Source organism: Amycolatopsis sp. NPDC005003, assembly GCF_053600695.1.
Genome location: NZ_JBSGAI010000053.1, coordinates 1 through 56,098, shown reverse-complemented (window position 1 = coordinate 56,098; position 56,098 = coordinate 1). Strand labels below are relative to the sequence as shown.

At 71.3% G+C, this 56,098-nt stretch carries 55 protein-coding genes, 1 pseudogene and 1 riboswitch; of the genes and pseudogenes, 22 read left to right on the top strand and 34 right to left on the bottom strand.

Going from position 1 to position 56,098, the window contains the following annotated elements; all coding sequences use genetic code 11:
• From ACWED2_RS40955 to ACWED2_RS40930, 6 genes and pseudogenes are all read right to left on the bottom strand, one after another.
• Positions 1-137 (bottom strand): annotated as a pseudogene (locus ACWED2_RS40955) (lipoyl synthase); the annotation flags it as partial.
• The gene (gene glyA, locus ACWED2_RS40950; RefSeq protein WP_449695902.1) at positions 134-1,408 is read right to left on the bottom strand and encodes a serine hydroxymethyltransferase; all 1,275 of its coding nucleotides are present in this window, start codon (positions 1,406-1,408) and stop codon (positions 134-136) included. The gene glyA and the pseudogene ACWED2_RS40955, both read right to left, overlap by 4 nt.
• Positions 1,408-1,785, bottom strand: a complete 378-nt coding sequence (gene gcvH / locus ACWED2_RS40945; RefSeq protein ID WP_449695901.1) for a glycine cleavage system protein GcvH — start codon at positions 1,783-1,785, stop codon at positions 1,408-1,410. The genes glyA and gcvH overlap by 1 nt, the downstream gene beginning before the upstream one ends.
• Before the next feature lie 13 nt (positions 1,786-1,798).
• Positions 1,799-2,890 carry a glycine cleavage system aminomethyltransferase GcvT gene (gcvT, locus tag ACWED2_RS40940; RefSeq protein ID WP_449695900.1) on the bottom strand — a complete coding sequence of 364 codons (1,092 nt, stop codon included), beginning with the start codon at positions 2,888-2,890 and terminating at the stop codon, positions 1,799-1,801.
• Between the two features lie 57 nt (positions 2,891-2,947).
• On the bottom strand, positions 2,948-5,779 hold the full coding sequence (gene gcvP / locus ACWED2_RS40935) for an aminomethyl-transferring glycine dehydrogenase (protein WP_449695905.1): 2,832 nt from the start codon (positions 5,777-5,779) through the stop codon (positions 2,948-2,950).
• Between the two features lie 133 nt (positions 5,780-5,912).
• A riboswitch (glycine riboswitch) is annotated at positions 5,913-6,006 on the bottom strand.
• Positions 6,007-6,084: 78 nt separating this feature from the next.
• Positions 6,085-7,389 carry a helix-turn-helix domain-containing protein gene (locus tag ACWED2_RS40930; RefSeq protein WP_449695899.1) on the bottom strand — a complete coding sequence of 435 codons (1,305 nt, stop codon included), beginning with the start codon at positions 7,387-7,389 and terminating at the stop codon, positions 6,085-6,087.
• A 72-nt stretch (positions 7,390-7,461) separates the two neighbouring features.
• Between ACWED2_RS40930 and ACWED2_RS40925 the strand changes: the two genes are divergently transcribed.
• A complete protein-coding gene (locus tag ACWED2_RS40925; protein WP_449695898.1) occupies positions 7,462-7,659 on the top strand; it encodes a hypothetical protein in 198 nt (65 codons plus the stop codon).
• On the opposite strand, the gene ACWED2_RS40920 is transcribed toward ACWED2_RS40925, so the two are convergent.
• From ACWED2_RS40920 to ACWED2_RS40905, 4 genes are read right to left on the bottom strand one after another with little or no spacing between them, the layout of a single operon-like run.
• Positions 7,656-8,423 (bottom strand): 3-oxoacyl-ACP reductase, encoded by a 768-nt coding sequence (locus ACWED2_RS40920; protein WP_410606232.1) that lies wholly within the window; start codon positions 8,421-8,423, stop codon positions 7,656-7,658. The genes ACWED2_RS40925 and ACWED2_RS40920 overlap by 4 nt on opposite strands.
• Positions 8,423-9,787: an aldehyde dehydrogenase family protein gene (locus ACWED2_RS40915; RefSeq protein ID WP_449695897.1), complete on the bottom strand. Its 1,365-nt coding sequence runs from the start codon at positions 9,785-9,787 to the stop codon at positions 8,423-8,425. The genes ACWED2_RS40920 and ACWED2_RS40915 overlap by 1 nt, the downstream gene beginning before the upstream one ends.
• Positions 9,788-10,492, bottom strand: coding sequence for a gamma-glutamyl-gamma-aminobutyrate hydrolase family protein (locus ACWED2_RS40910; protein ID WP_449695896.1), 705 nt, complete (start codon positions 10,490-10,492; stop codon positions 9,788-9,790).
• Positions 10,473-11,837: a glutamine synthetase family protein gene (locus tag ACWED2_RS40905; RefSeq protein ID WP_449695895.1), complete on the bottom strand. Its 1,365-nt coding sequence runs from the start codon at positions 11,835-11,837 to the stop codon at positions 10,473-10,475. Before ACWED2_RS40905 ends, ACWED2_RS40910 begins: the two co-directional genes overlap by 20 nt.
• Positions 11,838-12,049: 212 nt before the next feature.
• Here ACWED2_RS40905 and ACWED2_RS40900 point away from each other — a divergent pair, with 212 nt between their 5' ends.
• Positions 12,050-12,574, top strand: a complete 525-nt coding sequence (locus ACWED2_RS40900) for a general stress protein (RefSeq protein ID WP_449659025.1) — start codon at positions 12,050-12,052, stop codon at positions 12,572-12,574.
• A gap of 436 nt (positions 12,575-13,010) precedes the next feature.
• Here the strand turns inward: ACWED2_RS40900 and ACWED2_RS40895 are convergent, their stop codons facing one another.
• The 4 genes from ACWED2_RS40895 to ACWED2_RS40880 form a co-directional block, all read right to left on the bottom strand.
• Positions 13,011-13,901: an alpha/beta fold hydrolase gene (locus ACWED2_RS40895; RefSeq protein ID WP_449695904.1), complete on the bottom strand. Its 891-nt coding sequence runs from the start codon at positions 13,899-13,901 to the stop codon at positions 13,011-13,013.
• 166 nt (positions 13,902-14,067) lie between these two features.
• Positions 14,068-15,303: a DUF1700 domain-containing protein gene (locus ACWED2_RS40890; protein WP_449695894.1), complete on the bottom strand. Its 1,236-nt coding sequence runs from the start codon at positions 15,301-15,303 to the stop codon at positions 14,068-14,070.
• Positions 15,300-15,623, bottom strand: coding sequence for a PadR family transcriptional regulator (locus ACWED2_RS40885; protein WP_360169097.1), 324 nt, complete (start codon positions 15,621-15,623; stop codon positions 15,300-15,302). Before ACWED2_RS40885 ends, ACWED2_RS40890 begins: the two co-directional genes overlap by 4 nt.
• Positions 15,624-15,719: 96 nt before the next feature.
• Positions 15,720-16,166: an Lrp/AsnC family transcriptional regulator gene (locus ACWED2_RS40880; RefSeq protein ID WP_449695893.1), complete on the bottom strand. Its 447-nt coding sequence runs from the start codon at positions 16,164-16,166 to the stop codon at positions 15,720-15,722.
• Between the two features lie 61 nt (positions 16,167-16,227).
• On the opposite strand from ACWED2_RS40880, the gene ACWED2_RS40875 reads away from it, so the two are divergent.
• Entirely contained in the window at positions 16,228-17,130 is a 903-nt protein-coding gene (locus ACWED2_RS40875) for an SMP-30/gluconolactonase/LRE family protein (RefSeq protein WP_449695892.1), read from the top strand.
• A gap of 36 nt (positions 17,131-17,166) precedes the next feature.
• Here ACWED2_RS40875 and ACWED2_RS40870 read toward each other — a convergent pair whose 3' ends face one another.
• The 14 genes from ACWED2_RS40870 to rsmD all read right to left on the bottom strand — a co-directional run bounded on the left by ACWED2_RS40870 (position 17,167) and on the right by rsmD (position 27,980).
• A complete protein-coding gene (locus ACWED2_RS40870; RefSeq protein ID WP_449695891.1) occupies positions 17,167-18,345 on the bottom strand; it encodes an MAB_1171c family putative transporter in 1,179 nt (392 codons plus the stop codon).
• Complete coding sequence (locus ACWED2_RS40865; RefSeq protein ID WP_449695890.1) at positions 18,342-18,905, bottom strand: hypothetical protein; 564 nt, start codon at positions 18,903-18,905, stop codon at positions 18,342-18,344. Before ACWED2_RS40865 ends, ACWED2_RS40870 begins: the two co-directional genes overlap by 4 nt.
• 189 nt (positions 18,906-19,094) lie before the next feature.
• Positions 19,095-19,529, bottom strand: coding sequence for a helix-turn-helix domain-containing protein (locus tag ACWED2_RS40860; RefSeq protein WP_449695889.1), 435 nt, complete (start codon positions 19,527-19,529; stop codon positions 19,095-19,097).
• A 55-nt stretch (positions 19,530-19,584) separates the two neighbouring features.
• A complete protein-coding gene (gene mutM, locus ACWED2_RS40855; RefSeq protein ID WP_449695888.1) occupies positions 19,585-20,457 on the bottom strand; it encodes a bifunctional DNA-formamidopyrimidine glycosylase/DNA-(apurinic or apyrimidinic site) lyase in 873 nt (290 codons plus the stop codon).
• A gap of 58 nt (positions 20,458-20,515) precedes the next feature.
• Complete coding sequence (locus ACWED2_RS40850) at positions 20,516-21,868, bottom strand: polysaccharide lyase 6 family protein (RefSeq protein ID WP_449695887.1); 1,353 nt, start codon at positions 21,866-21,868, stop codon at positions 20,516-20,518.
• An 87-nt stretch (positions 21,869-21,955) separates the two neighbouring features.
• Positions 21,956-22,705 (bottom strand): ribonuclease III, encoded by a 750-nt coding sequence (gene rnc / locus ACWED2_RS40845; RefSeq protein WP_449695886.1) that lies wholly within the window; start codon positions 22,703-22,705, stop codon positions 21,956-21,958.
• Between the two features lie 13 nt (positions 22,706-22,718).
• Positions 22,719-22,901 (bottom strand): 50S ribosomal protein L32, encoded by a 183-nt coding sequence (gene rpmF / locus ACWED2_RS40840; protein ID WP_003090635.1) that lies wholly within the window; start codon positions 22,899-22,901, stop codon positions 22,719-22,721.
• 80 nt (positions 22,902-22,981) lie between these two features.
• A complete protein-coding gene (locus tag ACWED2_RS40835; protein ID WP_449659035.1) occupies positions 22,982-23,569 on the bottom strand; it encodes a YceD family protein in 588 nt (195 codons plus the stop codon).
• A gap of 396 nt (positions 23,570-23,965) precedes the next feature.
• Positions 23,966-24,694 carry a DivIVA domain-containing protein gene (locus tag ACWED2_RS40830; protein WP_013223687.1) on the bottom strand — a complete coding sequence of 243 codons (729 nt, stop codon included), beginning with the start codon at positions 24,692-24,694 and terminating at the stop codon, positions 23,966-23,968.
• Positions 24,695-24,809: 115 nt separating this feature from the next.
• Positions 24,810-25,499: a hypothetical protein gene (locus ACWED2_RS40825; protein WP_449695885.1), complete on the bottom strand. Its 690-nt coding sequence runs from the start codon at positions 25,497-25,499 to the stop codon at positions 24,810-24,812.
• Positions 25,499-25,999, bottom strand: coding sequence for a SigE family RNA polymerase sigma factor (locus ACWED2_RS40820; RefSeq protein ID WP_449695884.1), 501 nt, complete (start codon positions 25,997-25,999; stop codon positions 25,499-25,501). Before ACWED2_RS40820 ends, ACWED2_RS40825 begins: the two co-directional genes overlap by 1 nt.
• 63 nt (positions 26,000-26,062) lie before the next feature.
• The gene (locus ACWED2_RS40815) at positions 26,063-26,749 is read right to left on the bottom strand and encodes a ribonuclease domain-containing protein (protein WP_449695883.1); all 687 of its coding nucleotides are present in this window, start codon (positions 26,747-26,749) and stop codon (positions 26,063-26,065) included.
• 141 nt (positions 26,750-26,890) lie between these two features.
• Positions 26,891-27,376, bottom strand: coding sequence for a pantetheine-phosphate adenylyltransferase (coaD, locus tag ACWED2_RS40810; RefSeq protein WP_449695882.1), 486 nt, complete (start codon positions 27,374-27,376; stop codon positions 26,891-26,893).
• A gap of 43 nt (positions 27,377-27,419) precedes the next feature.
• Entirely contained in the window at positions 27,420-27,980 is a 561-nt protein-coding gene (gene rsmD, locus ACWED2_RS40805; RefSeq protein WP_449695881.1) for a 16S rRNA (guanine(966)-N(2))-methyltransferase RsmD, read from the bottom strand.
• A 125-nt stretch (positions 27,981-28,105) separates the two neighbouring features.
• On the opposite strand from rsmD, the gene ACWED2_RS40800 reads away from it, so the two are divergent.
• Positions 28,106-30,220, top strand: a complete 2,115-nt coding sequence (locus tag ACWED2_RS40800; protein ID WP_449695880.1) for a HelD family protein — start codon at positions 28,106-28,108, stop codon at positions 30,218-30,220.
• A gap of 587 nt (positions 30,221-30,807) precedes the next feature.
• Here the strand turns inward: ACWED2_RS40800 and ACWED2_RS40795 are convergent.
• From ACWED2_RS40795 to ACWED2_RS40785, 3 genes are read right to left on the bottom strand one after another with little or no spacing between them, the layout of a single operon-like run.
• Positions 30,808-34,599 (bottom strand): nSTAND1 domain-containing NTPase, encoded by a 3,792-nt coding sequence (locus tag ACWED2_RS40795; RefSeq protein ID WP_449695879.1) that lies wholly within the window; start codon positions 34,597-34,599, stop codon positions 30,808-30,810.
• 54 nt (positions 34,600-34,653) lie between these two features.
• Positions 34,654-35,124, bottom strand: coding sequence for a Clp protease N-terminal domain-containing protein (locus ACWED2_RS40790; RefSeq protein WP_449695878.1), 471 nt, complete (start codon positions 35,122-35,124; stop codon positions 34,654-34,656).
• Between the two features lies 1 nt (position 35,125).
• Entirely contained in the window at positions 35,126-35,329 is a 204-nt protein-coding gene (locus ACWED2_RS40785; RefSeq protein WP_449695877.1) for a hypothetical protein, read from the bottom strand.
• 57 nt (positions 35,330-35,386) lie between these two features.
• Between ACWED2_RS40785 and ACWED2_RS40780 the strand changes: the two genes are divergently transcribed.
• From ACWED2_RS40780 to ACWED2_RS40720, 13 genes are all read left to right on the top strand, one after another.
• A complete protein-coding gene (locus ACWED2_RS40780; RefSeq protein ID WP_449695876.1) occupies positions 35,387-36,769 on the top strand; it encodes an FAD-dependent monooxygenase in 1,383 nt (460 codons plus the stop codon).
• 8 nt (positions 36,770-36,777) lie between these two features.
• A complete protein-coding gene (locus ACWED2_RS40775) occupies positions 36,778-37,770 on the top strand; it encodes an LLM class flavin-dependent oxidoreductase (protein WP_449695875.1) in 993 nt (330 codons plus the stop codon).
• A 373-nt stretch (positions 37,771-38,143) separates the two neighbouring features.
• Complete coding sequence (locus tag ACWED2_RS40770) at positions 38,144-38,938, top strand: MlaE family ABC transporter permease (RefSeq protein WP_449695874.1); 795 nt, start codon at positions 38,144-38,146, stop codon at positions 38,936-38,938.
• Positions 38,939-38,940: 2 nt separating this feature from the next.
• A complete protein-coding gene (locus tag ACWED2_RS40765; protein WP_449695873.1) occupies positions 38,941-39,792 on the top strand; it encodes an MlaE family ABC transporter permease in 852 nt (283 codons plus the stop codon).
• A complete protein-coding gene (locus ACWED2_RS40760; protein ID WP_449695872.1) occupies positions 39,789-41,063 on the top strand; it encodes an MCE family protein in 1,275 nt (424 codons plus the stop codon). The genes ACWED2_RS40765 and ACWED2_RS40760 overlap by 4 nt, the downstream gene beginning before the upstream one ends.
• The gene (locus ACWED2_RS40755; protein WP_449695871.1) at positions 41,060-42,064 is read left to right on the top strand and encodes an MCE family protein; all 1,005 of its coding nucleotides are present in this window, start codon (positions 41,060-41,062) and stop codon (positions 42,062-42,064) included. Before ACWED2_RS40760 ends, ACWED2_RS40755 begins: the two co-directional genes overlap by 4 nt.
• Positions 42,061-43,053 (top strand): MCE family protein, encoded by a 993-nt coding sequence (locus ACWED2_RS40750; RefSeq protein WP_449695870.1) that lies wholly within the window; start codon positions 42,061-42,063, stop codon positions 43,051-43,053. Before ACWED2_RS40755 ends, ACWED2_RS40750 begins: the two co-directional genes overlap by 4 nt.
• Positions 43,050-44,093 carry an MCE family protein gene (locus tag ACWED2_RS40745; protein WP_449695869.1) on the top strand — a complete coding sequence of 348 codons (1,044 nt, stop codon included), beginning with the start codon at positions 43,050-43,052 and terminating at the stop codon, positions 44,091-44,093. Before ACWED2_RS40750 ends, ACWED2_RS40745 begins: the two co-directional genes overlap by 4 nt.
• A complete protein-coding gene (locus ACWED2_RS40740; protein ID WP_449695868.1) occupies positions 44,090-45,175 on the top strand; it encodes an MCE family protein in 1,086 nt (361 codons plus the stop codon). The genes ACWED2_RS40745 and ACWED2_RS40740 overlap by 4 nt, the downstream gene beginning before the upstream one ends.
• A complete protein-coding gene (locus tag ACWED2_RS40735) occupies positions 45,175-46,383 on the top strand; it encodes an MlaD family protein (RefSeq protein WP_449695867.1) in 1,209 nt (402 codons plus the stop codon). Before ACWED2_RS40740 ends, ACWED2_RS40735 begins: the two co-directional genes overlap by 1 nt.
• Before the next feature lie 17 nt (positions 46,384-46,400).
• Positions 46,401-46,874: a hypothetical protein gene (locus tag ACWED2_RS40730; protein ID WP_449695903.1), complete on the top strand. Its 474-nt coding sequence runs from the start codon at positions 46,401-46,403 to the stop codon at positions 46,872-46,874.
• A gap of 17 nt (positions 46,875-46,891) precedes the next feature.
• A complete protein-coding gene (locus ACWED2_RS40725) occupies positions 46,892-47,614 on the top strand; it encodes a hypothetical protein (RefSeq protein ID WP_449695866.1) in 723 nt (240 codons plus the stop codon).
• Positions 47,615-47,694: 80 nt separating this feature from the next.
• On the top strand, positions 47,695-48,342 hold the full coding sequence (locus tag ACWED2_RS40720; RefSeq protein WP_449695865.1) for a hypothetical protein: 648 nt from the start codon (positions 47,695-47,697) through the stop codon (positions 48,340-48,342).
• Positions 48,343-48,382: 40 nt separating this feature from the next.
• Here ACWED2_RS40720 and ACWED2_RS40715 read toward each other — a convergent pair whose 3' ends face one another.
• Complete coding sequence (locus tag ACWED2_RS40715; RefSeq protein WP_449695864.1) at positions 48,383-49,279, bottom strand: RCC1 domain-containing protein; 897 nt, start codon at positions 49,277-49,279, stop codon at positions 48,383-48,385.
• Positions 49,280-49,700: 421 nt separating this feature from the next.
• Here ACWED2_RS40715 and ACWED2_RS40710 point away from each other — a divergent pair, with 421 nt between their 5' ends.
• The 3 genes from ACWED2_RS40710 to ACWED2_RS40700 all read left to right on the top strand — a co-directional run bounded on the left by ACWED2_RS40710 (position 49,701) and on the right by ACWED2_RS40700 (position 52,448).
• The gene (locus tag ACWED2_RS40710; RefSeq protein ID WP_449695863.1) at positions 49,701-50,339 is read left to right on the top strand and encodes a DUF6801 domain-containing protein; all 639 of its coding nucleotides are present in this window, start codon (positions 49,701-49,703) and stop codon (positions 50,337-50,339) included.
• Between the two features lie 79 nt (positions 50,340-50,418).
• The gene (locus tag ACWED2_RS40705; RefSeq protein ID WP_449695862.1) at positions 50,419-51,843 is read left to right on the top strand and encodes a DUF6801 domain-containing protein; all 1,425 of its coding nucleotides are present in this window, start codon (positions 50,419-50,421) and stop codon (positions 51,841-51,843) included.
• A gap of 14 nt (positions 51,844-51,857) precedes the next feature.
• On the top strand, positions 51,858-52,448 hold the full coding sequence (locus ACWED2_RS40700) for a DUF6801 domain-containing protein (protein ID WP_449695861.1): 591 nt from the start codon (positions 51,858-51,860) through the stop codon (positions 52,446-52,448).
• 126 nt (positions 52,449-52,574) lie between these two features.
• On the opposite strand, the gene ACWED2_RS40695 is transcribed toward ACWED2_RS40700, so the two are convergent.
• On the bottom strand, positions 52,575-53,864 hold the full coding sequence (locus ACWED2_RS40695) for a PucR family transcriptional regulator (protein WP_449695860.1): 1,290 nt from the start codon (positions 53,862-53,864) through the stop codon (positions 52,575-52,577).
• A gap of 272 nt (positions 53,865-54,136) precedes the next feature.
• Between ACWED2_RS40695 and ACWED2_RS40690 the strand changes: the two genes are divergently transcribed.
• Positions 54,137-54,832: a hypothetical protein gene (locus ACWED2_RS40690; RefSeq protein WP_449695859.1), complete on the top strand. Its 696-nt coding sequence runs from the start codon at positions 54,137-54,139 to the stop codon at positions 54,830-54,832.
• On the top strand, positions 54,829-55,191 hold the full coding sequence (locus tag ACWED2_RS40685) for a GntR family transcriptional regulator (RefSeq protein ID WP_449695858.1): 363 nt from the start codon (positions 54,829-54,831) through the stop codon (positions 55,189-55,191). Before ACWED2_RS40690 ends, ACWED2_RS40685 begins: the two co-directional genes overlap by 4 nt.
• A 4-nt stretch (positions 55,192-55,195) precedes the next feature.
• On the opposite strand, the gene ACWED2_RS40680 is transcribed toward ACWED2_RS40685, so the two are convergent.
• Positions 55,196-55,984 (bottom strand): arginase family protein, encoded by a 789-nt coding sequence (locus tag ACWED2_RS40680; protein WP_449695857.1) that lies wholly within the window; start codon positions 55,982-55,984, stop codon positions 55,196-55,198.
• Between the last annotated feature and the right edge of the window lie 114 nt (positions 55,985-56,098).

Here is a 56,098-nt window from a genome sequence, read left to right as displayed (position 1 = left end):
ACCAGACCCTTGAGCTCGGTGAACTCCGGCCCCATCCGCACCCGCGTCTTGATCCACGACGGCTTCTTCTCGATCGGCGTCTCACTGTTGCGAACTTCCAGACGCAGCAGCTTCCGCCCCTCGGGCTGGGCGCTCATCGGGAAAGGTCCGCGTACAGCGGGTGCTTCGCCGCGAGAGCCTCCACGCGGTCACGCAGCTTCGAGCGCACAGCGTCGTCGAAGTCCGGCTTCAGCGCCTCGGCGATGACGTCGGCGACCTCGGCGAAGTCGTCGGCCTGGAAGCCGCGGGTGGCCAGGGCCGGCGTGCCGATCCGCAGGCCGGAGGTGATCATCGGCGGGCGCGGGTCGAACGGGACGGCGTTGCGGTTGACCGTGATGCCGACCTCGTGCAGCCGGTCCTCGGCCTGCTGGCCGTCCAGAGTGGACTGGACCAGGTCGACGAGCACGAGGTGGACGTCGGTGCCGCCGGTCAGCACCCGCACGCCCGCCTCGGCGCAGTCGGCCTGCGCCAAGCGCGCGGCCAGGATTCGCGAGCCTTCGAGGGTGCGCTGCTGGCGCTCCTTGAACTCCTCGCTCGCGGCGATCTTCAGTGCGACGGCCTTGGCCGCGATGACGTGCTCGAGGGGTCCGCCCTGCTGGCCGGGGAACACCGCCGAGTTGATCTTCTTCGCCAGCTCCTCGCGACTGAGGATGAGGCCGCCGCGCGGGCCGCCGAGGGTCTTGTGCGTGGTCGTGGTGACGATGTCGGCGTGCGGCACCGGCGACGGGTGCAGCCCGGCCGCGACCAGCCCGGCGAAGTGCGCCATGTCCACCATGAGCTTCGCGCCGACCTTGTCGGCGATGCGGCGGAACTCGGCGAAGTCGAGCTGACGCGGGTAGGCGGACCAGCCGGCGATGATCAGCTTCGGCTCGTGCTCGACGGCCAGCCGCTCGATCTCGGCGAGGTCGACGATCCCGGTCTCCTTGTCGACGTGGTAGGCGACGACGTTGTAGAGCTTGCCGGAGAAGTTGATCTTCATCCCGTGCGTCAGGTGCCCGCCGTGCGCCAGGTCGAGGCCGAGGATCGTGTCGCCCGGCTTGAGCACGGCGAACATCGCGGCCGCGTTGGCCTGCGCGCCGGAGTGCGGCTGGACGTTGGCGTGCTCGGCGCCGAAGAGGGCCTTCGCGCGGTCGATGGCGAGCTGCTCGACGACGTCGACGTGCTCGCAGCCGCCGTAGTAGCGGCGGCCGGGGTAGCCCTCGGCGTACTTGTTGGTCAGCACCGAACCCTGCGCCTCGAGCACGCCCACCGGGGCGAAGTTCTCGGAGGCGATCATCTCCAGGGTGGACTGCTGGCGGGTCAGCTCGTCCGCGACGGCCGCGGCGACCTCGGGGTCGACGTCGGCGAGATGGGCGTCGAAAGTCGTCATCAGTTCTCCTGGGTGAGCGCGGCGTACGCGGCGGCGTCGAGCAGGTCGGGCACGTCCCCGGTCAGACGCACCTTCAGGAGCCATCCTTCGGTGTACGGGTCGGAGTTGATGACCTCGGGGGTCTCCGATGTGGTGCCGTTCACCTCGACGACCTCGCCGGAGACCGGCGCGTACAGCTCGCTGACCGACTTGGTCGACTCGACCTCGCCGAACACCTCGCCGGCGGTGATGGCCGAGCCCGCGTCGGGGAGCTGGACGAACACGATGTCACCGAGCGATTCGGCGGCGAAGGCGGTGATGCCGACGGTGGCGATGCCGTCCTCGACCTTCAGCCACTCGTGTTCCTTGGTGTACTGCAGGTTCTCGGGGATGCTCACGGCTGGGAGTCCTTTACGCGCGGGAGTAGAAGGGCAGGGCGACGACCTCGACGGGCTCGATCCTGCCCCGGATGTCGACGGAGAGCTCGGTGCCGGGCTCGGCGTACACCCGATCGACGTACGCCATGGCGATCGGGTAACCCAGCGTGGGCGACAGGGCGCCGCTGGTGACCTCGCCGATTTCGGTGCCGTCGGCCAGGACCGCGTAGCCGTGACGCGGGGCACGCCGCCCGGCACCTTTCAGCCCGACGCGCACGCGCGGGACGTCCTGCTTGGACCGTTCTTCCAGCGCCGCGCGGCCGACGAAGTCGCCCGGCTTCTCGAACTTGACCACGCGACCGAGCCCGGCTTCGAACGGGCTTTGCTCGACGGTGAGTTCGTTGCCGTACAACGGCATCCCGGCTTCCAGCCGCAGCGTGTCGCGGCAGGCGAGACCGGCCGGGACCAGGCCGTGCGGCTCGCCGGCTTCCAGCAGCAGCCGCCACAGGGCCGGCGCCTCGTCCGCGTCGGCGAACAGCTCGAAGCCGTCCTCGCCGGTGTAGCCGGTGCGGGCGAGCAGGACGTCGTGGCCCTTCACCGACGCCGGGACGCTCGCGTAGTACTTGAGCGCGTCCAGGTCGGCGTCGGTGACCGCAGCCAGGATTTCGACGGCCTTCGGCCCCTGGACGGCGATCAGCGCGGTCGTCTCGGACTTGTCGTCGACTTTCGCGTCGAAGCCCGCGACCCGCTCGGCGAGGGCGTCCGCGACGACCTGCGCGTTGCCCGCGTTCGCGACCACCAGGTAGTGCTCGTCGGCCAGCCGGTAGACGACGAGGTCGTCCAGGACGCCGCCGTCGGCGTTGCAGATCATCGTGTACCGCGCCCGGCCCGGCTTGACCCCGGTCAGGTTGCCGACCAGCGCGAAGTCCAGGACGTCGGCCGCCTGCTTGCCGGTGACGTGGATTTCGGCCATGTGCGAGAGGTCGAACAGCCCGGCCGCCTCGCGGACGGCCTTGTGCTCGGCCAGCTCACTGGCGTAGCGGACCGGCATGGACCAGCCGGCGAAGTCGGTGAACAGCGCACCGAGTCCCTTGTGGACTCCGTGCAGGGAGGTTTCGCGAGACATCGTCGCCTTCCGTAGGTGGTCGTGAGTGGTAATTAGGGTTCTAACCCGAATTACCACTCACGAGCCGTACTCGCTGAGGGGCGGGCAGGAGCACACGAGGTTACGGTCGCCGCGGGCGCCGTCGATGCGACGCACCGGGGGCCAGTACTTGTTCTTGCGCGAAACACCCGCCGGGTACACGGCCAACTCCCGGTCGTAGCGCTTGTCCCACTCCCCGACCAGCGTCTCCGCGGTGTGCGGGGCACCCCGCAGCGGCGACTCCTCGGCGGTCCACTTCCCGGCAGCCACCTCGTCGATCTCCGCGCGGATGGCGATCATCGCGTCGCAGAACCGGTCGATCTCGCCCAGGTCCTCGGACTCGGTCGGCTCGACCATCAGCGTGCCCGCGACCGGGAACGACATGGTCGGCGCGTGGAAGCCGTAGTCGATGAGCCGCTTGGCGACGTCGTCGACCGTCACGCCGGTCTCCTTGGTGAGCTGGCGCAGGTCGAGGATGCACTCGTGCGCGACCAGGCCGTCCTGGCCCGTGTAGAGCACCGGGTAGTGCGGCGCCAGCCGCGAAGCCACGTAGTTCGCGGCCAGCACGGCGACCTTGGTGGCCGCGGTCAGGCCGGGCGCACCCATCATCCGGACGTAGGCCCAGGAGATCGGCAGGATCGACGCCGAGCCGTAGGGCGCGCCGCTGATCGGGCCGACGCCGGTTTCCGGGCCGGCGGCGTCGAGCAGCGGGTGGTTCGGCAGGTACGGCGCCAGGTGCGCGCGCACCGCGACCGGGCCGACGCCCGGGCCGCCACCGCCGTGCGGGATGCAGAAGGTCTTGTGCAGGTTCAGGTGCGAGACGTCGCCGCCGAACTCGCCCGGCTTGGCCAAGCCCAGCAGGGCGTTGAGGTTCGCGCCGTCGACGTACACCTGGCCGCCGCCGTCGTGGACGATCTTGGCGAGGGTGTCGATGTCGTGCTCGTACACGCCGTGCGTGGACGGGTACGTGACCATGATCGCCGCGAGGGTGTCCTGGTGGCTGTCCACCTTGGCCCGCAGGTCGTCGAGGTCGACGTTGCCCTCGTCGGTGCACTTGACCACGACCACGCGCATCCCGGCGAGCACCGCGGAAGCCGCGTTGGTGCCGTGCGCGGACGACGGGATCAGGCAGACGTCGCGAGCTTCGTCGCCGTTCGCGCGGTGGTAGGCGCGGATGGCGAGGAGCCCGGCCAGCTCGCCCTGGCTGCCCGCGTTCGGCTGCAGCGACACCTTGTCGTAGCCGGTGACCTCGGCCAGCCAGCCCGCCAGCTGCCCGACCAGCTCGTGGTACCCGGCAGCGTCTTCGGCCGGGGCGAACGGGTGGATGCCCGCGAACTCGCGCCAGCTGATCGGCTCCATCTCGGTGGTGGCGTTGAGCTTCATCGTGCACGAGCCGAGCGGGATCATGCCGCGGTCGAGCGCGTAGTCCAGGTCGGACAGCTTGCGCAGGTAGCGCAGCATCGCCGTCTCGGAGCGGTGGGTGCCGAAGACCTCGTGACCCATGAAGCCGCTCTCGCGGGCCAGGCCGTTCGGCAGCGCGACGCCGTCTTGGACGCTCTCATCGACCCCGAACGCCTTCAGGACCCTCGCGGTGATCGCGGGCGTGCTGACCTCGTCGAAGGCGACGCGGACGTGGTCGGCGTCGACGTGCCCGAGGTTGATGCCTGCCTCGCGGGCGGCCGCGTGGACCTCGGCGGCCTGGCCCGGGACGTGCGCGACGACGGTGTCGAAGAAGGACTCGTGCACGACCTCGACGCCGGTCTTGCGCAGGGCGCCGGCGAAACCCGCGGCGAGACCGTGGACGCGCTGGGCGATCTTCTTCAGGCCGTCCGGGCCGTGGTAGACCGCGTACATCGCGGCCAGCACGGCCGGGAGGACCTGCGCGGTGCAGATGTTGGACGTCGCCTTCTCGCGGCGGATGTGCTGCTCACGCGTCTGCAGCGCAAGGCGGTAAGCGGGGTTGCCGTCGGCGTCGACCGAGACGCCGACCAACCGGCCCGGCAGCGAACGCTCGAGCCCGGCGCGGACGGACATGTACCCCGCGTGCGGGCCGCCGTAGCCGAGCGGGACGCCGAAACGCTGGGTCGACCCCGCGGCGACGTCGGCGCCGAACTCGCCCGGCGCGGTGATCAGGGTGAGGGCGAGCAGGTCGGCGGCGACGGTGAACAGCGCGCCCGCGGCCTTCGCCGACTCGGAAATCGCGTGGTAGAAGCCGCGGCCGCGCAGCACACCCGACGCGCCGGGGTACTGGACGACGACGCCGAAGAACTCGTCCGGCAGGCCGGTGAGCAGGTCGCGGACCTCGACCTCGATGCCGAGCGCCTCGACGCGGGTGCGCACGACGGCGATCGTCTGCGGCAGGCACTCGGCGTCCAGCACGACCTTGTTCGACTTGGACTTCGACGCGCGGCGCATCAGCGTGACGGCCTCGGCGACGGCGGTCGACTCGTCCAGCAGGGAGGCGTTCGCGGTGGCCAGGCCGGTCAGGTCGGCGACCATGGTCTGGAAGTTGAGGAGGGCTTCGAGGCGGCCCTGCGAGATTTCCGGCTGGTAGGGCGTGTACGCGGTGTACCAGGCCGGGTTCTCCAGCACGTTGCGGCGGATCACGCCGGGCGTGACGGTGTCGGAGTAGCCGAGGCCGATCATCTGCGTCATCGGCCGGTTGCGCGCGGCGAGAGCACGCAGCTCCGCGGTGGCGTCCTCTTCGGACGCGGCGGGCGGGAGCCGCAGGTCACGGGTGGCGCGGATGGCGCTCGGGACGGCGGCGCCGACGAGAGCGTCCAGGCTGCCGTAACCGCACTCGGCCAGCATCTTCGCGCGTTCGGCCTCGGACGGACCGATGTGGCGGGCGTCGAACTGCGTTGAAGTGATCGGGAGCTCCTTGGGCCGGGCACACCAGTGCGCTGGGAACTCCCCCTCTGTCATGGCACCTGAGAGTTTCACCGTGTGCGACACGGCTTTCACCTTGGGTGAGACGCGGGTGCGCCTGCTTTCCAGAGTGGCCTCGCGCGAAGCGGTAGCGGATACCTGAGAGATTCCGGGGAGTTTGCTCCTTCGGTGCCCCACCGACTTCGTGAGGGCTCTCCCGCCTCGGCTCGACGGCCCGATCTGCAGTTGTGACGGTCACGGTACCCGGCGCTTCCCGCGGGCGTCCACTTCCTCCGGTCAACACCACATCAGCCTTCGTCGCGGCCTCGACCGGCGACCCGGCGTACCACGCGCCCGGCCAGCGACGGCGGGCGGCGGACGCGGCCGGAGGGCAGGACCAGCCGCTTCAACGGCCCGCCCAGAGGCACCGGCGGGTGGCCGGCGCCGAGCAGCACCTGCTCGACGATCTGCTCGGCGTGCCACGCCACCGAGTCGTTGAGGCGGTCCAGGGACGGGCGGTCGCCGTCGAAGATGTCCTCGTCGGCCAGCGTCACCTCGAAGTACGCACAGCCCGGCGGGACCTCGATGGCGTCCTCGATCGCGCGAGCGCCGTCGAGGGGGTCCGCGAACCCCGCTTCGAGCAGCGCCGACCGGTAGATCCGGGCCGCCCGCGCGCGCATCCGCGGGCCGTAGCGGACGACGACCGGGAGGCGGCCGGTCAGGTCCGGCACGGCCAGGCCGTGCAGCAGCATGATCGGCGGCACCGAGTGCACCAGCCGCGGCGCGGGTTCGGCCAGCTCGCGGGCGGTGAGGCGGACCCGGTCGGCCATCGCGTCCGGGAGGCCGGAGTAGCGGAAGTCGACGTTGCCGAACCCGAGCCCGTCGGCGACCAGCGACGCCAGCAGCTCGCCGTAGCCCCAGATCGGCGACAGCACGACCACCGGCGGCGCGGCGACCACCGGCGACGGCGCGGGCGGCCGCGTCGCCTCCTGCTCGGGCACCTGGATCACCAGCCGCGGCGGCTCGTGCCAGTCGTGCACCTCCGCCACCCGCCAGTACAGCCCGAGCGGCCGCCACAGCTCGCCGAGGACGTCGTGCTCGATGATGCGGCGCACCTCGGCGTCGTCGAAGGGCAGGTCCCGCGGCGGCACGATCCCGACGTAGTGGTGGTAGGTGACGCGGACCTCGTCGCCGCGGGTGGCCGACCGGATCCGCATCTCCCAGTCGATCGGCGACGCCGCGATCGCGTTCGCCACCTGCGTGCCGGGCGAGGAGTAGACCAGCGCGGTGGCCTGCCGGAGGAACTGCCCCGCGCGGTCGATGCCCTCCCGCAGCGCCTTCGCCGCCTGGGCGACGTGCACCGGGCTTGCGAGGCTCTCGGGCAGGACGCCGGCGACGCGCAGCAGCTCGGCCTCGCTCAGCCCGGTGACCTCGGCGAGCTGGGCCCAGTGGTCGAACACCGTCACCTTCGGCGCGTGCCGGTGTTCGATCCAGCTGCGCAGGGTCGACGTCGGAACGCCGATGCGCCTGGCCGCCTCGTCCAGGGAGAGGCCCCGCGAACGGATGCCGGCCCGGACCGCTTCCGCCCACTCGTCGGCGCGCCAGTGCGTCACCTCACAAAGCTAACGAAACCCGCTAGCTTTGCGCAGGGACAAACCGCCCAGGCGCGCCCGACGCTGGTCACCATGACCACCACCGTGATCGCCCTCACCCTGATCGTCGGCACGCTGACCTTCGCTGCCGGCGCGTTCCTCGCCTCCGAGATCGCCACCCGGATCCTGCGCCGCCGGGAGAAGGAGATCTCCGAAGAGCGCAAGAAGCTCAACGCCGCCTGGCGCTACCTGCGGGAGGTCTACGACGTCAAGAAGAAGACCAAGCGTTAGAGCGGGGTGACGTACGCGCCGGAGATGCCGCCGTCGACCAGGAACTGCGACGCCGTGATGAAGCTGGCGTCGTCGCTGGCCAGGAACGCCACCGCCGCCGCGATCTCCGACGGCTCGGCGAACCGGCCGACCGGCACGTGCACCAGCCGCCGCGCCGCGCGTTCCGGGTCCTTGGCGAACAGCTCCTTGAGCAGCGGGGTGTTCACCGGCCCCGGGCACAGCGCGTTGACCCGGATGTTCTCCCGCGCGAACTGCACGCCGAGCTCGCGGCTCATCGCCAGCACGCCGCCCTTCGACGCGGTGTAGGAGATCTGCGACGTCGCCGCGCCCATCACCGCGACGAACGACGCGGTGTTGATGATGGACCCGCGGCCCTGGCGCTGCATGTGCGGCAGGACGGCCTTGCAGCAGTGGTACACCGACGTCAGGTTGACCCGCTGCACGCGGTCCCACGCCTCGATGCCGGTGGTCAGGATCGAGTCGTCCTCCGGCGGCGAGATGCCGGCGTTGTTGAACGCGACGTCGACCGAGCCGAACTGCTCGACCGTGCTGTGGAACAGGTTCTCGACCTGCTCGGCGTCGGTGACGTCGGTCTGGATGAACGCGCCGCCGATCTCGTCGGCGGCCGCCTTGCCCTCGGCCGGCGAGAGGTCCGCGATGACGACCTTCGCGCCTTCGCTCGCCAGGCGCCGGGCCGAGGCGAGCCCGATGCCGCTGGCGCCGCCGGTGATGACCGCGACGCGGCCTTCGAAACGCTGGACCATTACTCCTCCGTGCTCAGAAAGACGTTCTTGGTTTCGGTGAACGCCGCGGCGGCGTCCGGGCCGAGCTCGCGGCCCAGGCCGGACTGCTTGAAGCCGCCGAACGGCGTCCAGTAGCGCACCGACGAGTGCGAGTTCACCGAGAGGTTGCCGGATTCGACGCCCCGCGCAACCCGGAACGCCCGGCCGGCGTCGCGGGTCCAGATCGATCCCGACAGGCCGTACTCGGTCGCGTTGGCCATCCGGACCGCGTCGGCCTCCTCCCCGAACGGCACCACGGCGACGACCGGGCCGAAGACCTCCTCGGCCGCGACCGGGTGCCGCAGGTCCGGCGGGGTGACGACGGTCGGCGGGAACCAGAAGCCACGGCCCTCGGGGGCGGTGCCGCGGAACGCGACCGGCGCGTCGTCGGGCACGTAGGAGGCGACCTTCGCCCGGTGCGCGGCCGAGATCAGCGGGCCCATCTCGGTCTTCTCGTCGCCGGGGTCGCCGACGACGACGCCGTGCACCGCCGGTTCGAGCAGCTCCATGAAGCGGTCGTACGCGCTGGCCTGCACGAGGATCAGCGACCGGGCGCAGCAGTCCTGGCCGGCGTTGTCGAAGACGCCGTAGGGCGCGGTCGCCGCGGCCTTCTCCAGGTCGGAGTCGGCGAAGACGATGTTGGCGTTCTTGCCGCCGAGCTCCAGCGTCACGCGCTTCACCTGCGCCGCGCAGCCCGCCATGATCTGCTTGCCGACCTCGGTGGAGCCGGTGAAGACGACCTTGCGCACGGCCGGGTTCTCGACGAACCGCTGCCCGACCACGGAACCCTTGCCGGGCAGCACCTGGAAGACGTCCTCCGGGATGCCCGCCTCGCGCGCCAGCTCGGCCAGCCTGATGGCCGTGAGCGGTGTCAGCTCGGCGGGCTTGAGGACGACGGCGTTGCCGGCGGCGAGAGCGGGCGCGAAGCCCCAGCCCGCGATCGGCATCGGGAAGTTCCACGGGACGATCACGCCCACCACACCCAGGGGCTCCTGGAAGGTGACGTTGATGCCGCCGGGTACCGGGATCTGCTTGCCGATCAGGCGTTCCGGGGCGGCGGAGTAGTAGTTGAGGACGTCCCGGACGTTGCCCGCCTCCCAGCGGGCGTTGCCGATGGTGTGCCCGGAGTTCTCGACCTCCAGCCGGGCGAGGTGCTCGATGTCGGCCTCGACGGCGTCGGCGAAGCGGCGCAGCAGCCGCGCGCGGTCGCCCGGCGTGACGTCGCGCCACGCCGGGAAGGCCGCGTGGGCGCGGGCGATCGCCGCGTCGGTCTCCTCCGCGCTGGTCAGGGGGACGCTCCGCACCACCTCCTCGGTGGCCGGGTTGAGGACGTCGAAGGTCGTCATCTACTTCTCCTTGCTCGCGTCGACGAGAGCCTGGAACAGCCGGACGTCGTCGGTGTCCTGCTCGGGGTGCCACTGGACGCCCAGGGTGAACTCACCGGGTAGTTCAGCGGCCTCGATGGTGCCGTCGGCGGCCCAGCCGACCGCCTCGAGGCCGGTGCCGAGCCGGTCGATCGCCTGGTGGTGGTAGCAGAGTGTCTTGGTTTCGGGGCCGAGGATCGCCGCCGCCCGGCTGCCCTCGGCGAGCGTGACCGTGCCCCGGCCGAACGTTGCCGGCGCGGGCTGGTGGTCGGTGGTGCCGCTTTCGGGCAGGTGCTGGGTGAGGGTGCCGCCGAGGGCGACGCTCATCACCTGCAGGCCGCGGCACACGCCGAGCACCGGCTTGCCCGCCTGGCGCGCGGCGGCGAACAGGCCGAACTCGAAGGCGTCCCGCTCGAGGCGGACGTAGGTGGCCGGGTGCGGCTCGTGGCCGTAGCGCTCCGGCTCGATGTCGGCGCCGCCGGTGAGCACCAGGCCGTCCACAGTGGACACGAGCCGCTCGTATGCGGCGGACACCGGGGGCAGCAGCACCGGGATGCCACCAGCCGCGACCACGCAGTCGACGTAAACGCGGTGTAGCAGCACGGCTTCGGTGTCCCAGACCAGGAATTTCGCGGGTTCGAGGTAGCTGGTGAGCCCGATGACGGGCCTAAAGTCGCTCGAAGCCACGGATCAGCTCCCAGTCGGTGACGGCGGCGTTGTAGGCGTCGATCTCGATCTTCGCCGCGTTCAGGTAGTGGTCGACGACCTCGTCGCCGAAGGCCGCGCGCGCCAGGTCGCTGCCGGCCAGTGCCGCGGCGGCTTCGGGCAGCGTCGTCGGCACGGTGCCCCGGTCGGAGTTGTAGGCGTTGCCGGTGAACGGCTCTTCGAGCTCCAGCTCGTTCTCGATGCCGTGGAGCCCGGCGGCGATGAGCGCGGCGACGGCGAGGTACGGGTTGACGTCCCCGCCCGGCACGCGGTTCTCGACGCGCAGCGACTCGCCGTGGCCGACGACGCGCAGCGCGCAGGTGCGGTTGTCGGTGCCCCAGGCGATGGCGGTCGGCGCGAAGCTGCCGGGCACGAACCGCTTGTAGGAGTTGACGTTCGGCGCGAAGAAGTACGTCAGCTCGTGCAGCGCGGCGAGCTGGCCGGCGAGGAAGTGCTCCATCAGCTTCGAGAAGCCGTGTTCACTGTCCCCGGCCAGCACGGCCCGGCCTTCGGTGGAGCGCAGGCTGATGTGGATGTGGCAGGAGTTGCCCTCGCGCTCGTTGTACTTCGCCATGAAGGTGAGGCTCTTGCCCTCCTGCGCGGCGATCTCCTTGGCGCCGTTCTTGTAGACGCTGTGGTTGTCGCAGGTGGCGAGCGCGTCGGTGTAGCGGAAGGCGATCTCCTGCTGGCCGGGGTTGCACTCGCCCTTGGCGGACTCGGGGTAGAGCCCGGCGCCGGCCATGTCGTTGCGGATGCGGCGCAGCAGCGGCTCCAGGCGCGCGGTGCCGAGCATCGAGTAGTCGACGTTGTACTGGTTGGCGGGCTTGAGGCCGTGGTAGCGCTTGTCCCAGGCCGTCTCGTAGGTGTCGTCGAAGACGATGAACTCGAGCTCGGTGCCGACGAAGGCGGCGAGCCCGCGTTCGGCGAGCCGGTCGAGCTGCCGGCGCAGGATCTGCCGCGGCGACACCGCGACCGGGCCGCCCTGCACGCGCTCGACGTCGGCGAGGACCAGCGCGGTGCCCTCGTGCCAGGGGATCTCCCGCAGCGTCTCGAGGTCGGGACGCAGCACGAAGTCGCCGTAGCCGCTCTCCCAGGAGGAGAGCGCGTAGCCGTCGACGGTGTTCATGTCGACGTCGACGGCGAGCAGGTAGTTGCAGGCCTCGGTGGCGTGGCCGACGACCTCGTCCAGGAAGTACTCGGCCGAGCAGCGCTTGCCCTGCAGCCTGCCCTGCATGTCGGTGAGCGCGACGAGCACGGTGTCGATCGTGCCCGCGTCCACGCGCGCCCGGAGTTCGTCGAGCGTGAGCATGCCTCGCCTGCGTGCCATCGGTCGCCCCAAAGGTTTGGTATGAATCCTTTGCCGGTCCTTCCTACCCGGTGAGCGGGGCGCGGTCAACCCGAACAAAGGTATCTTTTTGAACCATTGCGGCGGCGGTCGGATTGTCCGGGTTGCCCGGCTGAGAAGAGTCTGTGAATTCGCCCGTCCGGGAGGAAAACCGGGGTGCCCGCACGTTGAACGGGACAAGAGAGGTGAGATCGATGACCACAGCATTCACGCAGCAGACCACGATCGGACAGCAGCAGGCCCGGCCCCAGCTGCCGACCCTGCCCACCGGCTGGCCGATCGGTTCGTACGAGTCCTACGAGCAGGCACAGCGGGCGGTCGACCACCTCGCGGGCGCGGACTTCCCCGTCACCGACGTCACGATCGTGGGCGTGGAACCGATGCTCGTCGAGCGGGTCGCGGGCAAGATGTCCTGGGGCCGCGTGCTGAGCAGCGCGGCGACGTCCGGCGCGCTGTTCGGCCTGTTCCTCGGCCTGATGCTCAGCCTGCTCAACCCGGGCGCGGGCCTGGTCCCGATCGTGATCGGCCTCGTCGCCGGTCTCGGGTTCAACCTGCTGTTCGGTGCGCTGGGCTACGCGGTGAACCGGAACAAGCGCGGGTTCATCTCGCAGAGCCAGCTGGTGGCCCGCCGGTACGACGTCCTGTCCCAGCCACGCAACGCCGAGAAGGGGCGCGCACTGCTGGCAGACCTCGCGGCGCGCAGCGCGTTCGGCCACTGATCCGGGTAGATAGCGAAGGCCGCCTCCTGCGGGAGGCGGCCTTCGCCTTATCCGGGCAGCCGCCGTGCCAGCCGCACCCCCCAACCGCCATGCCCCCGCAGCCGCCGTGCCAGCCGTGCCCCGGCAGCCGCCGTGCCCCGCCGCGTCCGGCAGCCACCGCGCCCGAGCAGCCCGCGTCCAGGCGGCTGGCGTGCCCAAGCAGCCCCGCGCCCGAGCAGTCTGCTTGTCGGTCCGACCGGCCGCCGTCCTCGGGCGCCCCGTGTCTGAGCAGCCCCCGATTCCACGCTACCGGGCAGGTCCGACGGTTCCGGCCGTCCTTGCCACGTACAGCCCGGGTTGTCCACAACACCGGGCGAAACACCCCGGTTGTCCACACAAGCCCGCCCGGTGGCCCGAAACCGTCGGTGCCCGCCGGTAGCGTGGAATCGGGGGCTGCTCAGGTGCCCGACGACACCGTCGGCGCGTCCGGGATCTCCGCCGAGGCGGGGTCTGGCTCCTCCGGGCGGCCCGCGCGCAGCAGCTCACCCCAGCGCGCCCGGTCGTACTCGGCCGGCGGCGTCTCCGCCAAGAACTCGCGCAGGACCTCCAGGAACTGCTTCGGCGCCGAGCGGTGCGGGAAGTGGCCCGCCCCCTCGAAGAGCACCAGCCGACTGCCAGGCATCGCCCGGTGCGCGCGCAGCGCGTGGCCGCTCGGCACCACCCGGTCCTCCGTGCCCCACACCAGCAGCGTCGGGATCCCCTGCGTGAGGTAGCACCGGTCCAGCATGTTGACGACCTGCCCACGCCAGTCGACGACCGAGCGCAGCGTCCGCAGGAACGCCGACCGCGTGCCCGGCTCGACCAGGCGGAGGTAACGCGCGACCACGTAGTCGAGGTCGTCGGAGATCCGCAGTGTCTCGGCCAGCTTGCGCAGCACCGGCAACGCCGGCTGCGCTCCCAGCAGCGGCAGCAGCAGCCCCGCGCCCGGCGCCGCGGCCAGCCGCAGCAGCGGGTGGACGCTCGCGCCGACCCCGCCCGAGCCCACCAGCACCAGGCGTTCGCAGCGTTCCGGGAACTGGTAGGCGAACTGCATGGCGACGCCGCCGCCGAGGGAGTGCCCGACCACCGTCACCCGGTCGACGTCGAGGGTGGTCAGCAGGTCGCGCATGCCGCACGCGTACGCGGCAACCGAGTAGTCCGCGCGCGGTTTCGCCGAAAAGCCGTGGCCGAGCAGGTCGGGTGCGATGACCGTGAAGTCGTCCGCCAGCGACTCCAGCAGATCCAGCCACGTCGACGAGTCGTCGCCGATGCCGTGCAGGAAGAGCAGCGCGGGGCCGCGCCCGGCCATCCGGTACGCGCGCTCGTAGCCGTGGACCACCCTGGTCTGCGGGGCGAAGGCTTCCGGAAGCACCCGCCCAGCTCAACACGCCCGCGTTGGCGGGACGTTTCGCGCGCGTTCGGATTGGGTGAACGCCAGGAGCGGCCCCGACCGGCGCTCCTGGCGTTCGTTCCCCCTACCGCGTCGGCGTCGGTGACGCCGGTGGCGTGCTGGTCGAAGGTGGCGTGGTGGTCGCGGACGGCGTGGTGGTCGAGGGCACCGTCACCTTCGGGATCGCCGCGCTGAACGGCACGCCCGCCAGCTCGCGGCAGGCTCCGCGGTAGCCGTTGTAGCCGTTGTAGTTGCCCTGGTCGTCGGTGACGCCCTGCTCGATCTTCGGCCGGGGGAACCGGTTGTCCTCACCGATCTTCTGCCTGCTGCCGGTCGCGCGCTCGCAGCCGTAGCGAGTCAGCGTCAGCGGCCTGCCCTGCTCGTCGTAGAGGTAGACCTCGGTCAGCGGCTTACCCTCGGCATCGAAGGCGTAGACGTTCTCGATGTCGCGGCCGCCGTAGGTCAGCTGGTCGTTGCCGTAGTGATCCGCCGTGGACGAGTAGTACGGCGGCGGACCCGAGTAGGAGCTCCCGCGGGCGAAGAGGTCGATCGCGGCGCCGAAGCCGCCCAGCCCGCCGCCGATGACGAACGCCGAGATCGGCACGGCCACCCACAGCAGCCGCCGGTCGCTCCGCACCCGCGGGCCGGCCCACAACGCCCCGACGGCCGCGAGGATCAGGAACGGCAGCAACAGCACCCCGCTCCGGCGCTGCAGCGTGAACAGCAGCCCGAGCGCGACCAGCGCGACCGCGCACAGCACCCACCACGCCGGCTTGAGCGAACCGAGGTAGCGCAGGAACTTGCCGGCGTCCTCCTGCGCACGACCCTTGGCCATGGTGTCGCGCAGCCACCCGACTTCCGGCAGGGCCAGCACCGGCTCGACCCCGCCGCGCAGCAGCAGCACCAGGCTGACGAGGAAGACCGGCGCGAACAGGAACAGGCCGACGAAGGCATCGGGACTGCGGGAGACGGTGGCGCCGAACGCGAGCATGGCGAGCCCCAGCGCGCAGAACACCAGGCCCCACAACGCGATCCGCGGCTTCACCAGGCTGGGCGCGGCCGTGGCGAGCACCTGCGTGGCGTCCTCCCCCGGCGCCGGGTACCCCCCGGACGCGCGCAGCTCGGCGGCGTAGCTCTCGGGGGTCCCGAGCCGTTCGATGAGGGCCTCGACGCGGGCGCCTTCCCCCAGCTCGGCCTCCAGTTCCGCCAGGTGCGGGCGGACGTCTTCGAGGATCTCTTCGATCTCGCTCGCGGGCAGGTCGGCGAGCGCGGTCCGGACCCGCGCCAGATACACCCGCACGGCGGTCGGCTTGTCGCTCATGCTGCCTCTCCCAAAAGCACGTTCATCGTCGATGCGAAGCTCTGCCACGTCTTGCCGGACTCCGCCAGCCGGACCCGGCCCGGCTCGTTCAGGCTGTAGTACTTGCGGTGCGGTCCCTCTTCACTGGGAACCACGTACGAGGTCAGCAGGCCTGCCTTGTAGAGCCTGCGCAACGTCCCGTACACCGACGCGTCCCCCACCTCGTCCAGGCCGGCGGCCCGGAGTCTTCTCAGTACGTCGTACCCGTAGCCGTCCTCGTCGCGGAGCACCGCGAGAACGGCGAGATCGAGCACGCCCTTGAGCAGCTGACTGATCTCCACTGCACCCTCCAGTCTTACGCTTGGGAAGGTACCACGCATTGCGCAGTAGTGTGCACGGCGGAGGGCCATCGGCGCGCCGAGCCCGGGCAACCTCGGTCAGCCCCGGGTGTCGACCGGCCGCTCGAAGAAGGATTCGAGGACCACGATCGTCTGCGTGCCGGTGACGCCCTCGATCGCGAAGAGCCGGCGCAGCGACGCCTGGAGGTCTTCGGTCGTCGCCGTGCGCACCTTGACGAGCAGCGACGCCGGGCCGGCGATGACGTGGGCCTCCACGACTTCGGGCAGCGCTTCGAGCGCTTCGCGCACGGAGCGGTCACCCATCCAGGCGTTCGCTTCGACGAGCACGAAGGCCGCGACCCCGCGGCCGACGGCGGCCGGGTCGACGTCCACGGTGGTCCGCCGGATGACGTCCTGGTCCCGCAGCTTGCGCACGCGTTCGTGGGCCGCGCCCGCGGAGAGCCCGACGGCTTTGCCGAGGGCGGCGTACGCCTGTGTCGCGTCGCGCTGAAGTTCAGTGAGCAGTACACGGTCTACTTCGTCCACCGCTTGACCATATCAAGTTCAGTACTCCATGCTTTTCACAGAATCTCATGAGGAGCTGGCGATGGACCTGATCAAGACGGACTTCCAGGTGCTGGACGAGCGGTTCGCCCGCGTGAACGGCGACGAGTGGACGCAGCGCCTGCACACCGGCTGCCGCTGGACGGAGGGACCGGCGTACTTCCCGGCCGGCCGCTACCTCGTGTTCTCCGACATCCCCAACGACCGCACGCTGCGCTGGGACGAGACGACCGGCCGGGTCGGCGTCTTCCGCCAGCCGTCGAACTACGCGAACGGGCACACCGTCGACCGCCACGGACGGCTGATCAGCTGCGAGCAGGGCCCCCGCCGCGTGACGCGCACCGAGCACGACGGCTCGATCACGGTGCTGGCGTCGGAGTACCGGGGGAAGCGGCTGAACAGCCCGAACGACGTGGTCGAGCACTCGGACGGGTCAATCTGGTTCACCGACCCGAGTTACGGCATCGACAGTGATTACGAGGGGTACCGGGCGGAGAGCGAGATCGGCGCGTGCCACGTGTACCGGGCGGCGCCGGACGGTTCGGTGGCGATCGTGGCGGACGACTTCAGCCGGCCGAACGGCCTGGCGTTTTCCGCGGACGAGTCGCGGTTGTACATCGCGGACACGCGTCAGACGCCCAGCCACATCAGGGTGTTTTCGGTCGGTCAAGAAGGGAAGCTGACGGGCGGCGACATCTTCGCGACGAGCGACAGCGGCGGCTTCGACGGGGTCCGGGTGGACAGCGAGGGGCAGGTTTGGGCCGCGGCTCACGACGGGCTGCACTGCTTCGCCGCGGACGGCACGAGGATCGGCAAGCTGCGGATCCCGGAGGTGTGCTCGAACTTCACGTTCGGCGGTGCAAGGGGCAACGAGCTGTTCATCACGGCTTCGAGCTCGCTGTACACGCTGAGGGTGACGGTGAACGGAGCTCGCTACCCGCGCTGATCCCGGCCTCCTCATATGCCCGCATGGGCCTCCGGGCTAGCCGGGTGTGGCCGCCTCCACTCGCTCCACCACTGCGTCGCGGCGGCGCCAGGCTCGGCTCACCTGGACCAGCCAGGCCGCCTCGGCCGCCACGTCCGCCTCCGCGTCCGGTTCCGCGGTGTGGTCGGGCTCGCGGTCGAAACGGCGTCCCGCGCGGCCCGCCTCGATCGCCGCCGCCAGGGTGACCGCCTCCACCGTTGCCGCCACCTCCGCCTCGGGGACGCCCGCTCGGCGGGCCGCCGCCTCCGCCCGGGCCGGGAGGTCCGGGTCGAAGTGGGCGCGCAGCGCCAGGTGGCCGTCGCGGATTTCGATCACCCTGCGGTACAGCGCGAACTCCGCGCCTCCGGCCAGTTCGCGCCCCGGGTCGAGGGCGATGCCCGGGACCGCCGTGCGCAGCGCCGTCCACAGTGGCTCGATGCGGCGGTACGCCCGGTACGCCCGCACCCGGCCGATCACCGACGAGACCGCCGGCGACCAGGCGCTGAGCGTCGCCCCGGCCGCCACGCACACGACCGTCACCGCCGCGAGGATCGAGGACGGCAGGTCCTCGCGGGCGCCGATCCGGGCCGTCCGGGCCAGCCGGACCACGTCGTCGACGTCCCAGAACGTCCACGCGGTCGCCGAGCCGACGCCGACGACCAGCAGCCACAGCCCGGCCCGCAGCGGGCCCGGCTCCGCGTGCCACGCGCTGCGGACGAACACCGCGAACAGCAGGCCGAGGCTGATCAGGCTGTACAGCAGGAATACCACTTTGTCGCCGAGCGCGAACGGCAGGCCGGCGTCCGAGAAGACCGTGTCGTCGCCCACGCGCCGCGGATCGGAAAGCGCGAAGCACACCGCGAGCAGCACCATGGTCGCGCCGGTGAACAGCGCGTGCGGGGCGAGCCGCGCCCCCTCGCCGCGCCACACCGACTGCGTGAAAGCCGTCGCGAACCCGATCGCGCCCAGTTTCAGCTCGTCGCCGGCCAGGCTCAGGACCCACTCGGCCACCGGGCCCGGGCCGGCGAGGGCCGACATCGCGGGCGTCAGCACGACAATGCCGGTGGCGATGCAGATGCCGAAGCCGGCGAGGAACCACATCGTGCGTGCCGGCTGGCTGCGGCGGGCCTCGATGAGCTTGTACCCGAACCCGGCGAAGCCCACCGCACACAGGTAGTAGGCGAGGCTTTCGATCACGACGTGCGGCGGCCGAACACGGAATCGAAGCGCCGCACGCCGTCCGGGACGCCGGGCGCGGGTTCGCGCGCCTGGGCGGGCCGGACGACGCGCTGGGCGAGCAGGCTCGCGACGAGCTCGGCTTCGCGCTCCTCGACCTCCGAGTAGGTGGTGCGCCCGAGCACCCGCCGGACGAGCTCGGGTGAGAGATTCGGCATGAGCTGCCGGCCGGCGGCGTCGATGGCCACGCCGTCGGCGCCGGTCGTGCGGCCGCCGGCGCCGACGTGGCCGCACAGCAGGTGCCCGACCTCGTGCAGCACGATGTGCCGCCGGTGCAGGGCGGTCGTGTTGGTCGGGTAGAGGATGTAGTCGGCGCGTTCGGTGCTCATCAGCAACCCGCACGGCGCGCCTTCGGGCGCGCTGACCGGCATCAGTTCGATGGGACGCCCGCGCTCGGCGGCCAGGCCCGCGACGAAGTCACGGGCATCGAACGGTTCGGGCAGGCTGACACCGTCGGCGACCTGACGGGCCCGCTGCCACAGCGAGCGGGCGGGTCGCCGCCGCCACGATGATCGCGCCACTGTCAGGCCTCCCTCGCCACACCCCGGCCGAACGGCTTCGGCACGTTCAACGCGGCAAAGCGCGTGTGGTTGCGCGGCCGGGGAAAATCCGACGCGCGGACGCCGCACATGGTTCCACACCGGCGTTCCGGAACCCGGACCCGTGGTTCGCGGCCGCCCCCGGCTTCGAGGGCGAAAGCACCGCCGCCCTCAGCTCTCCTTCTTCGGGCCGCCGCGGCCGGCCTCCCTCCGGGCGATCGCGTCGATCATGTCGCTGATCGTGTCGAGGCCGTCCGAGGACAACGTCACCGCTCGCAACGCCAGATCCCGGACCCCCGCGTCGCGCAGGGCGCCCAGCAGCGCCAGCTCTTCCGCGATCTTCCGGCTCTGCTCGTCGTCGAAGAAGTACGCCGGGGGGACGCCGAAGAACTGGGCCAATGCCTCGAGGTGGCGCTTGGTCGGGTTGTCGCGGCGGCCCGTGCGCAGCTGCCACAAGTACGTCGTCGAAAAGCTCTCGCCTGTCGCTTCGCGGCAGGCCTTCGCGACCTCTTCGTTGCTGTACGGCTCCCGATCGGGCCTGCGGACCACGTGGAACAGCCGGTCGATCTTGTCGGCCAGCGTCGACTTTCCGGGCTCCATGACCACGATGCACTCCCTCAGCTACCAGGCGTATTCATCCTAGCTGAAAGGTGAACCCCCTTTATCTACCCGAGTTCGCCCTCGGCCGCGGCTGGCACCGCGGGCACGAGAACGACGACCGGTTCATGAACGGCTCCCGCCGGATCGCCGTGCCGCACCGGTGGCACGGCAGCCCTTCCTGGCCGTACGCGTCCAGCGACCGGTCGAAGTAGCCCGACTGGCCGTTCACGTTCACGTACAGCGCGTCGAACGACGTGCCGCCCGCGCCCAGCGCCGCGTTCATCACGTCCGACGCCGCCGACAGCAGCTCGCGCCCCTTCGCCGTGGTCAGCTTTTCGGTGGGCCGGGCCCAGTGCAGGCGAGCGCGCCACAACGCTTCGTCCGCGTAGATGTTGCCGATGCCCGACACCAGCGTCTGGTCGAGCAGCGCCCGCTTGACCTCGGTGCGCCGCGACCGGAGCGCGCGCACCGCCGTGTCCAGGTCGAACTCCGGGTCCATCGGGTCGCGGGCGATGTGCGCGATCGTGTCCGGGAGCAGGACGTCGCCGCCGATGTCACTGAGGTCGTCGAGCGCCAGGCCGCCGAACGTCCGCTGGTCGACGAACCGCAGCTCCGGACCGTCGTCTTCGAAGCGCAGGCGCACCCGCAGGTGCTTCTCGTCCGGCGCGCCCTCCGGCTGGACGAGCATCTGCCCGCTCATCCCCAGGTGGGCCAGCAGCGCCTCCTTGTCGGACAGCTCCAGCCACAGGTACTTGCCCCGGCGCCGCGCCGCCTCGACGCGGGTGCCGGCGAGCCGCTGCGTGAAGTCCTCCGCGCCCAGTGCGTGCCGGCGGATGGCGCGCGGGTGCAGGACCTCCGCCTCGCGGATGGTCCGCCCCGCGACGTGCGCCTGCAGGCCCAGGCGGACGACTTCGACCTCGGGAAGTTCGGGCATACGGCCATTGTGCCCGGCGGGTACGACACTTTTCGGAACGGCACCGTTGCGGAGGCACCTAGGCGGCCGGTCCGACGTCCGCCTTCGTCAGCGGGACCCGGGTCGTCCCCGAGGCGGCGTACTCGTCGGCGCCGACGTCGAAGGTGCCCGTCCGGGCCTGCAGGTCGAAGTCCTTGGCGGCGTACGGGTACGACCCCGCTCCGGCGTCGACCGCCGGGCTGCCCGGAGCCAGCCGGTAGAGCCCGGCCGCGTCCTTGACCAGCTTCGGGTCGACGGACTTCGACGGGATGCCCGCCGTGCCGCCGAAGGTGATGTTGCCCTCGTACTTGACCGTCGACCCGCTCGGCAGCGTCACCAGCGTGCCCGACGTGCCCTTGACGATGTTGTCCGCGACCACGCAGTCCTTCGGCTTGAAGTTCCCGCCGTCGCCGTCGATGACGCTGCTCGACCCGATCACCGTGTTGTAGGCGACGGTGTCGCGGTCCGGCCGGTCGTGGAGCTTGCTCGTCGGGCCGCTGTCGGCCTCTTCGCCGGAGCCGAACACGATCGCCCGGCCGCCGGAGTTGGCGACGTAGTTGTTCACGATCCGGTGGTCGTTGCCGTGGAACCGGATTCCGGAGTTGAAGAGCACGTTGCCTTCGACGGTGCTGCGGTTGCCGTGGCGCAGCACGATGTAGCCCTTGCTGTCGCGGATCGTGTTGTAGCGGATGACGTTGTCCGACGACTTGACCGAGATCGCCTCGCTGTCGCCGTCGGCCTTCTCGAAGAGGTTGTTCTCGACGACGGCGTGCGCGGGGTAGGACTGGTGGTTGCTCAGCCCCAGCCGGATCGACTCGCCGCCGTTCGAGCCGGAGAACTGGTGGTTGAAGAAGTAGTTGTGGTGCACGTGGACGTTCTGCGCCATGGCGTCCGACGGCCCGAGGATCTGCAGGAACACGCCCTGGCTGGTGCGGTTCTGGAAGACGTTGTGGTCGACCTCGGTGTCGTCGCCGTTGACCGACACCCAGTTGCCGTCGCTGCTGAGCTGGAAGTCGTTGCGGGACAGGCGGTTGTGCGACGCGCCCGCGGGGACGCTCAGCTTCGCGCTGCCCCGGAACTTGAACCCCTGCAGCACCACGTTGTGCACACCGTCGGCGAAGGAGAACGTCTTCGAGCCGGTGATCGTCGCCTTGCCGGTGTGCTCGGCCGCGATCGTCACCGGCGCCGAGCCGGTGCCGGACCGCTTGATCGACAACGTCGAACTCGCGGAGTACGAACCGTCGGCCAGGACGATCGTGTCGCCGGCGTTCGCCTTGTCCATCGCGGACTGCAGCGCCGCCAGCGAACTGACGCGGACCTGGGCGGCCGACGCCACCGGGCCGGGCACGACGACGAGCGCCACGGCGATCAGGGGAACGAAGAACAGACGCATCCGCCAAACCTCTCAGTGAGCACCGGGCGGCGGATGTCCACACGCTACTGAGCGGTCCGGGAAAGCGTCAACGGGGGTTCCCGCTGATCAGGACTCCGGTTCGGCCTTCTTCTGCGCCTCGAGTTCGGCGGACAGCGAACGCCAGGCCGTCTCGGCGGCCTTCTGCTCCGCTTCCTTCTTCGTCGACCCGGTGCCGTGGCCGAGCGGACGGCCGGCGACCAGCACCGTGGCCGTGAACTCCTTGCGGTGGTCCGGCCCGGTGTCCTCGACCTTGTACTCGGGCACGCCGAGCCCGGCCGACGCGGTCAGCTCCTGCAGGCTCGTCTTCCAGTCGAGCCCGGCCCCGCGCAGCGGCGCTTCGGCGAGCAGCGGGTCGAAGAGGTGGTGCACGAGCTTGCGGGCGACCTCGATGCCGTGCTCGAGGTACGCGGCGCCGATGACGGCTTCCAGCCCGTCGGCGAGGATGCTCGCCTTGTCCCGGCCGCCGGTGAGCTCTTCACCCTTGCCCAGCAGCAGGTGCGCCCCCAGCCCGCCCTCGCCGAGCCCGCGGGCCACCCGCGCCAGTGCGTGCATGTTGACCACGCTGGCGCGGAGCTTCGCGAGCTGACCTTCGGGCAGGTCGGGGTGTGTGGTGTAGAGGTGATCGGTGACGACGAGGCTGAGCACGGCATCACCGAGGAACTCCAGCCGCTCGTTCGGCGGCAGACCTCCGTTTTCGTACGCGTACGAACGGTGGGTCAGCGAAAGCCGGAGCAGCTCGGGGTCCAAGGTGACCCCGAGCGCTTCGAGCAACAGCGCCCGATCGGCTACTGGTCCCCCGGGCGTCTTGCCCCCCATGTCGGCTACCCGATCAGGCGGGCTCGACGACCTGGCGGCCGTTGTGCTGGCCGCACGACGGGCACGCGACGTGCTGGAGCTTCGGCTGCTTGCAGGCGCGGTTGGAGCAGGGCACCAGCTGCACCGGAGCCGCCTTCCACTGGCTGCGGCGGGAGCGCGTGTTGGATCGCGACATCTTCCGCTTCGGGACGGCCACGAGTAGATCTCCTTATGACGGTCTGCTCGCGGTGCGAGCGAACTTTCCTCCGGAACGAGCTGGACGCTCGTCAGGCTTGCTCAGCTGGGCCCAGGCTTTTCGCCCGCGTTCTCGTCGAAGCGCTCGACGAGTGCGGCCCACCGAGGGTCTATCTTCTCATGCCCGTGTCCGGGCTCGAGATCGGCCCACTTGACGCCGCAGTCCGTGCAGAGCCCGGCGCAGTCCTCGGTGCACAGCGGCGCCAGCGGCAGGGCCAGCACGACCGCGTCGCGGACGATGGGTTCGAGGTCGATCCGGTCGTCGACCAGCCGGGGGATCTCGTCCTCTTCGGTGGTCTCCTCGGTGGCCGAGCCCGGGTACGCGAACAGCTCCTGGACCTCGACCTCGACCTCTTCGGTCAACGGGTCGAGGCAGCGGGCGCAGGTGCCCTTCGCGGTGGCCCGCGCGGTGCCGCTGACCAGGACGCCTTCGACGACGGACTCGAGGAGCAGGTCGAGTTCCAGCTCGGAGCCGGCTTCGATGGTGATGACATCGGGGACGCCGAGCGGCGTCTCCACCGGCACGCTGCGCTTGACGGCGCGGCTGAGGCCGGCGTGACGGCCGAGCTCACGGGTGTCGATCACCCACGGGCTGCGGTCGTCGAGCTGGGGGGTCTTGTTCTCGGACATCCAGTCCAGGGTACGCACTGGTCGCCACCCCTTTTGAGCAGGCACCCGGGCAGGTCGGGCGGCGATGGCCTCGGATGCGCCCCCTCGCGAGTGCCCGCCCCCTCACGCGTGCGCCCCCCTCGCGCGGGCCCGCCCTCCCCAGGGGGCCGGTCCCTGGTCCAGTCTATCCGGGGTGAGCGACGAAAAGCCGGGAAAGCCGCAGGTGAGGATCGGTTGTCCACAGCCCTGCCGAGATGTGGATGCTCTGCCGAGATGGGGAAACCCCGTGATGAGCCCCGGCGGCCGGAACCGGCCTGCCGAGGCACGGAAAGCCCAGCGGCGAGCCCCGGCGACCAGAAGGGGCCTGCCGAGATGCAGAAAGCCCGGTGACGAACCCCGGCGAGGCTGAGAAGCTCGTCACACCTGGTAGTCGTACAGCGTCGGCCGGCCGCCCGAGCTGGGCAGGTTGGCCGGCGACCGCAGGTGGTTGCGCCCCGAGTCCACCGTTCGCAGCGTCGTCGCCAGCAGCTCCGAGAACTCCGCCAGCTTCCCGTCCACGTACGCGTCGCAGTCCGCGCGCTGGCGGTCGGCCTCCGCGTGGGCCTCGTCGACGATCCGGGCGGACTCCGCGTGCGCCGCCTGGACCACCTCCGTCTGGGCCACCAAACGGGCCTGCTCGGCCCGGCCGTCCTCGATCGCGCGGTCGTACGCGTCGCGGCCCGCCTGGATCATGCGCTCGGATTCCGCCCGGGAGCGGTCCGTGAGGTTCTGGTACTCCGCCTGGCCCGCCGCCACCGTGCGGTCGGCCTGGTCGTGCGCGTCGGCGAGCATCTGCTCCGCGCGGGCCCGCGCGTCGGCGAGGATGCGCTCCGCTTCGTCCGTCGCGTCGGCGATCGCGCGCTCGGCCTCGGCGTTCGCGCCCGCCACCGTCTCGCCCGCCTCCTTGCGGGCCGCGTGGATCAGGTCGTCGCGCTTGTCGAGGACGTCCTGGGCGTCGTCGATCTCCGCCGGCAGCGCGTCTCGGACGTCGTCGAGGAGCTCGAGCACGTCACCCCGGGGTACGACGCAGCTGGCCGTCATCGGGACGCCGCGCGCCTCCTCGACGATGGTGACGAGCTCGTCGAGCGCCTCGAAAACCCGGTACACGGCAACTCCAATCCCCTGTCGCTGTGCCCAGTCTGCCCGCATCGGGCGCCGAAGCGGTGAACGCCACCGGCACCGGGCGTGTCCCCCCTGGACCACGCCCGGTGCCGGCTCCCCCTTACGGCAGCACGAACGCCGGATCGGTGATCACCCGCGTGAGCTGCTCCTTGCTCAGCTGCACCGAGTCGTCGGCGTCGTCCGCCGCGTCCACGAGCGTCACCGTCGAGCCGTCGGCCCGGCGGAGGACGCCGACGAAGCCGCGCAGCTTCGTGAATCCCCCCGAACTCGCGTAGCCGGTTTCGTACACCACCAGCACCGCTCCGCCGGGCTGCGGGATCCGCTCGCAGTCCGGCCCCTGCTTCGGGCAGGACCGGGCGAACGGGACGTGGTCGTCCGGCACCTGCCGGCCGTACACCGTCAGCTGGAAGGTCCCCGGCCGTCCGCCGGCCTCGGCGAAGGTGGCGGTCACCGCCATCCGGCCGGGTCCGATGGCGTCGGCCGGGGACGTGCCGACCGTCAGCCCCCGCAGCCCCGGGAACACCCCGGTCACGGCGTCCGCGAGGGCCTGCCGGATCCGCGCCTGCTCGGCGAGCGACGGCGGGGACGGCGGAGCGGCCGGTGACACCGGAGGCGTCCGGGGAGCGAACAACGCCAAGGCGGCGACGGCCACCGCCACCACCGAAACGACGATCCCCACCCGGCGCCGCCGGGTGTGCCACGCCGCGCGGTCGGCGACCTCGTCGGTGTCGAAGCCGAGCGGCGGCTCCCCCAGGTCCAGCTCACGCAGCCGGGTTTCGAGATCGGTCATCACGCGCTCCTCTCCGCGCTGTGCTCGAGCACACCCCGGAGGGTCTCGAGCCCGCGGGCGGCCTGGCTGCGAACGGTTCCCTCGGAGCAGCGCAGCACTTCCGCGACCTCGGCCGCCGGGAGGTCGGCGCAGTAGCGGAGGACGACCGCGGCGCGCTGCTTCGGCGGCACCTCGGCGAGGGCACGCAGGAGCGGGCCGGAAATCCCGGTGTCGGGCGCGGGAGCGGGCTGGTCCGGCACGACGCCGTCACGGCGTTCGCGCCGCCGCCACGGCCGCCGGGACTCGTCGAGCCAGCAGCGCAGCAGGACCTGCCGGGCGTAGTTGTCGACCGGTCCGCGCCGGGTGATCTTCGGCCACACCCGGTACAGCTTGACCAGTGCGTTCTGGACCAGGTCCTCCGCGAGGTGCCAGTCACCGCACAGCAGGTACGCCGTGCGTCTCAGTGCCCAGGCACGCGCCCGGGCGAACTCCCGGAAGTCCGCGTCGTCCGCAGCCCGCATCGCGCCTCCTCGTCCGTCTTCCGGTGTACCTCACGGACGAGGGGGCGCGGCGCGTTGCACGGATCAGGAATTCAGGTCGATCCGCTTGAAGGTGGCGTAGCGGTCGGGCGTGTAGGCCAGCTCGCCCGCCTTGCCGGAGATCACGCGGTCGCTCGTGCCGACGGCGAAGAGCTTGTAGTAGCCGGACGCGCAGGCCGGGAGCACGCCCTCGCGGTTCTCGTAGGTGGTGCCGGCCGAGGTGCCGTTGCGGACGTTGTCCACGACGGTCCTGGCCGCCGACGACAGCTGCGAGTAGCCGATCTTCGCCAGGCCCGAGAGGTCGCCGCAGGCGTGCGTCGTCCCGCCGCCGATGTCGATGACCTTGAAGGTGGCGTAGTGGTCGCCGGTGTAGAAGTACTCGCCGGCGCTGCCGGTCACGATCCGGCGCGTGCCGCGGGTGCTCGAGCCCGGCGTGGGCACCGTGTACTCGTGGTAGTAGCCCGACGCGCAGGCCGGGAGGACGCCTTCCCGGTTGTCGAAGACGACGCCGTCGTTCTTCGGGTACGGGAACGGCCCGTTCGTCTGGATCAGGTGGTACGTCGTCGTCGCTTCCGGCGGCAGCGCCGAAAGCGTCGTGTGCGAGAAGCCGGCCAGGTTCCCGCAGGCGTTCTGGGCGGCCACCGCGGGGGAAGCCGCGGTGGTGACCCCGGCGAACAACGTCGCCAAGAGCGCGAGCAGGACGGCAGCCAGGCGCGATCGGTAGTTGGTCATTTTCGGACCGTAACCCGATCGAATGATCGTCAGGAGACGCCGACGTGAACTCCCGCATCACCGGGCCGAAGTCCCGACGAACGGAGGGGGCCGAACGACGGGAACCGGACACGCGCGCGTCCGATGTGGACCCGGCGCGGATCAGCCGCCGAGCTTCGGGAACTTCTCCGAGAGGCGTTCGTAGACGATCGGCGGCACGAACCGCTCGATGTCGCCGCCGAGCGCGGCGACCTCCTTGACCAGCGAGCTGGACACGAAGCCGTACACCGGGTTGTTCGCCATCAGCAGCGTCTCGACGCCGGTGAGCTCCCGGTTCATCTGCGCCATCTGCAGCTCGTAGTCGAAGTCGCTGACCGAGCGCAGGCCCTTGGCGACCGCGGCGATGTCGTTGTCGCGGCAGTAGTCGACCAGCAGGCCCTCCCACGAGTCGACCCGCACGTTCGGCAGCTTCGCGGTGATCTCGCGGAGGATCTCCAGGCGCTCCTCGATCTCGAAGAGGCCCTTCTTGTTCTTGTTCACCCCCACCGCGACGACGACCTCGTCGAACAGCACGCTGGCGCGTTCGATGATGTCGAGGTGCCCGTTGGTGGCCGGATCGTAGGAACCGGGACAGACCGCACGCCGCATGGCGCGGACGCTACCGTGCCGGACCCGGTCTCCGCCGCGTGGCTCACGCCACAGCCGCGTACTCCGCCCAGAAGACGGCCGTGTCGCCGTACTTCTTCGTGCGCGTCGGCTCGAAGCCCGGCGGCCAGTCCGGCTCGCCGTCGCGCGCGGCGCGCTCGATCACGACCAGGGCCGAGGGCCCGAGCCAGCCGCCCGCGGCCAGCGAGGCCAGCACGGACCCGAGCGCGGCCGCGTCCACCGCGTAGGGCGGGTCGGCGAGCACGAGGTCGAACGCGGCGGGCGCGGGCGCGGCGACGACCGCCTCGACCTGCCCGGCCCGGACCGTGCCGCCCAGGCCCACGGCCGCGACGTTGCCGCGCAGGACGTCCACCGCCCGCCGGTCGGACTCCACGAACAGCGCGTCCGCCGCGCCGCGGGAGAGGGCTTCGAGGCCGAGCGCGCCGGAGCCGGCGTAGAGGTCGAGGACGCGGGCGCCGTCCAGCTCGCCCGCCGTCTCCAGGGCGTTGAACAGGGCTTCCCGCACGCGTTCCGACGTCGGCCGGGTGCCCTTCGGCGGCACCTTCAGCCGCCGTCCGCCCGCCGTCCCGGCCACGATCCTGGTCACCCCCCGATTGTGCGGGGCAGCCGTACCGAGCGGATGACCGGGACACGGGTGTCCCCGCCCGGGCCACCGCGTAGAGTCGTTCTTCGCCCTCGGAGGCGATCCCAAAAGCTGTCAAGGAGCCATGCGTGTCCGAACCTCGGGTCAGACGGGCCGAGATCGCCATCGAGCAAGCCCACGTCGATCGCGTGTACACCCGTCTGGACGAACTGCGGGTGCAGGCCGAGGCCATGCGCGCGAAGGGCTACGAGATCGGCCAGGGAGCGCAGCGCGAGGCGATCTTCGAGCAGGCGTCGATGCTGTTCGAGCGCGACATGATGGTCTACCACGCCAACCAGACGCTGCAGACGCTCGACGCCGAGTACGAGGGTCTCGTCTTCGGCAGGCTCGACGACCGCGCGGGAGAACGCACCTACGTCGGCAGGCTCGGCATCCGCGACGCCGAGTTCGACAACCTCGTCACGGACTGGCGCGCGCCGGCCGCGGCGGCGTTCTACCAGGCCACGGCCGAGGAACCGATGGACGTGGTGCGGCGGCGGGTGATCCGCTGCTCGGGCCAGAACGTCCTCGACGTCGACGACGACGTGCTGATCGCCGACGCCGTGCCCGAGGACATGGCGATCGTCGGCGAAGGCGCGCTGATGGCCGCGCTGGGGCGCTCGCGCGGCGAGAAGATGCGCGACATCGTCGCGACCATCCAGAAGGAGCAGGACGAGGTCATCCGGGCGCCCTGGCGCGGGGTCACCGAGATCACCGGCGGGCCGGGCACCGGGAAGACCGCGGTCGCGCTGCACCGCGCCGCCTACCTGCTGTACCGCTACCGGCGCCAGCTCGGCGGGGCCGGTGTGCTGGTGATCGGGCCGTCGGGCGTGTTCACCAGCTACATCTCCCGGGTCCTCCCCTCGATGGGGGAGACGAACGTCGAACTGCGCGCGCTCGGCGAAGTCCTCGACGGCCTGGAGGCGACCCGGCAGGACGCGGCGCCGCTCGCCGCCGTCAAGGGATCGCTGCGGATCCGGAAGGTGCTGCTGCGGGCGCTGCGCGACACGCCGCCGGAGGCGCCGGAGGAGATGCGGATCGTCTACCGCGGCGAGGTGCTGAAGCTGAACGCGCGCGAGCTGGAGAAGGTCCGCCGCAAGGCCCACACGCAGGGCGCGCCGCCGAACCGCTCGCGGATCCGGGCGGCCGAGCTGCTGCTGGACGCCCTCGCCGCGAAGGCCGAGGAGCACGCGAAGGACGACGGCAGGCAGATCGACCGCGCCGAGCTGATCACCGACCTCGGCGAGCGGATTGACTTCCACCGCTTCCTCGTCGTGTGGTGGCCGGTGCTGTACCCGGCGCAGATCCTCAAGTGGCTGGGCGACGAGAAGCGGCTGGCCGCGGCCGCGAAGGGCGTGCTGAACCGCCACGAGATCTCGATGCTGGCCGCGGACTTCGCGGACCGGTCGCGGGGCTGGTCGATCGCGGACGTGGCGTTGCTGGACGAACTGCGCGTGCTGGTCGGGCCGCCGCCGAAGCGCAAGCGGCGGCAGGTGCTCGAGGTCGAGCCGGAACGCTCGGGCGGGGCACCGACCCGGCCGGAGCACTACGACGAGTACTCCCACGTGGTCGTCGACGAGTCGCAGGACCTTTCCCCGATGCAGTGGCGGATGGTCGGCCGGCGCGGCAAGTACGCGAGCTGGACGGTGGTCGGCGACCCGGTGCAGAGCTCGTGGCCGGACCCCGCGGAAGCGGCTTCGGCGCGCGACCAGGCCTTCGGCGTCAAGACCGCCCGGCGGCGGTTCACGCTGCGCACGAACTACCGGAACTCGGCGGAGATCTTCGACCTGGCCGCGAAGGTGGTGGCCGGGCACGCGGAGGCGGGCGAACTGCCGGTGGCGGTCCGCCGCACGGGCGTGGAGCCGGAGGTCCGCCCGGTGGAGGCGGCCGGCCTGGCCGCGGCGACGCAGGCGGCGGTGAAGGAACTGCTGGGCGCGGTGGAGGGCACGGTCGGCGTGATCACGGCGATGGACCGGGTGCCGGAGGTCGCGGGCTGGCTGTCGGGGCAGGCCGACGAGCGGCTGAAGGTCGTGGGCAGCCTCGACTCGAAGGGCCTGGAGTACGACGCGGTGGTGCTGGTGGAGCCGGTCGAACTGATCACGGAGTCGACGACGGGCCGCCGGGTGCTGTACGTGGCGCTGACCCGGGCGACGCAGCAGCTGATCGTGCTCGCCTCGAACCCGGACTGGATTCCCGCCGCCTGACGCCTTCGTGGCTGGAAGGTCGGCTCGCGTGGTTGGAGGGTCGGCCGGCGTACCTGGAGGGTCGGCCGGCGCGCCTGGCCGGTCGGCTCGCGTCCCTGGAGGGTCGGCCGGCGCGCCTGACGGGGTTGTCCACAACTCGGCGGGGCTGGGGACAGCTTCGCTCCAGGCTGGGATTTCCCGGCTTTTTCGTCGGACCCGCTCGATACGCTGGATGCGGGGGCAGCCCCCAGGGAGGGCGGGCTCTGCCGTCCTCCCTGAAAAGGCGGCCCACAAGCCGGCTCGCGTACCTGGACGGTCAGCTCGCGTACCTGGCCGGTCAGCTCGCGTACCGAAAGGCCGGTGTGCCTGGGGAGTCGGCCGGGTACCTGGAAGGCCGGCTGGTGCACCCGGCCGAGCGAGCCCGGCCGGAGAGACGCTGAAGGGCCCCTTCGCGGAGCGGGAGGCGGGTTCCCGTGTCCGCGAAGGGGCCCTTCAGACCCCCGGTGAAGTGAACGTCGTGGGACGACATCGTCCGAGGGCATGTCTACTCGATCCGGGTTGTTCGGTGTCCGCGCTCACCCACCGAACAACAACGCCGAACAACCCGGTCAGGGGCAGGGCGGGGTGTAGTCGAGGTCCGGGAAGCTCCCGCTCCACTCGGTTTCGGTGATCCGCGGCGAAACCGCCGCGCAGATCCGTTCGGCCGCCCGGCCGGGGTCGGCCTCCCAGAACCGTACGACGCCGTCCGCGCCCGCGCCCGCCAGCGTGTGGCCGTCCGGGGCGTACTGGGCGACGTAGACGCGGTCGCGCTGCTCGGGCAAGACCGCGTACGGCGTCGCCGTGGCGACGTCCCACAGCCGGATCGTGCGGTCGTAGCTGCCGGACGCCAGCGTCCGGCCGTCGCCGCTGAAGGACACCGACATGACGACGTCCGCGTGGCCGGCCAGCACCACCGGGGGCGGCACGCGCGCCGGGTCCGTGACGTCCCAGAGGCGCACCATCCGGTCGGCGCTCGCCGTGGCCACGTGCCTGCCGTCGGGGCTGTAGGCGATCGAGAAGATCGTGTCGGTGTGCCCGGCCAGCTTCGCCAGCGGCCGCGGCGCCCGGGGCGCCGAGATGTCCCACAGCCGCGCGGTGTGGTCCCAGCCCGCGGTGGCCAGCGTCCGGCCGTCGGGGCTGAAGGCGAGGGTGTGGACGTCGTCGTCGTGGCCCTCGAGCTTCGCGATCTCCACCGGCCGGGTGCGGTCGGCCAGGTCCCAGAGCCGGGCCGTGTGGCCGTCGCCCGCGGTGGCGAGCAGCCGGCCGTCCGGGCTGAAGGCGACCGCGTCGATGTCGTCGTGGAGCCGGTTGAACACCACGGGCGGCCCGGGGTGGGCCGGGTCGGTGATGTCCCGCAGCGTCATCGTGTGGTCCCAGCTGCCGGTGGCCAGGGTGCGGCCGTCCGGGCTGACGGCGACGCCGCACACCGCGTCTTCGAACCCGTCGATCGCGGCCAGCTCCCGCGGCGCGTGCGGGTCGGTGAGGTCGTGCAGCCGCACCGTCTTGTCGTAGCCGCCGGAGGCCAGCAGCTTGCCACCGGGCCCGAGGGCGACGTGGCACGCCTGGGCCGTGTGCGCGGGGATGCCCGGCCCCGGCAGGTCCCAGAGCCGGGCGGACTGGTCGTCGCTGGCCGTGGCGAGGGCGCGGCCGTCGCGGGTGAACACCGCGGAGACGACCGCGCCGGTGTGCCCGGGCAGCGACTGCAGTTCACGCGGCTGCCGCGGGTCGGCGACGTCCCACAGCCGGGCCGTGCGGTCGAAGCCGGTGGTGGCGAGCGTGCGCCCGTCGGCGGCGAACGCCACCGAGCGCACGGTCGCCTTGTGCGTGGTGAGCGACGCCAGCTGCGAGGGGTGGGCCGGGTCCGCGAGGTCCCACAGCCGCGCGGTCTGGTCCTGGCTCGCCGTGGCCAGCACGGGACCGGCGGGGCTGAAGGCGACCGAGTGCACGACGTCGGTGTGCCCGGCGGCGACGCCGAGCTGAGCCCGCGAAGCGACGTCCCAGACGCGCGCGGTCTTGTCGGCCGACGCGGAGGCGAGCAGCCGGCCGTCGCCGCTGAAGGCGAGGTTGTTGACGTAGGAGGTGTGCCCGGTCAGCTCCCCCGCCGGCCGCGGGTGGGCGGCGTCGGTGGTGTCGTAGAGCCGGATCGTGCCCTTGACGTCGGCGGTCGCCAGCAGCGGCCCGGCCGGGCTGAAGGCGACGGCGTAGGCCTTGCCCTCGTGCCGCTCGATCGTCGTACCGGGTCCCGGCCGGGCCGGGTCGGAGACGTCCCAGACGCGGACGGTGCCGTCGAAGCCCGCCGTGGCGACGGTCCGGCCGTCGGCCGCGAAGGCGACGTTGTTCACGTTGCCTTCGTGCCCGGCGAGCACGCCCAGCGGCACCGGGTGGTGCGGGTCGCGGATGTTCCAGAGCCGGGCCGTGCCGTCCCAGCTGGCCGTGGCGACGACCTGCCCGTCCGGGCGGAGGGCGACGGTGTTGACCCGGCCGGTGTGCCCGGTGAGCCGCGTCGCGTACGGCGAGCCGAACATGCCGAGCAGGGCGCTGCGCTCCTCGGCCCCCGGATCCAGGCGGTACGCGGCGAGCGCGAGCTGCGCGGCGAGCGCGGGGTTGGTGGCGCGCATGGCCAGCGCCTGGCCGGCGACCTTCTGGGCGAGCGCGTTGTTGCGCTGTTCGGTGGCGGTGGTCTCGGCGCGCACGGCGTAGACGGTGGCGGCCACGGCGAAGACCAGCAGCACCGCGAGCAGCGCGACCAGCTGGCGCAGCCGCCGGGTGCGCCGCCGGTCGCGTTCCCGTTCGGCGTGCTCGACGGCGAGGCTCGCGTCGAGGAACCGCCGTTCCCGCCGGGAGAGCGCGGAGTCCTGGCGCGCGGCCCACTCCCGGGCGATCGCCAGCCGGGTGCCGCGGTAGAGCCAGCCGGGGTCCTCGTCGACGGCCTCCCAGGCGCCGGTCGCCTCGGTGAGCTGCCGGTGGACGCGCAGGCCTTCGCGGTCTTCGGTGAGCCATTCGCGCAGCCGCGGCCAGCCGCGGATCAGGGCTTCGTGGGCGATTTCGATGCCGGTGTCGTCGAGGGTGACCAGCCGGGCCGCGGCCAGCTCGGCGAGAACCACGGCGGTGTCGGCTTCGTCGGCGTCCAGCTCGGTGCGGCCGATGCGCCGCTTGGTGTCCTCGGTGCCTTCGCCGAGCGCGGTCATCCGGAGGAAGATCTGCCGCACCAGCCGCTGCTGGCGTGCCGACAGCTTCGCGAAGGTGCCTTCGGACGTCTGCGCGATGGCCCGCTCGATGCCGCCGGTCGACTCGTAGCCGGCGAGGGTCAGCGTGGTGCCGCGGCGGCGCCGCCACGTCTCCAGCAGCGCGTGCGAAAGCAGCGGCAGCACGCCGGGCTGGCCGGTGGCGTCCGCCACCAGCCGGGAGACCAGGGCGTTCTCGACGCGGTACCCGGTGTCGACGGCGGGCCGCGAGATGGCCTGCCGGAGCTCCTCGGTCGTCATCGGGCCGACCAGCACCTGGGCGTCCTGCATGGCCTCGGCGAGCTCGGCGTGCCGCGCGCAGTGGGTGTAGAAGTCGGTGCGGATGCCGAGGACCACCCGGGTGCGGCTGCCCGGTTCGGTGGTCGCGGTGACGAGCGCGTCGAGGAACCGGGCCTGCTCCTCGTCGTCCTGGCAGAGGGTGAAGACCTCTTCGAACTGGTCGACGACCAGCACCAGGTCCTCTTCGGCGCCGTCGGCGAGCTGACGGGCGGCGAGGCCGAGGTTGCGCGGGTGCGCGGCGAAGTCGTCGAGCAGGGCGCCGGGCGCGACACCGAGCGCGGCGGCGAACTTGACCGCGCACTCCTGCAGCGGGCGGGGGCCCGGGGTGAGCAGCACGACCGGGCCCTTCACCGAAGGCAGCAGACCGGCCCGCAGCAGCGACGACTTCCCCGAACCGGAAGCGCCGAGGACGGCGAGAAAACGTTGTCTCGCGAGCCGTTCGACGAGTTTTTCGACAAGCCGTTCCCGGCCGAAGAAACGTTCCGCGTCGGCGGGGCCGAAAGCGGCCAGCCCGACGTACGGCGGAATTTCCCCTGGTTCCTGCTCCGGCGGTGAATCGGCACCGCCCGCGCGCGACTCTTCGGCGACGGCGTGCCAGCGTTCCTCCCATTCCCCCGGCACCCCGCCGCAGGCCCGGACATAGGCCAAGGTGACCGCCAAGCTGGGGAGTTTCCGCCCGCCGGCGGCTTCCGACAGCGTGCCGGCCGAGTAGTGCGCGCGCCGCCCGAGCTCGCGGTAGGTGGGATTCCCGGCGCTCTCGCGCAACCGCCGCAGATCGGCGGCGAATTCGATCAGCAGATCATCCCCGGGATCCAAGGGTCGCTCGGGACGCGGCACCCGACCTCCTGTTGTTCATTTTCCGATTCGCCCACCGTAGCCAATCCCGCGGCATCAGGTGCGGGAATCCAGCCGACGGCGAACAGCGTCCCGGTCGACGCCCAGTTCGCCCAGCAGATCGGCCGCCGGGTCGGGCGGAGTCAGCTTCACGAGCACCCGCAGCAGCTGGGCCGGATCGCGCGGCCGCGGTGCCCCGCGGATCGCCTCGTTGACGACCGCGCGCGCCCCGGACGTCAGCGCTCCCGGCGTCAGCTTCCCGCGCCGCGGCGGGACTTCCGCCGGGCGGAGACCGTCCACCTCGATGCCGAGCGCCGCCAGGGCGGCCCGGTCGAGGTGGTCGAGGGCCGCGCGGGCCCTGGCCAGGTCCGTGCCGAGCGCGAGCGCGCAGTCCGGGTCGTGCAGCAGGCCCAGCACCAGGTGTTCGGTGCCGAGCCGCCGGTCGCCGCGGCGGCGGGACTCCTCCAGGGCCGCCGTCACCACCGCGGCGAACGGGCTCTTGGCGATCAGCCGGTCGAGCACGAGCACCTCACTTCCCGTACTTCGCGTGCACGGACTGGCGGGCGACGCCGAGTGCGTCCCCGATCTGCTCCCACGACCAGCCGCGCTCCCGCGCGTGCGCGACGGCCGCCGCTTCGACCTGCTCGGCGAGCCGGTGCAGGGCGCCCACCGCCCGCAGCGCCACCGCCGGGTCCGTTTCCGAGACGCGTCCCGAAACCTCTTCCGCTTCCACGGGTGTCAGTCTAGCCTGACATGGTCGTCAGTTTGAACTGACATCAGGGAGGGCGTCATGGAGATCGCGGTGATCGGAGCGGGCCCGGTGGGCCTGATGGTGGCGGCGGAGCTGCGGCTCGGCGGCGTCACCCCGGTGGTCCTGGAACGGCGGGCCGCCCCGGACCCGAGGCCGCGGGCCAACGGGCTCGCCGGCCGGATCGTCGAGCAGCTGGACCACCGCGGGCTCCTCGGCCGGTTCCGGGCCGAGGCGGGGTTCGCCGGGCCGCTCCCCCGCTTTCCGTTCGGCCCGGTGGCGCTGCACTTCGCGAAGCCGCTGCCCGGGCTCATGGTGCAGCAGCCGCGAATGGAGGCCGTCCTGGCCGAGCACACCACCGAGCTCGGCGCCGAGATCCGGCGTGGGCACGAACTGGTGAGCCTCGACCCGTTCACCGTCCGCGGCCCGGACGGCGAGTACCGCGCGGAACCGGAGTACGTCGTCGGCTGCGACGGCGCGCACAGCCGCGTGCGCGAGCTGGCCGGCATCGGGTTCCCCGGCACCACCGACGGCGAACTGCTGCGCTTCGGCCACTTCCGGGCGGACGAGCCGCTGTTCGCCGAGACGACCCCCGGCTGGAGCCGCCGGCCGGGCGGGCGCGTGCTGGTGACGTCGCTGACGCCAGGTGTCGTGATCGTCGGCGTCCGGGAAGTGACGCCCGAACCGCCCGGCGAGCCGACGCTGGAGGAGTTCCGGGCCGCCGTCCGGCGGGTCCTCGGCAGCGACCTGCCGCTCGGCGAGCCGCTCTGGCTGTCGCGGACGGTGAGTTCGGCGCGGCTGGCCGAGCGGTACCGGGCCGGCCGCGTGTTCCTGGCCGGCGACGCCGCACACCTCTTCCCCGCCGGTGGGTCTTCGCTCAACGTCGGGCTGCTCGACGCGGTCAACCTCGGCTGGAAGCTCGCCGCCGTCGTGCGCGGTTCGGCGCCGGAAAGCCTCCTCGACAGCTACCACGCCGAGCGGCACCCGGTGGCGGCGCGAGCGTTGACGCACACCCGCGTCCAAGCCCTGCTGGACCGCCTGACCGGCGAGGACGGCGACGCCCTGCGGACGCTCTTCGGCGACCTGGCCGCCTTGCCCGAGGCCACGCGGCACCTGGGCGGGCTGCTGCGGGACACCGACGAGCTGCCGTACGTCGCCGACCTGCCGCTGACCGTCGACGGGAAGGCGACCCGGGTGGCCGAGGTCATGCGGGCCGCGCGGACCGTGCTGTTCGACTTCGCCGACCGCGCCGACCTGCGCGAAGCCGCCGGACCGGGCGTGAAGATCGTCACAGCCGCCTGCCCGGACGCCCCGGCCGACGCGCTGCTCGTGCGCCCGGACGGCGTCGTGACGTTCAGCGGCGGTGATCCGGCGGCGCTGAAGAAATCAAGGACGGGGGAAGCAATGGCGGCACCGGGGCGTTGACCCCGGTTGTGAGCTCACTGCCTGACGTGCCGCTGTCCGTGCTCGACCTGTCCCCCGTCTCGGAGGGGAACACCGTCGGCGAGACGCTGCGCAACACCCTGGACCTCGCCCGCGCCGCGGAACGGCTGGGCTACCACCGCTACTGGCTGGCCGAGCACCACAACATGCCCGGCATCGCCAGCTCGGCCACCGTCGTGCTGATCGGGCACGTCGCCGACGCCACCGAGCGGATCCGCGTCGGGTCGGGCGGCATCATGCTGCCCAACCACGCGCCGCTGGTCGTCGCCGAGCAGTTCGGCACCCTGGAGGCGTTCCACCCCGGCCGGATCGACCTCGGCATCGGCCGCGCGCCCGGCACCGACCAGCGCACCGCGCTCGCCCTGCGAGGGCCGGGCGGGCTGTCGGCGGAGAACTTCCCGGAGCACCTGCAGGAGCTGATCGGCTACTTCACCCACTCGGAGGCCCGCGGGGTCAACGCGGTGGTGGCCGAGGGCAACCAGCCGCCGGTGTGGCTGCTCGGCTCGAGCGGCTTCAGCGCCCAGCTGGCCGGACGGCTCGGGCTGCCGTTCTCCTTCGCCCACCACTTCGCCGCCGAGAACACCATCCCGGCCGTGCAGCTGTACCGCGAGAACTTCCGGCCCGGCGTGCTCGACGAGCCGTACGTGATGCTCGGCGTGTCCGTGGTCGCCGCCGAAACCGACGAGCGCGCCCGGTTCCTGGCCGGCCCCAGCGGGCTGACGTTCCTCAGCCTCCGCCGCGGCCGCCCGATCGCGCTGCCGACGCCGGAAGAGGCCGCGGAGTACCCGTACACCGAAATGGACCGTGCGTTCCTGGCCGAGCGCTTCGGGTCCAGCATCGTCGGCTCGCCCGAAACCGTCCAAAAGGGACTCGAGCAGCTCCTCGCCGACACCGGCGCGAACGAGCTGATGGTCACCACGATGGTCCACGGCCACACCGACCGCGTCCGCTCCTACGAGCTCCTCGCCGACCTCAAGTCCTGACCCGTGCCGAGCCGAAGGGGCACCTTCCGCACCGAAGGTGCCTTTCGGCGCACGGCTCCGGAATTGACAAAACCGGGTAGCTTGTCAAGCTCGGGTGCGACTCGGAGGTAACTTTCTTTTCCTCTGCTGACAACAAGATCGGGTCCGTTTGTCAGTACCGGACAAGAAATGTGGGGTTACCAGCCCGTGACCCCGTGATCCTGCTCAAGTTCTTGTCTCCCAGCAAGGCCGTCGTTAGCGTACCGACCAGTAGGAAACGGCACGGTATCCCCGAGACCGTGAATGGCCGACAATTGTTACTCCGTTCGGTCCATTTCCCTTTGGTCATCTCGGGCGTATTCGTCGTGCCGCCGAAACCGCTGGAGGCACACGAATGGCCGAACGGACGACGACGGCGTCGTTCCCGGGGGCGGCCGCACTGCGGCAGACCGGCCGGCTCTACGGACTCGGTTTCGACGTCGTCCGGCTGACCTTCCGCCGCCCGTTCCAGGTGCGTGAGCTGATCCAGCAGTTCTGGTTCATCGCGAGTGTGTCGATCCTGCCGACGGCGCTGGTCTCGATCCCGTTCGGCGCGGTGATCGCGCTGCACATCGGCTCGCTGACCACGCAGATCGGCGCGCAGTCGTTCACCGGCGCGGCGAGCGTGCTGGCGATCATCCAGCAGGCCAGCCCGATCGTGACGGCGCTGCTCATCGCCGGTGCCGGCGGCAGCGCGATGTGCGCCGACCTCGGCTCCCGCACCATCCGCGAAGAGATCGACGCGATGGAGGTGCTCGGCGTCTCGCCGGTCCAGCGCCTGATCGTGCCGCGGGTGCTCGCGGCGATGGGGGTCGCGGTCTTCCTCAACGGCATGGTCAGCGTCGTCGGCGTGCTCGGCGGCTACTTCTTCAACGTGATCATGCAGCACGGCACCCCGGGCGCCTACCTGGCCAGCTTCTCCGCCCTGGCCCAGCTGCCCGACCTGTGGATCAGCGAGATCAAGGCGCTCATCTTCGGCTTCGTCGCCGGGGTCGTGGCCTCCTACCGCGGGCTCAACCCCAAGGGCGGCCCGAAGGGCGTCGGCGACGCGGTGAACCAGTCGGTGGTCATCACCTTCCTGCTGCTGTTCGTGCTGAACCTCGTCCTCACCACCGTCTACCTGCAACTCGTCCCGCCCAAGGGGAGCTAGAAGTGACGACCACGGACCTCCCGAGAGCAGCTCGGGTACGCGAGGCCGTCGACCGCCGGTTCGGCTTCCTCGACACCCTCGGCGACCAGATCCTCTTCTTCCTCCGCGCGATCGCCTGGACCCCGCGGGCCCTGCACCGCTACCTGCGCGAAGTCGTGCGCCTGCTGGCCGAGGTCAGCTTCGGCAGCGGCGCGCTGGCCGTCATCGGCGGCACGATCGGCGTGATGATCGGGATGACCGTGGCCACCGGCACGGTCGTCGGCCTCCAGGGCTACTCCGCGCTGAACCAGGTCGGGACGTCGGCCTTCGCCGGGTTCGTCTCCGCCTACTTCAACACGCGCGAGATCGCGCCGCTGGTCTCCGGGCTCGCCCTGAGCGCCACCGTCGGCTGCGGCTTCACCGCGCAGCTCGGCGCGATGCGGATCTCCGAGGAGATCGACGCCCTCGAAGTCATGGGCATCCCCAGCGTCCCGTACCTGGTGACGACCCGGGTGATCGCCGGCTTCCTCGCCGTCATCCCGCTCTACGCGATCGGGCTGCTCTCCAGCTACCTCGCCTCGCGCGAAGTCACCGTGTTGTTCTTCGGCCAGTCCGCGGGCACCTACGACCACTACTTCCTGCTGTTCCTGCCACCCGGCGACGTGCTGTGGTCGTTCGGGAAGGTCCTGGTGTTCAGCGTCGTGGTGGTCATGGCGCACTGCTACTACGGCTTCCGCGCGAGCGGCGGCCCGGCCGGCGTCGGGGTCGCGGTGGGCCGCGCGGTGCGCACCGCGATCGTCGCGATCAGCGTCCTCGACTTCTTCCTGTCCCTGGCGATCTGGGGCGCGACGACGACCGTGCAGGTGGCCGGATGAGACGCGAAACCCGCCACAAGGCCGGGGTCCGCACCGCGGGCGTGCTGTTCCTGGTCGTGATGGGCGTCCTCGTGACGCTGTCCATCAAGGTCTACGACAAGGACTTCGTCACGACGGTCCCGGTGACGCTCAAGGCGAGCCGGATCGGCAACCAGCTCTCCCCGGGTGGCCAGGTCAAGGCCCGCGGCGTGCTCGTCGGCGAGATCCGCGACGTCCGGGCGACGCCGCAGGGCGCCGAGATAGCGCTTGCTCTCGAACCGGACCGGGTGGACATGTTGCCCCGCAACGTCTCCGCGCTGCTCGTCCCGAAGACGCTGTTCGGCGAGCGGTACGTCCAGCTGTCCATCCCGGACGGTGAGCGGGCCCCGCACCTGGTCGCCGGCGACGTCATCGAGCAGGACCGGTCGGCCAACGCGGTCGAGCTGGAACGGGTCTTCGACAACCTGCTCCCGGTGCTCCAGGCGGTTCAGCCGCAGAAGCTGGCGACGACGCTGACCGCGGTCTCGACGGCCCTGGAAGGCCGCGGCGAGCAGCTCGGCAGGACCATCAGCACCGCCGCGGACTACCTGAAGGAGTTCAACCCCGACCTCCCGCAGCTGACCTCGGACGTCCGGGACCTCGCGAAGGTTTCCCGGCTCTACGGCGACATCGCGCCCGACCTCCTGGACGCGCTCACCGACTCCGCCGTCACGCTCAACACGGTCAAGGAGAAGCAGGCCGACCTCGCCGGGGTGTACCAGCAGGTGACGTCGTCGTCCCAGGAGGTCGCCACCTTCCTGGCCAACAACCGCGACAACCTCATCTCCCTGGCCGCCGACAGCCGCGCGCCGCTGGAGATCGCGGCGAAGTACTCCCCCAGCTTCGCCTGCACGATCGGCTCGCTCAACGCACTGAGAGGCTCCATGGACAAGGTGCTCGGGGCGGGCACGAAGGAACCGGGCTTCCACGCCGACGTCGCTGTCGTCCCCGACAGCGGCAAGTACGTCCCCGGCCGGGACGACCCGCGCTTCACCGGCGGCGGCGAGCCGCGGTGCTACCCCTCCGGCGTCTCCCCGACGATCGGCACCGCCGCGGCGGCCCCGGGCACCACCGGCCACCCGCTGCTCACCGGCGGCCGGGGTGACCTCGGGCTCGCGAACTCGCCGCAGGAGCAGCAGCTGCTGTCCACCCTGGTCGCCCCGACGATCGGGGTGCCGACGGCCGAGGTCCCGGCCTGGAGCAGCGTGCTCGTCGGGCCGCTCTTCCGCGGCACGGAGGTGACGCTCAAGTGAGGAACATCGCCGCCCCGCTGATCAAGAGCCTGATCTTCATCGCCGTCACGGCGTTGGCCACGACCCTGCTCGCCATCTCCATCACGAACTCCGGCGTCGGCGCCACCGAGCGCTACACGGCCAAGTTCCTCGACGCGACCTCGCTCAACGTCGGCGACGACGTGCGCATCTCCGGGGTCCGCGTCGGCCAGGTCGAGTCCCTCGACATCGGCGACCGCAACCGCGCGGTGGTCGGGTTCTCCCTCGACCAGGGCCGGCGGCTGCCCGCCGACGTCCACGCGGTCATCAAGTACCGCAACATGGTCGGCCAGCGGTACGTCGCCCTCGAGCGCGGGAACACCGGCACCCGGGAGCAGCTGCCGAAGGGCGCCGAGATCCCGCTGGACCGCACGACACCGGCGCTGGACCTCACCGACCTCTTCAACGGCTTCAAGCCGCTGTTCCAGGCGCTTTCGCCGAACGACGTCAACGAACTCTCCGGCGAGATCGTCCAGGTGCTGCAGGGTGAAGGCGGCACCGTCGAGAGCCTGCTGCTGCACACCGGGTCGCTGACCACCACCCTCGCCGGGCGCGACAAGGTGATCGGCGAGGTGATCGGGAACCTCAACACGGTCCTGAACACGGTCAACGGCAAGGGTGACGCGCTGGCGAACCTCGTGTCCACCCTGCGTCAGCTGGTCTCCGGCCTGGCGGGCGACCGGGCCGCGATCGGCGACGCCATCAGCGGGATCGGCGCGCTGACCGAGTCCACCGCCGGGCTGTTCGAGCAGGCCCGCCCGCCGCTGAAGGACAGCATCGACGGCCTGCAGAAGGTCGCGGGCACCCTGGCCCAGAACCAGTCCGATGTGGACAGCTTCCTGACCAACCTGCCGGTGAAGTTCAACGAAATCGGCCGGACCGCCTCCTACGCATCGTGGATGAACTTCTTCCTCTGCGGCGCCACGCTCGAAGCCACGCCTCCGCGCGGAGTGCTGACCAAAACGGCGAGGTGCGGATCGTGAAGTCCTACAAAGAGCGCAATCCGATCGTGCTGGGCGTGGTCGGCAGTGTCGCGCTGGCCGCGGCGCTGACGGTCACGTTCAACTACGACAACCTGCCGATCGTCGGCGGCGGAACCACCTACGAGGCCGAGTTCTCCGAGGCCGCCGGCCTGCAGCCGGACGACGAGGTCCGGATCGCCGGCATCAAGGTCGGCGAGGTCCGGCAGGTGCAGCTCGCCGACGACCACGTGCTGATCTCCTTCCGGGTCAAGAACGCCTGGATCGGCGACCGCACCTCCGCCGAGATCAAGATCAAGACGTTGCTGGGCCGCAAGTTCCTCGCGCTGAACCCCACCGGCGACGACGTCCAGGACCCCGGTCGCCCCATCCCGCGGAGCCGGACGGTCACGCCCTACGACGTCACCGACGCCTTCAACGGCCTCGCCGACACCGTGGGCGCGATCGACACCAAGCAGCTCGCGGACAGCTTCACCACGTTGTCGGACACCTTCCGCAACTCCCCCGAGCACGTCCGCAGCGCGCTCGACGGGCTTTCGCAGCTGTCCAAGACGGTGTCCGGCCGCGACAGCCAGATCGCCGAGCTGCTGGCCAACGCACGGAAGCTGACCACGACGCTGGCGAACTCGAACGACGACTTCGAGAAGCTGATCGGCGACGGCAACCTGCTGCTCACCGAGCTGAACAGCCGCCGCGACGCGATCCGCGACCTGCTCGACGGCTCGGCGCGGCTGGCCGGCCAGCTCAGCGGGCTGGTGCACGACAACAACGACGCGCTCAAGCCGGCCCTGCAGTCGCTCAACCAGGTCACCGACCTGCTCAAGCGGCAGAACGACAACCTCTCCAAGGGCCTGCAGCTGGCCGGCCCGTACTTCCGGGTGCTCAACAACACGGCCGGCAACGGCCGCTGGGTGGACGCCTACCTCTGCGGGCTGCTGCCCGAGAACCACGACCCCTGCACCCCGCCGAACAACCCGGGAGGGGCGAAGTGAGCGCACTGACCAGCACCCGCGCCGGCGTCCTGGCGAGCCGTTTCGTCGCCGCCGCGCTGCTGCTCGCCCTCGTCGTCTCGGCGGCGCTGTGGTGGGTGTTCTCCGGCTCCGGCCAGCACCACGTCACGGCGTTCTTCACCCGCGCGGTCGGCGTCTACCCCGGTTCGGACGTCCGCGTGCTCGGCGTCCGGATCGGCCAGGTCGACTCGGTCACGCCGAAGGGCGAGCAGGTGCAGGTGACCATGAGCGTCGACGGCTCGGTCGGCATCGCCGAGGACACCACGCTCCTGGTGATCGCGCCGAGCGTCGTCGCCGACCGCTACCTGCAGTTCGCCAAGCCGGCCCGTGGCGGGCCGCGGCTGCCGGACGGCGCGACGATCCCGATCCAGCGCACGGCCACCCCGGTGGAGCTCGACCAGCTCTACGCCAGCCTCGACACGATTTCGAAGGCGCTCGGCCCGAACGGCGCCAACTCCCAGGGCGCGCTGTCGGACCTGCTGAAGACCGGCGCGCAGACCCTGCAGGGCAACGGCCAGGCGTTCAACGACAGCGTCCGCAACTTCGCCCAGCTGGCCCGCACCCTGGCCGGGAACTCGAGCGACCTGTTCGGCACCGTCACCGAGCTGCAGCAGTTCACCACCATGCTGGCCACCAACGACAACCAGGTGAGCACCGTGAACCAGCAGCTGGCGCAGATCTCCGGCACGCTGGCCGCCAACAGCGGCGAGCTGGCGCAGGCCCTCGACGGCCTCGGCCGCGCGCTCGGCGACGTCCAGACGTTCATCCGGGACAACCGCGGCGCGCTCAAGGCCAATGTGGACAACCTGGTGACGACCACGCGGACGCTCGTCGAGCAGCGTGCGTCCCTGGCCGAAACGCTCGACGTCGCGCCACTGGCGGTGCTGAACGTGCTCCAGGCGGTCGACCCGAAGACCGGGCGGCTCCTCGGCCGCGGAGACCTCGACTACTACCTCCGGCAGCAGCCGCCGCTGCCGTTGCCGGCCACCGGTGACGTCTACACGAACGGGGGCGGGCGATGAAGCGGGTCCTCGCTGCCGTCACCGTCGGGTGCCTGACGCTGGCCGGCTGCTCGTCGGGTGAGTTCAAGGGCGTCTACGACCTGCCGCTGCCCGGCGGCGCCGACGTCGGCGACCACCCGTACTCGGTGACCGTGCAGTTCGCCGACGTCCTCGACCTGGTGCCGCAGGCCGCGGTAAAGGTCGGCGACGTCCCGGTCGGCCGGGTGCGGGAAGTCCGGCTGGGCGGCGACGGCTGGACGGCCGAGACGGTGCTGGAAGTCAACGGCGACGTCGTGCTGCCCGCGAACGCGGTCGCGCGGCTGCGCCAGTCCAGCCTGCTCGGCGAGAAGTTCGTCGAGCTGGCTCCCCCGGACGGCGAAGCGCAGAACGCCTCCGGGAACGGGCGGCTGGCGAACGGCGCCACGATCACCCTGGACCGCACCAACCGCAACCCCGAGTTCGAAGAGATCTTCGGCGCCCTTTCCCTGCTGCTCAACGGCGGCGGGATCGGGCAGCTGCAGACGATCAACCGTGAACTGTCGAAAGTGATGGACGGCAACGAAGAGCAGATCCGGTCGTTCCTCTCCGGGGTGAACACCCTGATGACCGACCTGGACGCGCACCGCTCGGACATCACCGAAGCGCTCGACGGGCTGAACCGGCTCTCGGCCACGCTGGCGAACCGGCACGAGCAGATCTCCGGCGCGCTGACCGACCTCACGCCGGGCCTGCGGACGCTCACCGACCAGCGCACCCAGCTCGTGTCGATGCTGCAGTCGCTGGACCGGCTCGGCACGGTGGCCACCGACGTCGTCGACCGCAGCCGCGCCGACATGGTGGCCGACCTGCACGCGCTGGCGCCGATCCTGCAGCAGCTGGCCGACGCCGGGAAGGACCTGCCGCAGTCGCTGCAGATGCTGCCGACGTTCCCGTTCCCCGACTCGGTGCTGAACGCGGTGAAGGGCGACTACATCAACGCCTTCATCACGATGATCCCGGCACCCGGCGTGCAGCTGCCCCCGCTCGGCGAGGGTGTCCCGGAGACGGGCCTGCCGACCTTCCCGTCGGTGAGCAAGACCCCGGCTCCCTCCGGAGGCCGCTGATGCTGAGCGCCAAAGTACGCGTCCAGGTCGTCCTGTTCATCGTGATCGCGCTGGCCACGACGGCGTTCGTGGGCGCGAACTACGCCGGGCTGGGCCGGCTGTTCGGTTCCGGCAGTTACACGGTGAAGCTCGAACTCGCCGAAGGCGGCGGGCTGTTCACCAACGGCGAGGTGACCTACCGCGGCGTCGCCGTCGGCCGGGTCGGCGAGCTGCGGCTCACCGTCACCGGGATGGAGGCGGACCTGCTGATCAACGACGACGCCCCGCGCATCCCGGCGGACTCGCGGGCCGTGGTGGCGAACCGCTCGGCGGTCGGCGAGCAGTACGTCGACCTGCAGCCGCGCACGGCCGACGCGCCCTACCTCGACGGCGGCTCGGTCATCCGGCGCGAGTCGACGACGCTGCCGCTGCCGGTCAACAGCCTGCTGACCGACCTGGACTCGTTCACCGCGTCGGTGCCGACCCAGGACCTGCGCACGGTGGTGAACGAGCTCGACGACGCCCTGCGCGGCACCGGCCCGGACCTGCAGACGCTGATGGACTCGGCGACGACGTTCACCCAGGAGGCGAGCAGCCACCTGCCGCAGACGTCGAAGCTGATCGGCGACGGCGCGACCGTGCTGCGGACCCAGCTCGACTCCTCCGGGGCGTGGCGCTCGTTCAGCAGCAACGCCCGCGTCTTCGCCCAGCAGCTGGCGAACTCCGACGGCGACCTGCGGCGGCTGATCGCGGCCGCCCCGCCGGCGGCGTCCGAACTCGGCGGCCTGCTGAAGGAGAACGACCCGGGCCTGCCGATCCTGCTGGCCAACCTGCTGACGACGGCCCGGGTGTTCGGCACCCGCACCCCGGCGGAGGAGCAGCTGCTGGCGGACGTGCCCCGCGCGGTCGCGACGGTCGGGTCGGCGCTGACCGACCGCGGCGACCAGCTGCGGATGGGGCTGGTGCTGAACTTCAACGACCCGCCGCCGTGCCGCCAGGGCTACGAAAAGACGCCGCGCCGCCCGAGCGACGACCTCTCGCCGATGCCGTTCAACACCGACGCGGCCTGCACGCTGCCGTACGGGGACCCGAGCTCGGTGCGCGGCTCGCAGAACGCGCCGCACCCGCCGGTCCCGGCCGCGGTCCTGCCGGGCGGGCTGACCAACCCACTGTCACTCGGGACGCAGGCAACGGCGACGACCCTCGGGGAGGTGCTGTGGCTGCGCTGAAGCTTGCATCGGTGGCGATGACCGCGGCCGCGGCGGTGTTCGCGGGCTGGTCGGGCTATTCGTGGTACGCGGCGGCCCACGCGTCGACCGTGACGTACGGGGCCGCCCGTGACGAAGCACTGGCCGCCGGCCGCACGCTGGTGGCCGAGCTGAACACGCTGGACTACCACGACGTGAACGCCGGCCTGGGCAAGTGGCTGTCGGCCTCGACGGGCCCGCTCCACGACCAGCTGGCCCGCACGGACGAGACGACGAAGAAGACCCTGGCGGCGAACGCCACGGTGGCGACGGGCCGCGTGGTGGACGCGGGCCTGAGCGAGCTGGACGAGCACGCGGGCACGGCGAAGCTGCTGGCCTCGGTGGAGATCACGATGGCGAAGCAGGGAACGGCCCCGGCGGTCAAGCGCAACCGCTTCGCGGCGGCGTTGAGCCGGACGCCCGACGGCTGGAAGCTCAGCGCGCTCGACCAGCTGCCGGTGGGTGCCCGATGAGCCGCGCGAAGACCGAGGTGGAGGAGCCGGCCGAGATCGAGGCCGCGCAAGACAGCGCCACCGCGGCTCTCGTGAGTGGTAATGAGGGTTCTAACCCTCCTGACCACTCACGACCAGCCGCGGCAGACTCGTCGGCCGATGCCGAGGCCGAGCCGGGCGACCCGGCACCCCAGGCCGAGGCCGAGGCCGAGGTCAGCCCCGAGGAACTTGCCGAAGCCCCGGCCAGGGTCCGGCCCGTCTGGCGCAGGCTGCCCGTGCTCCTCCTCGCCGCCGCCGTCGTCCTCGCCGGGGCCGGTGTCTGGTTCACCCTCGAAGCCCGCTCCGCGGCGGCCGGCCCCGCCGCCTCGAACGTGGCGCTCACCGATGTCGGTGCCACCGCCGACGTCAGCTCCGCCGTCAGCCTCGCGGTCAACCGGATCTTCTCCTATTCCTACGACCGCACCGACGTCACCGAGAAAGCCGCCGACGCCGTCTTGCGCGGCTCGGCCAAGGATTCCTACGACAAGCTCTTCGCCGAAGTCAAGCGCAAAGCGCCGGAACAGAAACTCGTGCTCACCTCGCGCGTTTCGGCCATCGCCGTGCAGGAACTCACAAATGGTCACGCGCGGTTACTCGTCTTTCTCGACCAATCAGCCGTCCGAGCCGACAACAATGCGACCGACAGTGCCGCGGCACAGCTTTCCGTGACCGCGGAGCACACCAAAGACGGCTGGGCCATCACCGAGCTCGAACCCCGCTGACCCGGCCCACCGCAATACCGCACGTAACCGTTTCCGGGAGCACCCGGAAACGGCCGGGAAAACGCAAAAGGAGGACAACCATGTCCGTGGCAACGCAGCTGAAGAGACTGGCCGTGCTCACGTCGGCGACGGCCGTCGTGCTCGGTGGGGTGGCCGTGGTGCCGGCTTCGGCCGACATCATCGAGATCCCCGTGTCCTACAGCGTCGCCGGCACCACCACGGTGAAGAAGACCGGCAGCACCATGCACCTCGGCCCCGGCACCCTCCAGGGCAACCTCATCATCGACGACCAGACCGGCTCGGTCGGGCTCAGCGCGGACCTGACGCTGCCGCCCTCGCAGGCCGACTTCTCCCTGGCCTCCGGCCTGTTCCGGGTCAAGGCCAAGGTGAAGGTCATCCCGCTCGGGCCGGCCACCGGCACCATCGCCGACGGCACGCTGACCACGCACGCCAAGGCGAACATGGAGATCTCCGACATCTACTTCGGCATCCTCAGCCCGCCGACCATCCCGCTGCCGACCCTGCCCGGTGCCTGCCGGACGAAGACCCCGGTCGAGCTGAACCTGGTTGCCCCGAACATCGACATCACCTCGCCGACCATCACCATCGGCGCCACGTACACGATTCCGGAGTTCAACAACTGCTTCATCGCCGACCTCGCGCTCGGCGCCCTGGTTTCCGGCCCGGGCAACACGATTTCGCTCGACCTGACCGCTCCCCAGAGCTGACCCACCGGGTGGCGGGCGCACCGCCCGCCACCCGCGGCGGTCAGCACGGCGCGGTGGGATCTTCCTTCAGCCCGAAGCTGTCGCTGTCCCCGGCCGAGACGGCGAAGACCGGCCCGCACACGGGCGGATCGGGATAGGTCTCGCCGACCACGTTCGAACCCCACGCGATGATGTCGCCGTTGGCCTTGAAGGCCAAGTTGTGGTTGGCCCCGGCATCGATGCCCACGACGCCCGACAAGGCCGCGTCGGGGACGGTCGTCTGACCGAAGTTGTTACGACCCCACGCGTAGACTCGGCCGTCCTTCAGGGCGATGCTGTGCTGGAACCCGGCGGACACCGCGGTGACCCCCGACGACAGGGCCGCCGGCACGGCCGCCTGCCCGTAGATGTTGCTCCCCCAGGCCAGCACGCCGCCGTTCTTGATCACCAGGTTGTGGTCGCCACCGGCGGCGATCGCGGTCACGCCCGACTGCGCGGCCGCCGGAACGTCGGTCCGGACGCCCCAGCTCACCACCTGACCGCTCTGCTTGAGCGCCAAGCTGTGCATGTAGGACGTCGAGATCGCCGTGACACCGCTGGTCACCGAGGCGGGCAGGTCGGTCTGGCCGTACCAGTCGTTGCCCCACGCCAGAACCGTGCCGTTCTTGAGCGCGAGTTCGTGTCCCCAGCCCGACGCGATCTGGCCGACCCCGGACAGTGCCGCGGCCGGCACTTCGTTGGCGCCCCAGTTGTTCGCGCCCCACGCGAGGACCGTCCCGCCCTTCAGCGCGAGCACGGTCGTGGTGCCCGCCGACACGGCGGTGACCCCGGTCAGCGCGTCCGCCGGGGGAACGGTGACGCCGAAGTCCGGCTTCCCCCAGCCGAACACCCCACCCACGGTGGCCGCGGACGCCGGCGACGCACAGAGCGACAGGGCCATCGCCGCCGAGACCGTCAATGCGGCTCCCCTGAGCGATACCCGTTCACAACGTGAAGTAAGTGGCACGGTAGCCTCCTTTCTCCGTTTCGTTATCCCCGATTGCTTCGGCAAGATCGTGAATGGTAGACCGTTCTCGAGGCCGTTCGGCCACGCGGTGGTTCTTTGTCATGATCCGATGAAACCACCGCCGGTCCTGCGCGGGTGCGAACAAGAAATCCGATCCGCCCCGGTGCGGCGGACTGACGATGCCACAAAGTCTTGTTCCGTAATGAACTCACGAGTAGCCTCATTCCCGGCAGATGGACCTCCACCTCGCACGTCGGTGAATTCACGTCCCGCCGCTCGGGGCAAAGGGGGCGGGCGAACGTGATCGGAGAGCAACGACAGCGAGCAATCGATCAGCCAAAGCCGAGACTGTACTGAATCAAAGGAGATGGGTATGTCCCGACTCAGCAGGCTGTCCGCCGGAATCGCGACCACCGCTACCGCCGTCGGCGCCATCGCGGTGCTGACCGCCGGCACCGCGGCCGCCGCCACGGTCACCTACACCGCCGGTGGCACCACGCCCCTGACCTACACCTGCACCTTCCCCGGCGTCTCGCCGCAGCCGGTCCTCGTCACGTCGCACCTGGACTCGGAGGACTCCGTCCCGGCGGGCGGCACCCTCACCCCGACCAACGTGGGCGGCTCCGCGACGATCAGCGCCGGTGTGCACGCGCTGCTCACCGCGGTCGGCTACGACGGCATCCGCGGCACCGCCACGGTGCCGGTGACGGCGGCGTCGGGCACCCTGTCGCAGCCGGCGGCCACCGGGCTCGAGATCCCGGAGGTCATCTACCCGGCCGGCGGCCCGATCACGGTGAACATCTCGCAGGTCGCGACCTCCTCGGTCCCGACCTACACCGCTCCGGCGGCGGCGGGCACCGACACGCTGTCGATGGGCAACACGGTCACGGCGAGCCTCGAGTTCCACAAGAAGTCGAACAACACCTGGACGCCGTGGACGATGAGCTGCACGCTGAAGGTCACCAACCCGGCGCAGAACACCGCGTTCAGCCCGAGCATCACCGTCTCCTGACCGGTTTCCCGGTGCGGACCCCTCGCCGGGTCCGCACCGGGATCTTCCGTCTCCGCTTCCGCACACACCAGGGAAACCGATGCCCCGTCGAGTCCGGCCCCGCTCCGTCACGGTGACCGCGCTGGCGGCCGCCGGCCTGCTGTCCGCGGCGAACGGCGCACTGACCGGGGTCGGTTCGGCCGCCCCCGCCCCCGCGGCCCCGCCGGAGAAGACGGCGACGACGTCGGTCTCGGTGACCTGCCCCTTCGCCGACCCGCTCGGCTCGCGCAAGCTCACCGTCGCCACGTCGGCGACCCTGCCCACCCAGGCGAAGAGCGGCACTTCGGCGACGATCGGCAAGTACTCGGCGCAGTTGAGCCTCCCCCGCGACGTCGCGCTGGCGCTCCTGCCCGCCGGCGCCACCACCGGTTCGCTGCAGGGCGCGGTGCAGCTCGACCTCACGGTGCACCAGGGCGACCGCTCGGACAAGATCCCGGTCCCCCTGACCGTGGCGCCGACGCCCCTGCCGGAAACCGGCGACGTCACCCTCACGGCCACCGGCGACGTGCCGGAGATCGCGATCAACACCATCGGGGCCGTCGTCTTCGACGTCACCGCGCCGACGCTCGCGCTGACCGCCGTCCCCGACGCGCCCGCCACTCCCCCCGCTCCTGATGCGCCGGCCACGCCCGCCGCCCAGCCGGCGCCGCCGGTCGCGTGCACCCTCGACCCCGATCAGCAGGCGACGCTGGGCACGGTCCTCGTCCAGCCGACGGCAGGTCCCGAGCAGAAGGCCGCGCCCGGTGCGGCAGCCGCGCTGGAAGACGAACCACCGCCCGCGAACGAATACACCGTGCCGCTCGGCCTCATCACCATCTTCACGACGTCGACCATCAAGAGGCTGGGTGCCACCGTCGTGTCCGACCCCGCCTTCCTGATCAACGGGTTCTTCTCGGTGGACCTCGACACCGGCGGGTCCCGGGTCTCCGGGTCGGCGGTGTTCAAGCCGGCGACCGCCTCGTTCCTCGCCTTCGGGTTCGTGCCGGTGTCCGCGACCGTCGAGTTCCTGCCGGAGGACTACCTGAACAGCAAGATGATCGAGGTCGGCGGCGGGCTGTTCACCGGCGACGACGGCGAAATCTGGCTGAGCACCCAGCTGTTCGTGATGGGCCGGGTGAGCAACGTGAAGGTCAACGGCGTCCCGGTCGACGTCGGCCCCGACTGCGTGACGAAAGATCACATCGAACTCCATGTCAGCGGTCACTACGACCCCTTCACCACCGGCCACATCAAGGACCCGAACTTCAAGCTGCCCGAATTCCGGGACTGCGGCTCCGGCGGCCAGGACCTCACCCCGCTGCTCACCGGCATGAGCTCGGGCTGGGGCAACGAGGCCAAGATCGACACCTACAACCTGAACGGGTGCACCGAGCCCGACCACACCAACTGCCCGCCCGACACCCTCCCGCCCTCGCAGGGCTCGCAGGCTGCGGCGGCGAAGAAGGCGGCCGCGAAACCGAGGTAAAACCTGGAGGGCGCATGAACATCCGCCGGTTGCTGACGACGGCCGCCGCAACGGTCCTCGTCCTCGCCGCAACCGCCGGTCCGGCGTGGGCGGACACGGCGTACACCTCGCCTTCCGGGGTGCTCTACAACTGCACGTTCCCGGGCGTCCCGCCCCAGCAGGTGACCGCGGTGGAGACGTTCACCGGCCCGGACGCCGTCCCGGCGGGCTACGACTTCTCGATCAGCGACATCTCCGGGACGATCTCCCTCGGGAGTGCCACGCGCAGCCTGATGCGGGCCGTCGGCTACGACGGCGTCCGCGGCAGCGGGATGATCCCGGTGACCGCGTCGAACGCCTCGCCGGTCTCGACCATCGGCGCCATCATCCCCGAGCGGTACTGGCCCCCGTTCACGGGAACGATCGACTTCTACGGCGGCGCCCAGTCGTTCACGGCGGGCAACCCCGGATCGATCCGGTTCGGCATGGGCTCGCCGTTCTCCCTGGGACTGGAGTTCCACAAGGCCGCCAACAACAGCTGGACGACGTGGATCATGACCTGCACCCTCAAGGTGACCAGCCCGGCGCAGAACACCGCGTTCACCCCGGATCTACCGGTGACCTGACCGCCAACCCTCCATCGTGGACGATGCGAAGGGGAGCCGGATGATCCTGCGCACAGTCCCGGTCGAGGGGTTACCGCGCGCCCGGGCGGGAAGGGGCACCAGCCGTCCCTTCCCGCCGTACGGAAATCACGGCTGCTTCGAAGTCCACTGTGGATGCGACCCACCGGTGCGCGGCGACGGCAGCAGCTCGCTCACCGGGTACCGCAACGGCAGCGGAGCAGCACCGGCCCGCAACGCCAGCTCCATCTCGAACCGCGCCGCCGGGTCCTTCAGGCTCTCGCCGAACGTCGCCTGCAGCTGGCGCATGCGGTAGCGGACCGTCTGCGGATGCACCCCGAGCCGCTCCGCGATCTCCACCACGTTGCCCTGGCTGTCCAGCCACGCCCGCAGCGTCTCCAGGAGCCGCTCCTGCTGCTTGCCCGTCATGTCCGCCAGCGGGGCGAACAGGCGGTGCCGCAGCGTGCCGACCAGTCCGGTGTCGGAGTTGACCAGCAACGTCGCCAAGTGCTCTTCCGCGCGCAGCACCGGACGGGCCGCCAGCACGCCGCGCTCGGCCAGCTGCAGGGAATTCCGGGCCCAGCGCAGGGAATCCGCGACCGAAGCCAACGGGACGCACGGGCCGATCGCCAGGCGGCAGTCCGGCAGCGCCACCTGCAGCGCCGCCAGCCGGGCGCTGCTCAGCTCGCCGGGGACGACCAGTTTGGGGTCCGGGGTGTCGAGCTCGGCCAGGACGTCCGCGTCCAGGCCGGCGTGCCGCCGGGCCGGGGCGACGCCGCCGGCCGGGCTGACCGCCACCGGCGTCGCGTCCGACGGCACCCGCCAGCCGATCAGCTGGGCCAGCTCGGCAATCGCTTTCGGGGACGCCGGCGGCGTCTCGAGGAGCAGGTGGAGCAGCTTGCGGCGCCAGGTGTCCAGCGCGCCCGCCGTGCGCGCCTTCGCCTCCAGGTAGCCGTCGAGCGCCACGGACGCGAGCTCGTCCATGAACGCCAGCATCGCGTCGGCCAGCTGCGACATCACCGCCGAGGAAAGGCCGCTGCGCCGCCCGACGCGCATGATCCGCCGCCACGACACCCGCGCGCCCACCCGGTAGGCCGACTGCAGCGTGTCGAGGCTGCGGCCTTCGCGCATTTCGTTCTGCCCCAGCCGGTGGTGCACCTCGTGGGACTGTTCCTTCGACACCGTGGGGTCGGCGATCTGCGCGACGAACAGCGTGATCGCGTATTCGACACCGGCCCGGATGGACTTGCCGTAGGGCCCGTCGAGCGGACGCGCGTACGCCGGGATGGTCGCGCGGATTTCTTCGACGATTTCAGCAGCGAGGCTGGCCAGCTCGGGACGCAGGATGTCGGCCAGCTTGCGCGGTAGTGCGGCGGTCGGCGGCGGCGCAGCGTGATCGAATCCGCGCTCCACCGACATCGCAGCTCCTTCGCTCCGACCCCGCGCCTGTTGCGGGGTGACAACCGGCACATCGAAAAACTAACGCCAAACGTGTCACACCCGTGAAGGAAAACCGAATTCTTGTCATTGCGGTGACAATTTCCCGCCGCTCGGCTGCGACCGGCTGACAAGTGTCCCGCCGACTGCACGTGCACATGCGTACGAACGGTGGAACCTCCAACGAGCCACCCGCGCTGCGGTTACGCCGGCATCTTGTATCGTGTGGTTGATACAAGCCGAGGAGGAACCGCATGCCGTGGGACAACGTGCTCGCTGTCGCTTTGCTCATGGGCCTGGTCGGCCTGGCGATCCTGATCGTGCTCTGGCCGGGGAAGAAGCACGGTAAGCGCTTGCTGGAGCGGTGGGGCGTCGCCGACCCCGACCCCGGGGAGGTCGAGCTGGCCGTCCGCTACCTGAAGCGGCGCCGGCTCTGGTACCCGTGGCTGTTCCTCGCGATCCCGCCGCTGCTCGACGACGCGGGAGTGGGCACGATCCTCGCCACGCTGCTGCTGGGCGGCCTGATCGCCGAGCTCCTGGCGCAGCGCCCGTCCCGCGGCCCGCGCCGGGAAGCCGAGCTGGCCCCGCGGACGCTGCTGGGGATCGTCCCCGCGTGGATCCTGGTGCTGGGCGGGCTGGCGGCCGCGGGATCGCTGCTGCACCTGGGCCTGACGGCGCAGTGGAAGCTGCTCGCGGTGGCCGCGGGCGCGGCGCTGGTCAGCGGGGCGATCACGCTGCTGGCGGTGCGCCGCCCGCCGGCCGGTGCCGCGCGCGCCGACCTGGCGCTGCGCTGCCGCAGCGCGCGGGTGGCGGTCGGGCTGGGTATCGGTGCCTGCACGGCGGTCGGCTGGCCGGCCGGGAACTTCAGCTCGTTCCTGGCGGTCGTGGCCGGCCTGGTCGCGTTCCTGGCGGTCACGGCCCCGGCGAAACGGCTGCCGGCCGCCGCGTGAAGATCGTCGTCGACACCGAGAACGGGGTGCCGCCGTGGCGGCAGGTGCACGACCAGGTGATCCGGGCGGCGACCACGGGAGCGTTGCCGGAGGGGACCCGGCTGCCGCCGATCCGCCAGCTGGCGCGCGACCTGGGCCTGGCGTCGGGCACGGTGGCCCGGGCGTACCGCGAGCTGGAGGCGGCGGGCTGGGTGGCGACGGCCCGCGCGCGCGGCACGGTGGTGACAGTGCCGTCGGGCCGCCCGGACCGCGAGGCGTTGCTGGCCGCGGCGGCGGCGGAGTTCGCGGCCCAGGCCCGCGACCTCGGTGCGGACCTGGATTCCACCCTGGACGCCGTCCGCACCGCCTGGCCGGGCTGAGCGGCTACTTCGCTCCGAGCAGCCGTCCCGCCGCGGCCACCACCGGCTCCAGGACCTCGACCTCGCGCGGCGTGCCCACGCACTCGGTGATCCCCGCGCCGACCACCTCGAACCGGGCCAGTGCGTCCAGCTCCGCGACCAGCCGCTCGATCGTCCAGCCGTCCGGCTCCGGGTAGTTCAGCCCGGCGAACTCTCCCGGATCGAGCACGTCCAGGTCCACGTGCACGTACAGCTTCTCCACACCCGCCAGGGCGTCCACGGAAGTCACCGCGAGCCCCCGCGCGATCGCCGCCTCTTCCTCCGGGTCGAGCACCCGTGTCCCGGCGAGCAGCACGTTCCCGGGCGACAACGCCGGGTCCGCCGCGAACTCCGGATCACCCTCGCCGAACAGCGACCGCAGGACCATCCCATGGAACGCCCCCGACGGTGACGTCGACGCCGTGTTCAGGTCCGCGTGCGCGTCGAACCACGCGACGCCCAGGCCGGGTCCGTGCCGGTACCGCGCGACGCCGATCGGCACCAGCTCGACGCCGCAGTCGCCGCCGATCGTCAGCACCGGGCCGGCCGGGGTTTCCAGGGCCGCCAGCTGGGCCGCCCGGTTCGGGCCGGTCAGCACGGCCCGGGACGCGATCCCACGGTCCACTTCGGACACCGCGCGCGTCTGCCGGACGTGGCGCACCGGCCGGCCGAGCACGTGCCCGGCCAGCTCCGCGAGGGCCACACAGCCGTCCGGCAGCTCCGCCGCGCGCGGCCCCACCGCGCCCTGCCGTTGCGGTACCGCGTTGATCAGCATCCGCCGAGCGTATCGCGGCTCGTGAGTGGTAATTCGGGTTCTAACCCCAAATAACACACAACACGCCCTTCACCAAGGACAACAGCAGTGCACACCCCACAACAATCATCACCA

Coding starts and splice junctions, on each gene's coding strand:
- ACWED2_RS40815 (WP_449695883.1), bottom strand. CDS start 26,749: ATGACCAACTACCGATCGCGCCTGGCTGCCGTCCTGCTCGCGCTCTTG.
- ACWED2_RS40890 (WP_449695894.1), bottom strand. CDS start 15,303: ATGAGCGACAAGCCGACCGCCGTGCGGGTGTATCTGGCGCGGGTCCGG.
- ACWED2_RS40730 (WP_449695903.1), top strand. CDS start 46,401: ATGACCGCGGCCGCGGCGGTGTTCGCGGGCTGGTCGGGCTATTCGTGG.
- ACWED2_RS40760 (WP_449695872.1), top strand. CDS start 39,789: ATGAGACGCGAAACCCGCCACAAGGCCGGGGTCCGCACCGCGGGCGTG.
- ACWED2_RS40835 (WP_449659035.1), bottom strand. CDS start 23,569: ATGTCCGAGAACAAGACCCCCCAGCTCGACGACCGCAGCCCGTGGGTG.
- ACWED2_RS40720 (WP_449695865.1), top strand. CDS start 47,695: ATGTCCGTGGCAACGCAGCTGAAGAGACTGGCCGTGCTCACGTCGGCG.
- rnc (WP_449695886.1), bottom strand. CDS start 22,705: ATGGGGGGCAAGACGCCCGGGGGACCAGTAGCCGATCGGGCGCTGTTG.
- ACWED2_RS40900 (WP_449659025.1), top strand. CDS start 12,050: ATGACCACAGCATTCACGCAGCAGACCACGATCGGACAGCAGCAGGCC.
- gcvT (WP_449695900.1), bottom strand. CDS start 2,890: ATGTCTCGCGAAACCTCCCTGCACGGAGTCCACAAGGGACTCGGTGCG.
- ACWED2_RS40915 (WP_449695897.1), bottom strand. CDS start 9,787: ATGACGACCTTCGACGTCCTCAACCCGGCCACCGAGGAGGTGGTGCGG.
- ACWED2_RS40895 (WP_449695904.1), bottom strand. CDS start 13,901: ATGGCCGGGCGCGGCCCCGCGCTGCTCTTCCTGCACGGCATCGGCGAC.
- ACWED2_RS40925 (WP_449695898.1), top strand. CDS start 7,462: ATGACCACCACCGTGATCGCCCTCACCCTGATCGTCGGCACGCTGACC.
- ACWED2_RS40700 (WP_449695861.1), top strand. CDS start 51,858: ATGAACATCCGCCGGTTGCTGACGACGGCCGCCGCAACGGTCCTCGTC.
- ACWED2_RS40920 (WP_410606232.1), bottom strand. CDS start 8,423: ATGGTCCAGCGTTTCGAAGGCCGCGTCGCGGTCATCACCGGCGGCGCC.
- ACWED2_RS40770 (WP_449695874.1), top strand. CDS start 38,144: ATGGCCGAACGGACGACGACGGCGTCGTTCCCGGGGGCGGCCGCACTG.
- ACWED2_RS40850 (WP_449695887.1), bottom strand. CDS start 21,868: ATGCGTCTGTTCTTCGTTCCCCTGATCGCCGTGGCGCTCGTCGTCGTG.
- ACWED2_RS40780 (WP_449695876.1), top strand. CDS start 35,387: ATGGAGATCGCGGTGATCGGAGCGGGCCCGGTGGGCCTGATGGTGGCG.
- ACWED2_RS40825 (WP_449695885.1), bottom strand. CDS start 25,499: ATGACCGATCTCGAAACCCGGCTGCGTGAGCTGGACCTGGGGGAGCCG.
- ACWED2_RS40680 (WP_449695857.1), bottom strand. CDS start 55,984: ATGCTGATCAACGCGGTACCGCAACGGCAGGGCGCGGTGGGGCCGCGC.
- ACWED2_RS40820 (WP_449695884.1), bottom strand. CDS start 25,999: ATGCGGGCTGCGGACGACGCGGACTTCCGGGAGTTCGCCCGGGCGCGT.
- coaD (WP_449695882.1), bottom strand. CDS start 27,376: ATGCGGCGTGCGGTCTGTCCCGGTTCCTACGATCCGGCCACCAACGGG.
- ACWED2_RS40740 (WP_449695868.1), top strand. CDS start 44,090: ATGAAGCGGGTCCTCGCTGCCGTCACCGTCGGGTGCCTGACGCTGGCC.
- glyA (WP_449695902.1), bottom strand. CDS start 1,408: ATGACGACTTTCGACGCCCATCTCGCCGACGTCGACCCCGAGGTCGCC.
- ACWED2_RS40905 (WP_449695895.1), bottom strand. CDS start 11,837: ATGGCACGCAGGCGAGGCATGCTCACGCTCGACGAACTCCGGGCGCGC.
- ACWED2_RS40875 (WP_449695892.1), top strand. CDS start 16,228: ATGGACCTGATCAAGACGGACTTCCAGGTGCTGGACGAGCGGTTCGCC.
- ACWED2_RS40710 (WP_449695863.1), top strand. CDS start 49,701: ATGTCCCGACTCAGCAGGCTGTCCGCCGGAATCGCGACCACCGCTACC.
- ACWED2_RS40690 (WP_449695859.1), top strand. CDS start 54,137: ATGCCGTGGGACAACGTGCTCGCTGTCGCTTTGCTCATGGGCCTGGTC.
- mutM (WP_449695888.1), bottom strand. CDS start 20,457: ATGCCCGAACTTCCCGAGGTCGAAGTCGTCCGCCTGGGCCTGCAGGCG.
- ACWED2_RS40695 (WP_449695860.1), bottom strand. CDS start 53,864: ATGTCGGTGGAGCGCGGATTCGATCACGCTGCGCCGCCGCCGACCGCC.
- ACWED2_RS40705 (WP_449695862.1), top strand. CDS start 50,419: ATGCCCCGTCGAGTCCGGCCCCGCTCCGTCACGGTGACCGCGCTGGCG.
- ACWED2_RS40735 (WP_449695867.1), top strand. CDS start 45,175: ATGCTGAGCGCCAAAGTACGCGTCCAGGTCGTCCTGTTCATCGTGATC.